At 36.9% G+C, this 46,266-nt stretch carries 45 protein-coding genes, 16 tRNA genes and 1 other RNA gene (1 of these 62 only partly in view); 21 read left to right on the top strand and 41 right to left on the bottom strand.

The features are described from left to right. Positions 1 to 115 precede the first annotated feature (115 nt). Positions 116 to 868: a hypothetical protein gene (locus R7Q39_RS21135; RefSeq protein ID WP_318076793.1), complete on the bottom strand. Its 753-nt coding sequence runs from the start codon at positions 866 to 868 to the stop codon at positions 116 to 118. Positions 869 to 1,186: 318 nt separating this feature from the next. Here R7Q39_RS21135 and R7Q39_RS21130 point away from each other — a divergent pair, with 318 nt between their 5' ends. Then, positions 1,187 to 2,284, top strand: coding sequence for a GTPase (locus R7Q39_RS21130; protein WP_318076792.1), 1,098 nt, complete (start codon positions 1,187 to 1,189; stop codon positions 2,282 to 2,284). Positions 2,285 to 2,363: 79 nt separating this feature from the next. Here R7Q39_RS21130 and R7Q39_RS21125 read toward each other — a convergent pair whose 3' ends face one another. From R7Q39_RS21125 to R7Q39_RS21040, 18 genes are all read right to left on the bottom strand, one after another. Further along, entirely contained in the window at positions 2,364 to 3,455 is a 1,092-nt protein-coding gene (locus tag R7Q39_RS21125; protein WP_053319124.1) for an AI-2E family transporter, read from the bottom strand. Between the two features lie 402 nt (positions 3,456 to 3,857). Continuing rightward, positions 3,858 to 3,933: transfer RNA gene (locus tag R7Q39_RS21120), tRNA-Asn, on the bottom strand. An 82-nt stretch (positions 3,934 to 4,015) separates the two neighbouring features. Beyond that, positions 4,016 to 4,088 (bottom strand) — tRNA-Lys (locus R7Q39_RS21115). 112 nt (positions 4,089 to 4,200) lie between these two features. Next, positions 4,201 to 4,276 (bottom strand) — tRNA-Asn (locus tag R7Q39_RS21110). 277 nt (positions 4,277 to 4,553) lie between these two features. Continuing rightward, a tRNA-Gly gene (locus tag R7Q39_RS21105) sits at positions 4,554 to 4,628 on the bottom strand. A 134-nt stretch (positions 4,629 to 4,762) separates the two neighbouring features. Further along, a tRNA-Leu gene (locus R7Q39_RS21100) sits at positions 4,763 to 4,847 on the bottom strand. A gap of 563 nt (positions 4,848 to 5,410) precedes the next feature. Then, positions 5,411 to 5,482: transfer RNA gene (locus R7Q39_RS21095), tRNA-Lys, on the bottom strand. Between the two features lie 169 nt (positions 5,483 to 5,651). Next, positions 5,652 to 5,744, bottom strand: a tRNA-Ser gene (locus R7Q39_RS21090). Positions 5,745 to 6,153: 409 nt separating this feature from the next. Next, positions 6,154 to 6,246 (bottom strand) — tRNA-Ser (locus tag R7Q39_RS21085). Between the two features lie 21 nt (positions 6,247 to 6,267). Further along, positions 6,268 to 6,360 (bottom strand) — tRNA-Ser (locus R7Q39_RS21080). Between the two features lie 480 nt (positions 6,361 to 6,840). After that, positions 6,841 to 6,916: transfer RNA gene (locus R7Q39_RS21075), tRNA-Arg, on the bottom strand. A 92-nt stretch (positions 6,917 to 7,008) separates the two neighbouring features. Beyond that, positions 7,009 to 7,085, bottom strand: a tRNA-Met gene (locus R7Q39_RS21070). Between the two features lie 106 nt (positions 7,086 to 7,191). Continuing rightward, positions 7,192 to 7,268 (bottom strand) — tRNA-Met (locus R7Q39_RS21065). A gap of 75 nt (positions 7,269 to 7,343) precedes the next feature. Continuing rightward, a tRNA-Arg gene (locus tag R7Q39_RS21060) sits at positions 7,344 to 7,419 on the bottom strand. A 92-nt stretch (positions 7,420 to 7,511) separates the two neighbouring features. After that, positions 7,512 to 7,588 (bottom strand) — tRNA-Met (locus tag R7Q39_RS21055). Between the two features lie 261 nt (positions 7,589 to 7,849). Beyond that, positions 7,850 to 7,925: transfer RNA gene (locus R7Q39_RS21050), tRNA-Arg, on the bottom strand. A gap of 237 nt (positions 7,926 to 8,162) precedes the next feature. After that, a tRNA-Arg gene (locus tag R7Q39_RS21045) sits at positions 8,163 to 8,240 on the bottom strand. A 506-nt stretch (positions 8,241 to 8,746) separates the two neighbouring features. Next, positions 8,747 to 9,070, bottom strand: a complete 324-nt coding sequence (locus R7Q39_RS21040) for a hypothetical protein (RefSeq protein WP_020331782.1) — start codon at positions 9,068 to 9,070, stop codon at positions 8,747 to 8,749. Positions 9,071 to 9,184: 114 nt separating this feature from the next. Here R7Q39_RS21040 and R7Q39_RS21035 point away from each other — a divergent pair, with 114 nt between their 5' ends. Next, a complete protein-coding gene (locus R7Q39_RS21035) occupies positions 9,185 to 10,201 on the top strand; it encodes a hypothetical protein (RefSeq protein WP_318076791.1) in 1,017 nt (338 codons plus the stop codon). A 31-nt stretch (positions 10,202 to 10,232) separates the two neighbouring features. Beyond that, a complete protein-coding gene (locus R7Q39_RS21030) occupies positions 10,233 to 10,991 on the top strand; it encodes a hypothetical protein (protein ID WP_020331785.1) in 759 nt (252 codons plus the stop codon). Positions 10,992 to 11,020: 29 nt separating this feature from the next. Here R7Q39_RS21030 and R7Q39_RS21025 read toward each other — a convergent pair whose 3' ends face one another. Beyond that, positions 11,021 to 11,539 (bottom strand): disulfide bond formation protein B, encoded by a 519-nt coding sequence (locus tag R7Q39_RS21025; protein WP_053313313.1) that lies wholly within the window; start codon positions 11,537 to 11,539, stop codon positions 11,021 to 11,023. A 158-nt stretch (positions 11,540 to 11,697) separates the two neighbouring features. Between R7Q39_RS21025 and ssb the strand changes: the two genes are divergently transcribed. Further along, positions 11,698 to 12,408 (top strand): single-stranded DNA-binding protein, encoded by a 711-nt coding sequence (gene ssb / locus R7Q39_RS21020; RefSeq protein WP_318076790.1) that lies wholly within the window; start codon positions 11,698 to 11,700, stop codon positions 12,406 to 12,408. A gap of 144 nt (positions 12,409 to 12,552) precedes the next feature. Beyond that, positions 12,553 to 12,813: a hypothetical protein gene (locus tag R7Q39_RS21015; protein ID WP_038129562.1), complete on the top strand. Its 261-nt coding sequence runs from the start codon at positions 12,553 to 12,555 to the stop codon at positions 12,811 to 12,813. Positions 12,814 to 12,856: 43 nt separating this feature from the next. Here R7Q39_RS21015 and R7Q39_RS21010 read toward each other — a convergent pair whose 3' ends face one another. The 4 genes from R7Q39_RS21010 to R7Q39_RS20995 form a co-directional block, all read right to left on the bottom strand. After that, positions 12,857 to 13,594, bottom strand: coding sequence for a hypothetical protein (locus R7Q39_RS21010; protein ID WP_318076789.1), 738 nt, complete (start codon positions 13,592 to 13,594; stop codon positions 12,857 to 12,859). A 345-nt stretch (positions 13,595 to 13,939) separates the two neighbouring features. Then, positions 13,940 to 15,157, bottom strand: coding sequence for an AAA family ATPase (locus R7Q39_RS21005; protein ID WP_318076788.1), 1,218 nt, complete (start codon positions 15,155 to 15,157; stop codon positions 13,940 to 13,942). Positions 15,158 to 15,251: 94 nt separating this feature from the next. Then, positions 15,252 to 15,704 (bottom strand): hypothetical protein, encoded by a 453-nt coding sequence (locus tag R7Q39_RS21000; RefSeq protein ID WP_053313317.1) that lies wholly within the window; start codon positions 15,702 to 15,704, stop codon positions 15,252 to 15,254. Positions 15,705 to 15,723: 19 nt separating this feature from the next. Next, complete coding sequence (locus tag R7Q39_RS20995) at positions 15,724 to 16,335, bottom strand: hypothetical protein (RefSeq protein ID WP_318076787.1); 612 nt, start codon at positions 16,333 to 16,335, stop codon at positions 15,724 to 15,726. A 375-nt stretch (positions 16,336 to 16,710) separates the two neighbouring features. On the opposite strand from R7Q39_RS20995, the gene R7Q39_RS20990 reads away from it, so the two are divergent. The 3 genes from R7Q39_RS20990 (at position 16,711) to R7Q39_RS20980 (ending at position 20,500) form a co-directional block, all read left to right on the top strand. Then, positions 16,711 to 17,259, top strand: a complete 549-nt coding sequence (locus R7Q39_RS20990; RefSeq protein WP_318076786.1) for a hypothetical protein — start codon at positions 16,711 to 16,713, stop codon at positions 17,257 to 17,259. Between the two features lie 87 nt (positions 17,260 to 17,346). Next, complete coding sequence (locus R7Q39_RS20985) at positions 17,347 to 19,908, top strand: hypothetical protein (protein WP_318076785.1); 2,562 nt, start codon at positions 17,347 to 17,349, stop codon at positions 19,906 to 19,908. A gap of 412 nt (positions 19,909 to 20,320) precedes the next feature. Next, the gene (locus R7Q39_RS20980) at positions 20,321 to 20,500 is read left to right on the top strand and encodes a hypothetical protein (protein WP_318076784.1); all 180 of its coding nucleotides are present in this window, start codon (positions 20,321 to 20,323) and stop codon (positions 20,498 to 20,500) included. 209 nt (positions 20,501 to 20,709) lie between these two features. Here the strand turns inward: R7Q39_RS20980 and R7Q39_RS20975 are convergent, their stop codons facing one another. The 7 genes from R7Q39_RS20975 to R7Q39_RS20945 form a co-directional block, all read right to left on the bottom strand. Next, positions 20,710 to 21,501, bottom strand: a complete 792-nt coding sequence (locus R7Q39_RS20975; protein ID WP_318076783.1) for a hypothetical protein — start codon at positions 21,499 to 21,501, stop codon at positions 20,710 to 20,712. Between the two features lie 81 nt (positions 21,502 to 21,582). Then, on the bottom strand, positions 21,583 to 22,764 hold the full coding sequence (locus R7Q39_RS20970) for a potassium channel family protein (RefSeq protein ID WP_318076782.1): 1,182 nt from the start codon (positions 22,762 to 22,764) through the stop codon (positions 21,583 to 21,585). A gap of 12 nt (positions 22,765 to 22,776) precedes the next feature. After that, the gene (locus tag R7Q39_RS20965; RefSeq protein ID WP_318076781.1) at positions 22,777 to 23,415 is read right to left on the bottom strand and encodes an RNA ligase family protein; all 639 of its coding nucleotides are present in this window, start codon (positions 23,413 to 23,415) and stop codon (positions 22,777 to 22,779) included. A 94-nt stretch (positions 23,416 to 23,509) separates the two neighbouring features. Then, positions 23,510 to 24,349, bottom strand: a complete 840-nt coding sequence (locus R7Q39_RS20960) for a hypothetical protein (RefSeq protein WP_045595417.1) — start codon at positions 24,347 to 24,349, stop codon at positions 23,510 to 23,512. A gap of 137 nt (positions 24,350 to 24,486) precedes the next feature. Further along, positions 24,487 to 24,768, bottom strand: coding sequence for a hypothetical protein (locus R7Q39_RS20955; protein ID WP_318076780.1), 282 nt, complete (start codon positions 24,766 to 24,768; stop codon positions 24,487 to 24,489). Positions 24,769 to 24,772: 4 nt separating this feature from the next. Beyond that, positions 24,773 to 25,312, bottom strand: a complete 540-nt coding sequence (locus R7Q39_RS20950) for a hypothetical protein (protein WP_318076779.1) — start codon at positions 25,310 to 25,312, stop codon at positions 24,773 to 24,775. 10 nt (positions 25,313 to 25,322) lie between these two features. Continuing rightward, the gene (locus R7Q39_RS20945) at positions 25,323 to 25,712 is read right to left on the bottom strand and encodes a hypothetical protein (RefSeq protein ID WP_053319137.1); all 390 of its coding nucleotides are present in this window, start codon (positions 25,710 to 25,712) and stop codon (positions 25,323 to 25,325) included. Positions 25,713 to 25,868: 156 nt separating this feature from the next. On the opposite strand from R7Q39_RS20945, the gene R7Q39_RS20940 reads away from it, so the two are divergent. After that, positions 25,869 to 26,696, top strand: a complete 828-nt coding sequence (locus R7Q39_RS20940) for a hypothetical protein (RefSeq protein WP_053319138.1) — start codon at positions 25,869 to 25,871, stop codon at positions 26,694 to 26,696. Positions 26,697 to 26,769: 73 nt separating this feature from the next. Here the strand turns inward: R7Q39_RS20940 and R7Q39_RS20935 are convergent, their stop codons facing one another. The 3 genes from R7Q39_RS20935 to R7Q39_RS20925 all read right to left on the bottom strand — a co-directional run bounded on the left by R7Q39_RS20935 (position 26,770) and on the right by R7Q39_RS20925 (position 29,897). Continuing rightward, complete coding sequence (locus R7Q39_RS20935) at positions 26,770 to 28,017, bottom strand: hypothetical protein (protein ID WP_318076778.1); 1,248 nt, start codon at positions 28,015 to 28,017, stop codon at positions 26,770 to 26,772. A gap of 315 nt (positions 28,018 to 28,332) precedes the next feature. Next, positions 28,333 to 28,992, bottom strand: coding sequence for a hypothetical protein (locus tag R7Q39_RS20930; RefSeq protein ID WP_048516117.1), 660 nt, complete (start codon positions 28,990 to 28,992; stop codon positions 28,333 to 28,335). Positions 28,993 to 29,120: 128 nt separating this feature from the next. Further along, positions 29,121 to 29,897: a metallophosphoesterase gene (locus R7Q39_RS20925; RefSeq protein WP_045595412.1), complete on the bottom strand. Its 777-nt coding sequence runs from the start codon at positions 29,895 to 29,897 to the stop codon at positions 29,121 to 29,123. A gap of 242 nt (positions 29,898 to 30,139) precedes the next feature. On the opposite strand from R7Q39_RS20925, the gene nhaA reads away from it, so the two are divergent. The 7 genes from nhaA (at position 30,140) to ssrA (ending at position 35,659) form a co-directional block, all read left to right on the top strand. Further along, entirely contained in the window at positions 30,140 to 31,327 is a 1,188-nt protein-coding gene (gene nhaA / locus R7Q39_RS20920) for a Na+/H+ antiporter NhaA (RefSeq protein ID WP_318076777.1), read from the top strand. 233 nt (positions 31,328 to 31,560) lie between these two features. Continuing rightward, positions 31,561 to 32,100, top strand: coding sequence for a hypothetical protein (locus R7Q39_RS20915; RefSeq protein ID WP_318076776.1), 540 nt, complete (start codon positions 31,561 to 31,563; stop codon positions 32,098 to 32,100). A gap of 17 nt (positions 32,101 to 32,117) precedes the next feature. Next, positions 32,118 to 32,627: an RNA chaperone Hfq gene (locus R7Q39_RS20910; RefSeq protein WP_318076775.1), complete on the top strand. Its 510-nt coding sequence runs from the start codon at positions 32,118 to 32,120 to the stop codon at positions 32,625 to 32,627. Between the two features lie 119 nt (positions 32,628 to 32,746). Further along, positions 32,747 to 33,601 (top strand): hypothetical protein, encoded by an 855-nt coding sequence (locus tag R7Q39_RS20905; protein WP_318076774.1) that lies wholly within the window; start codon positions 32,747 to 32,749, stop codon positions 33,599 to 33,601. 42 nt (positions 33,602 to 33,643) lie between these two features. Further along, positions 33,644 to 34,195, top strand: coding sequence for a hypothetical protein (locus tag R7Q39_RS20900; RefSeq protein ID WP_273981467.1), 552 nt, complete (start codon positions 33,644 to 33,646; stop codon positions 34,193 to 34,195). Between the two features lie 118 nt (positions 34,196 to 34,313). Then, positions 34,314 to 35,138, top strand: a complete 825-nt coding sequence (locus tag R7Q39_RS20895) for a hypothetical protein (protein WP_318076773.1) — start codon at positions 34,314 to 34,316, stop codon at positions 35,136 to 35,138. Positions 35,139 to 35,282: 144 nt separating this feature from the next. Further along, positions 35,283 to 35,659, top strand: a transfer-messenger RNA (tmRNA) gene (gene ssrA, locus R7Q39_RS20890). Between the two features lie 320 nt (positions 35,660 to 35,979). Here the strand turns inward: ssrA and R7Q39_RS20885 are convergent. Together R7Q39_RS20885 and R7Q39_RS20880 are read right to left on the bottom strand one after the other, a co-directional pair. Next, positions 35,980 to 36,891: a hypothetical protein gene (locus R7Q39_RS20885; RefSeq protein WP_045595408.1), complete on the bottom strand. Its 912-nt coding sequence runs from the start codon at positions 36,889 to 36,891 to the stop codon at positions 35,980 to 35,982. Between the two features lie 21 nt (positions 36,892 to 36,912). Beyond that, positions 36,913 to 37,482, bottom strand: a complete 570-nt coding sequence (locus tag R7Q39_RS20880; protein WP_318076772.1) for a hypothetical protein — start codon at positions 37,480 to 37,482, stop codon at positions 36,913 to 36,915. A 129-nt stretch (positions 37,483 to 37,611) separates the two neighbouring features. Between R7Q39_RS20880 and R7Q39_RS20875 the strand changes: the two genes are divergently transcribed. Further along, positions 37,612 to 37,857 carry a hypothetical protein gene (locus R7Q39_RS20875; RefSeq protein ID WP_020331810.1) on the top strand — a complete coding sequence of 82 codons (246 nt, stop codon included), beginning with the start codon at positions 37,612 to 37,614 and terminating at the stop codon, positions 37,855 to 37,857. Between the two features lie 75 nt (positions 37,858 to 37,932). Further along, positions 37,933 to 38,205, top strand: a complete 273-nt coding sequence (locus R7Q39_RS20870; RefSeq protein ID WP_318076771.1) for a hypothetical protein — start codon at positions 37,933 to 37,935, stop codon at positions 38,203 to 38,205. 214 nt (positions 38,206 to 38,419) lie between these two features. Here R7Q39_RS20870 and R7Q39_RS20865 read toward each other — a convergent pair whose 3' ends face one another. Then, on the bottom strand, positions 38,420 to 40,117 hold the full coding sequence (locus R7Q39_RS20865; RefSeq protein ID WP_318076770.1) for a hypothetical protein: 1,698 nt from the start codon (positions 40,115 to 40,117) through the stop codon (positions 38,420 to 38,422). Between the two features lie 70 nt (positions 40,118 to 40,187). Here R7Q39_RS20865 and R7Q39_RS20860 point away from each other — a divergent pair, with 70 nt between their 5' ends. Further along, positions 40,188 to 41,027: a hypothetical protein gene (locus tag R7Q39_RS20860; RefSeq protein ID WP_318076769.1), complete on the top strand. Its 840-nt coding sequence runs from the start codon at positions 40,188 to 40,190 to the stop codon at positions 41,025 to 41,027. 46 nt (positions 41,028 to 41,073) lie between these two features. On the opposite strand, the gene R7Q39_RS20855 is transcribed toward R7Q39_RS20860, so the two are convergent. Then, positions 41,074 to 41,643, bottom strand: coding sequence for a hypothetical protein (locus tag R7Q39_RS20855; protein WP_318076768.1), 570 nt, complete (start codon positions 41,641 to 41,643; stop codon positions 41,074 to 41,076). A gap of 232 nt (positions 41,644 to 41,875) precedes the next feature. Next, on the bottom strand, positions 41,876 to 42,133 hold the full coding sequence (locus R7Q39_RS20850) for a hypothetical protein (protein ID WP_318076767.1): 258 nt from the start codon (positions 42,131 to 42,133) through the stop codon (positions 41,876 to 41,878). A 300-nt stretch (positions 42,134 to 42,433) separates the two neighbouring features. On the opposite strand from R7Q39_RS20850, the gene tilS reads away from it, so the two are divergent. Beyond that, positions 42,434 to 43,681 (top strand): tRNA lysidine(34) synthetase TilS, encoded by a 1,248-nt coding sequence (gene tilS / locus R7Q39_RS20845; protein WP_318076766.1) that lies wholly within the window; start codon positions 42,434 to 42,436, stop codon positions 43,679 to 43,681. Positions 43,682 to 43,718: 37 nt separating this feature from the next. Here the strand turns inward: tilS and dcm are convergent, their stop codons facing one another. Together dcm and R7Q39_RS20835 are read right to left on the bottom strand one after the other, a co-directional pair. Beyond that, the gene (gene dcm, locus R7Q39_RS20840; protein WP_045595403.1) at positions 43,719 to 44,912 is read right to left on the bottom strand and encodes a DNA (cytosine-5-)-methyltransferase; all 1,194 of its coding nucleotides are present in this window, start codon (positions 44,910 to 44,912) and stop codon (positions 43,719 to 43,721) included. A gap of 70 nt (positions 44,913 to 44,982) precedes the next feature. Further along, positions 44,983 to 45,609, bottom strand: a complete 627-nt coding sequence (locus R7Q39_RS20835; protein WP_318076765.1) for a hypothetical protein — start codon at positions 45,607 to 45,609, stop codon at positions 44,983 to 44,985. 331 nt (positions 45,610 to 45,940) lie between these two features. Between R7Q39_RS20835 and R7Q39_RS20830 the strand changes: the two genes are divergently transcribed. Next, positions 45,941 to 46,266, top strand: the 5' portion of a protein-coding gene (locus tag R7Q39_RS20830) for a DUF945 family protein (protein ID WP_318076764.1). It continues 934 nt past the right edge of the window; only the first 326 of its 1,260 coding nucleotides appear in the window; it begins with the start codon at positions 45,941 to 45,943; its stop codon lies beyond the right edge, outside the window.

Genomic DNA, 46,266 nt, shown 5'->3' with positions numbered 1-46,266 from the left:
AACAAAGTTTATTGTGAAAACAAGAAATAAATCAAGTTTGTTTTCATGTTCGCTCACCCCTCCCTGAAGGAAGGGGAGTGCGCTCACACTTGTTCAAAAATTGATTCCTTGATGCTCATACCGCGTCCTCTGTGTTCAGGATTTCATTTCTTTCGCTTGCCAGTCTTTGCTTGAGAGTTTTCAAAGCGACTAGGTGTGGAGGATTTGAGTTTGTTTCTTCCTCAGAAATACACTGAATCTTACTGTCTAAGGAATCAATCATACTATCAAACAAGGTTGTGCGCTCGGATAAATCGAGTTCTCGCCATTGGTTGTATTGATCTGCCTCAGAGTTCCACTTTTCCTCTGGTGAGATATAGTCCATTCCCAAAATCAGCTTGATGATTTTGTCCTCAACTTTAGCTAAATGCATATCGTCTAGACCTTTGCGACTGTACACCATTACAGGGTTGTACTCGCTATCAATGTGCTCATCGTCCTCAATGGTAACAACAGCACTCAAATTGTGAGACTGAATACGTTCAGCAATTGATGAATTCTTAGTATTCCAGTTAGAACTAACTCTTAGCTGGTTTTTTCGAGCAAATGGCTTTCTAAACTCTTCTGCGAAAATAGAGATATTCTCATCATCAGAATTTCTCATGCTTCGAATAAGAGCGGTAACAACATTAGCACCATACTTTTCCAGTGTGGAAATGCAAAAGAACTTTAACTGATACTTATAAATCAAGTTTAGCAGTTTATAAGCTTTGACAGGGTCGGTTTGTTTCATAACGCGCTCGTTGAGGTTTGAGTCGCAAATTTTGAATGAATCTTGAACGTCTAAGACACCCGCAAAATCGAAAGCAATAGCAATGTTGTTATTCATAATTTTCTCCGTTTTTCCTGATTATACAAAAATAGAGTCGTCAGTCAATGAAAATCATAGCTGTAGCAAGAAGATTTATGTCACATTGAAGTAAAAGAACCCAGTTGAGTTATTGCCCGATACATCGGGCTTCTATATGATACAATTCGATTAAAAAATAAAAACTAATTAATTAACGAGTGGAAATAAAGTAATGGAAATGACACGAAAAGAGTTTCATAAAAACAACACTAGGATTTTGATATATGGTATTGTTATCGGCACTATTTTGGGAATTCTTATTGGTTTAGGCGCAAGCTGATTTAGAAGGGTGGTTTCGTGTTTAATAGCTTAAAAAAATCACTTTATGATTTCATAACCCCATCGAAAGATGAGGAAATCATAAAAGCTAACGACAAGTTGAAAGACATAGTGCCAACGCTATGGCTTTTTGGAAAAACAGGAGCAGGAAAATCCTCGCTAGTAAAGTACATAACCAAACAAGATGATGTCGAAGTTGGTAATGGATTTATGCCATGTACTAAAGTGTCGTCTATCTTCCCTTTTCCATCTGATAAGCCAATTGTAAGCTTTTTGGATACAAGAGGGTTATGCGAAGCAAGCTATGACCCAACTGAGGATATTGAACATTTATCAATAGATAGCAACGTGATTTTGCTTGTGATGCGACTAGACGATCCGTCGCAGAAGGATGTTCTATCATCCCTTAAGAAAGTAAAGAAATCCAAGTCCAAAAAGATTCTTACTAACCATCTAATTGTCATACACACTTTCTGCTCTCAGCTATCAGAAGAAGATAGGAATAGGATGATCACTCTTCAAAACAGTGAAGTTGAGAAGGTGTGGGGTTCAAATTTTAAATCAACGCATGTCGATTTCGACTCACTAGAAAATATTGATGCACTTAATCAATTGTTAGTTGATGAACTCCCTCTAGTTTCTGAAGCCCTATTCTTTGCTGATGATGAGGGGGATAATTTTGCCTACAGCAGGCTTAAGAAAGACATCATTTGGTATTCTTTAGCTGCTGGCGCAGCAGATGCGATTCCTGTTGCTGGTGCTTTTACTGTGCCAACAATTCAGGGGAAGATGTTATATGACTTAGCCGCAAAGTTGGATCTTGAGTGGAACAAGAAAGAGTTCCTGGAGTTCACAGGCAGTCTTGGTACGACAATCGCTATTCAATTTGGTGCAAGCTTTCTTATCCGTCAAGCGACAAAGTTCATACCTGTATACGGTCAAACAGCGGGAGCGGCTATCTCTGCCTCTGTTGGGTTCGCAGCAACATTCGCATTAGGTAAAGCAGCTTGCTTGTACATGTGTTACAAGAAGAAGGGTGTAGCGGTTAATTCAGATGAGCTTCAAAGAGTTTTTAAAGAAGCATTTGATTCCAAGAAGGACACAAAACCTTCTTGATATAGATAAGGTTATCCATGCTTTTCTTTATAAAAAAAGAGGATAGGTTATATCCTCTTTTAATTTTATGTTATATGGATTATTTAAGAAGTAGGCTTATCTTGTTGTCTGGCTTGATCACATCTAGTGCAATCTTGATAGCCACAATTATTGGAACGCTTAAGAACATCCCAACCATCCCAAAGATCTTTCCAAATGCAATCATAGATAGGAATACAATCAAAGTCGAAAGACCTAGTTTATCACCTATGATTTTAGGCTCTAAATAGCTCCCTATTACAACGTTCACAGATACATAGACTGCTAGAGTGCCAAGGGTAGGGACTAACCCCATAGTCGCCATAGAAACGATTAGAGCAGGGATTGCAGCTAATATGCTTCCGATATTAGGAATGAAGTTCAATGTAGTAGCAATAATGCCCCAAAGTAACCAGTACTTATGACCAATGAAGTATAGAGCCGTTGCGATGATAAAGCCTGTTGCAAAACTTGCCAGAAACTTAACGTAAATATATGTCTGGATTTGCTTTGAAGTGCCATCAGAGAGTTTGCTCGTTCCAAAAAACGCAGTAATTTTTTTCTGCCATGACTTGCCTTCGCAGAGAGCTAGGAATGTTGTAAAAGCAACTACAAATGTGAAAGAAATCGAACTTTTAATGGTATTTAGTACAGCAAAACCCGAATTGATAAAAGAGCCAGGATTAATGCTGCTCAATTTGTTTTTGATTAAAGATTCATTATCTCCACTAAATTCATTTATCTTCTCGATGAGAACCATGACTGAAGAGTTCATGTCTTTGATAAAGCTTTTAGATGAAGAGGCGACAACATCACCAATCATGTAAACGCTGTAACCTAGCAGAACTACAGTTACTAAAGAAGCTAACGTTCTTGGGATCTTGTAGGATTCCATTTTGTCCACAATTGGATTGCAAAGCACAGCAAGGAAAACCGCCAAGAGTAAAGGGGCAAGTATGTCTTGGGCTTCTTTAAGACCAGCGATAATAATAATTACTGAAGCCATGATCAGTAAAGGATTTGAGTAATCTTTAATTACTGAGATTGACTTTTTTGTTGGTGGTTTCTTCTCAGGGGTTTCGCTTTCTACAGGTTGTAGAGGCTGATGAACAGGATGTTGCTGTTCTTCTATAGGAGTTACGTTTTCATTCATGATTTTATTTCTTAAATTTATTGATTAATAAAATAAAAACCATCACGAAAACATATTTTACCAATACCCAAATAAAAAGCGCTCTGTGATAGCTTTTAATGATTGCAGGCTTAGAGGCTTTGATATGAGGTAGACTCTAAAAAATTGGCTTTCTTAAATTGGTTCGCAAAGCAGAGGATTGAACTCAAAACATATTTGCTAGGCATGATTTAACATGGGCTGAAATCGCGCAAATCAACCCTGATACCTTATGATCTCTCAGGTATCCCTAACAAATACATAGCAGCCTCTAAAACACCAACCTTACCAACCATTCGAATTAAGATCATTCAACGAAATGATTGTGAGACTTACTTTGCGAGATTCTGAAATGCATCCTTAAAATTGGATGCATTCTAAAAATGGCGCTCCTTGCAAGACTTGAACTTGCGACATACGGATTAACAGTCCGCCGTTCTACCAACTGAACTAAAGGAGCGGAGTGGGTTCACGACTATGTGTCCAACCCTCTACAAGCCATTGCACTTACCATGTGTAAGCGATTAACGAGCAGGTTAAATCACCTCTTGCTGGAATCGAACCAGCGACCCTCGGATTAAAAGTCCGCCATTCTACCGACTGAATTAAAGAGGTGATGGATTCGCGACTATATGTCCAATCCACTACAAGCCATTGCACTTACCATGTGTAAGAGATTAACTTATAGGACAAGCAGTTTAATAGTTTATAAAAAACCGCATGATACTGGCGCTCCTTGCAAGACTCGAACTTGCGACATACGGATTAACAGTCCGCCGTTCTACCAACTGAACTAAAGGAGCAAATTTGTAGTGTTCGTGATATTAGATGCATGACAATAGCGCAACTAAATTCCAACACCTCTATACATTGTCAGAATACAGCTCGATACTCGTGAAACAAAAATAGCTTCCTGTATCTCTGCCTATTGAGACAGAACCTTCTCTTAGCCCCATACGCCGTTTAGTAGTAGGGAAAGGACACTACGAATTCCTGTATGGGTCGGCAGGCTTGCTGATACCTTACACCTGCATCCAAACCATCAAAGATGGGGTATCTTGACGTTTATTCTTTAAAAACTGGAGCGTACAGCGAGAATCGAACTCGCATCACCTGCTTGGAAGGCAGGGGTAATAGCCGTTATACGATGTACGCGTAAAAGCTGGTGGGATGAGTAGGAATCGAACCCACTCAGATGTTAATCTTAACAGAGCTGTCAAACAGAGTTTCATCCCCACAATCTTATTAAAAAGGTCTACCCTTTTAATAACACTGTGTAAGTTTAGTATTGGTGCGCGAGGCGGGACTCGAACCCGCACGCCAAAAGGCAGGGGATTTTAAATCCCCAATGTCTACCAATTTCATCACTCGCGCAAATAAATAGTTTAAATACCTAATGCTCTACCAGTAATCAAACACCAGTCGATGGAGGACTGTTTTTTTATGTGCTTGGCTGTGCTTGGCTTAACGGTATGCAAGCAGTCTATGCTGATATTACTGAGAATTGGACATCAACCAATTCTAATATCTAATCACCTTATCCATTATAATTTAGACGGTTTGCAGATCTAGCTTTCAATCTTTGCCTTATCCGCCAGGCTTTAGCACTCATTTGAGTTCCGATTTCTTTAAAGATAAACAACACACTTAATTCTCAAATAAATAGTATCGATTTGAGAATGTGATGCAACCAATTAGTGTAAGCGTCGGAATCGAACCGTAAAGCTTAAAGTCGTCAGCACACTCCCCCAGGTCTAGCCATTTTAACTTACAACTCACACTAATCTAATTGAGAGATCCACTGACTAGGTGGAGCTGGGGGCTATCTCTCAATGTTTGGAACAAGGTCGAGTGAATGTATCGGCATCACCCCTTAAACTCCCAAATTTTTTGGGCTTTAACCGCAACTCACGTCTTCTGCGGCAACCTTGAAATCAGCCTCGTTGCTGGACTTGAACCTGCGACCCCTTAAAAGGATTAAGGCGCTCTACCAACTGAGCTAAACGAGGAAATTGTTACTGAGAAGCTATCTAGAGATAGCTGTTCACTAACAACTTAATTGAAGCCAAACAAGCTCTTTGGCTAGAGCCTTCTCTTTCCCATAGATCCCTAGCGAGTAAGCTTTCTAGGGTGGTCGGGAGGATTAAGCAAGCAACCCCGAATGCCTTGCGTAAAAAGTGGCGGAGAGAGAGGGGTTCGAACCCTCGATGCAGCTATAAACTACATACTCCCTTAGCAGGGGAGCGCTTTCAACCTCTCAGCCATCTCTCCGTTTTTACACTCGTGATAAAGTCTTACTCAAGGGCGAGAGTTAAAGTCATATCCAGTGTAAGTACTGCCCATTCAGCACAAAATAAGTTTAGTACTCGCGGTATGGTTATGTTCCAAGGGAGGGAATCATGGTTATACCCAATACTTGTGCGTCCCTAACACACGACCTCTGTTTAGCCTCATAAGCCCTTTTGCGGTAGAAGAGGACACCGCGCATACCATTATGAGTCGGAAGCCTTAGATGCTCTTACAGCTTCATCCGTCAAATCACCGAAGTGGAGCAATCAGACATTCGTTTAGCGATATTGTCGCGAAATTGGTGCGAGTATTTCACGATACCCGCATGAGAAAAGTAGAGTGCTACAACACAAATCCATAGGAATTATGTATCAATACTTTTCGCATAATGTGGCGGTGAGTGAGGGGTTCGAACCCTCGATACAGCTATAAACTATATATGCGCTTTCCAGGCGCACTCCTTCAACCTCTCGGACAACTCACCTTAAAAATCTTATAAGGTTACTGGCGGTGAGAGAGGGATTCGAACCCTCGATGCGGCTACAAACCACATACTCCCTTAGCAGGGGAGCGCTTTCAGCCTCTCAGCCATCTCACCATTACAGTAACAACCAACTGGAGCGGTTTTCTCCAAATTTAGGCTGAATTACGGTTACTGGGATTTTACAAGTCAAAGTGTCTTACCGTTTCTTGTAACTTAACCAGACCACATTCAGCACATTTCTAAATTCACGAACATGAATTTAGAAGTATGCTGAAAGACCGAAACATCGATCAAACAGCCACTTCGAGTTGAGATAGGACGGCGAACTCAACCCATTTACACATCTACGAGCCGTCATGTTTGCATAATGACCAGATTTGAACTGGTTCAATCGCCGCTACACCACTCTCAAATTGGTCATTGTCTACAAATAAATTGTAGGTAGGCGATTATTACCTTGAGAGTCATTATGCATAAGCTGCTGAAAATCAACAGCTAAAATAAGAAAGCCAATTTTTTAAAGAACAAAAACTATGATTTATATGTTTACCATAATTAAATGCACTGAAACTTACATTTTAGAACACTTAAGTATGGCAGAGGCGGCTGGAATCGAACCAGCGACCAATGGTTTAGAAGACCATTGCTCTATCCCCTGAGCTACGCCCCCGCTGATGAGACTTTATATTATCAAATCAAATTAACTAGTCAAGATGTTTTTTAAAAAAAGTTTTTTAATCAACAGCTTATCATGATTTTATCTGGTGGCTCGGGAGGGACTTGAACCCCCGACACAAGAATTATGAGTTCTCCGTTCTAACCAACTGAACTACCGAGCCGCTTAATAAACATTATCTTATATGACTTTGATTATTTATTGATAACAAAAGCCAAATTAAAAGCAATTAACTTCTAAATGAAGACCATCTAAGATTAAATTTAAGATGGTTGGTCGAGGGAGACTCGAACTCCCGACATCAAGATTATGAGTCTTGCGTTCTAACCGACTGAACTATCGACCAATTACTTAAAAAAATATCATTCTATGGGTTTGCCATAATTAAGTGCTTTAAAGTATTATAAAAAACACTTAAGTATGGCAGAGGCGGCTGGAATCGAACCAGCGACCAATGGTTTAGAAGACCATTGCTCTATCCCCTGAGCTACGCCCCCGCTGATGAGACTTTATATTATCAAATCAAATTAACTAGTCAAGATGTTTTTTAAAAAAAGTTTTTTAATCAACAGCTTATCATGATTTTATCTGGTGGCTCGGGAGGGACTTGAACCCCCGACACAAGAATTATGAGTTCTCCGTTCTAACCAACTGAACTACCGAGCCATTTAGATAAAATAACAATAAGTAACAGCTTAAAATCAAAACTAACTAAAACCAATTTTTTGACAAGTTTTGATGACTAAAGCCACTATAGAAAACGAACATAAGAATAAAGATAAACATTATTAAGCAAATTAGGTAAGAAAACTATCAATTTAAAAAAAACACAAAGTGATAATTTTCATTAGCTTACCGCTAATTTCTTTATTTATATCTGTTAGCCATACTTAAATGCTTTAAAGGCATTAAAAAAGCACTTAAGTATGGCAGAGGCGGCTGGAATCGAACCAGCGACCAATGGTTTAGAAGACCATTGCTCTATCCCCTGAGCTACGCCCCCGCTGATGAGACTTTATATTAATGATTCAAATTAGAATGTCAATAACAAATTTTATCTTTTTTTAAATCAAAGTCTTAAGCTCAATAAATCAACAATTCTAAATTTCAATCTCTGTTACCACTTAACGTTATTGAAAAACCATAAGTAGAATGAAAGAAGTCAATATTGATGATTTTGGCTACTCTACCTTTAAATGTACTTCAGGTGTTGATAAATACATTTAAAGCTAGGGTGTCCTGGCAGGGGTAACAGGATTCGAACCTGTGACCTTCGGTTTCGTAGACCGACACTCTAAATCCGCTGAGCTACACCCCCAGACCAGAAGGCTCTCGCCCTCTTGTTGATTACAGTATATGGGGAATATGAAGTGCCTGTCAACAACTAAATTGAAAAAAATCCAATTAAATCATGCGCTTATGTCAGTTTTCTATGGGCGATAAAAGCCCTCGCCAATTAAGACGATTTTTGATTAAGATGCAATCATCGGACTATAAAAATCACATAGTCACAAAGGAAAGCTAATACAAAATTTGTTTAATATTGCGCAGAGATGCGCACAGAGAAGCTTACCTACGTCTTATAGTAGATAAACTGGATATTCGACTGGATAAGAAGATTGGAGTTTCGAAAGTTTCAATAGCATCAAAGTCAGAGATCTTTGAGAGGAATTCTGACTGTAGGCATTCAGCTTGTGGTGTCTCCATATGGGGAGAACCATATTCTTTTGACGTTTTCATTTTTGTTCTCATTATTTATATACAACTATTTAATTATATAGATTGGATTTTTCCATGTAAAGATTTTCATTCAAAAGAGTTTCTTTAAAGGTCGGTTTCAGATAGGCGTCTAATTTCCTCAATGCGTGTCACAGAAGAGCAATCATCATCAATCCAAAAGGCAATATCGTCCAACGAAATGCTTGTATGCTGCAAAATGAAATCTTCCTTTTGCATCCCTTCACAAAAGATAACAATATCCTCTGGAAAGTGCTCAAAGATGTCATCATTACCGCTGTGAACTGAACGCGCAGTACAAATCATGATGTCGAAACCTGAATCTTTAAAAATTCTCATAACCGACTTGAACAGGGACACGTTTAGGCTGATCGTTCGATCAAAATCGAACATGATGATCTTTTTCTTCATTCGATAGTCTCTTTTAATTTGTTTCAACCTTTATACCATTAAAGATGATAGTTATCAATATTGTTGACTCTTAATGCTATGCATGTATACTACAAACAACATCCTGGAGGCTAAATGATACCTGAAAATGTACAGCAGTTGATTGATAAGATTGATTCTGGAGTAATTCTAGATTCATTTGATGAGATTCTATCATTCGTAAAACAGGGTTATTTTGTAGGAATGAATGAGCTACAAAAGCGATTTAGTGATGACGGGAAGCTTTCTGAAGACTTCATTAGCAACCATTTTCAATCACTTCGTTCGCTGTTAATCTCGGAAAAATTGCAATCGATTGGAATGTACGCGCCTATTTCTTTAGAGGGAGCTGATTTATTCGTAAGGTTCTTTAATGAGCTTTCAGTTATAGACCCAATAGCTGGAAGAGGATTCTTTGCAAAAGCACTGAGAAAGCGCGGCGTTGAGGTTCTGGCTGGCGATATAAACCCATACAAACCTGTAACTGAAGTTGAGCATAGCTGTGCCAAAAACCTTGTAGAAATCCATAAAGACAAATACGATCTACTATCATTGTGCTGGCCTGAGATGGGTGAGCTAGATTATGAGCTTGCTTTGCAATGGGGTGTATCAAAACCCATCCTTTTTTATGGTGAAATTGGTGGATGTACAGGAAGCTCAACATTCAGGGATCATTTTATTCAGCTATTTTCTTTAGATAGCCCTGATGATTATCTAGATCATGTTAATCAAGCAATGTACTTTGGCTATTTGATGCCTGAGGATTATACTCCTGGAGACTTCAGAAAAAGCATTGATGTTGCTGTCTACGCATTACACACGGTGTTAAAGCGTCAATCATACACCATAGCTGACTTGTACTTAGGTGATAAAGAATTCATCAAGGATAAGATTCAGTCAGAAGTTATGATTAAGGAAGCACTAGCAAAAATTTTGACTTCAAAAAGATGGGTGCCTCTTAAAGATAGGCTAGAAAAAATTACCCCTCAGATACGAGATGAAGTAAAGCGAATCATCGTTATGTTTAGTAAAGAACCTGACCGATTCAATTTAAGTGAGTCGGAGTCAAAAGCCATCAACAAGCTAAGAGACGTGTTATTGAAACTGGGCTGATTTTCAGCCCTTAAATAATTAAAGTGAAATCATGAAAAAGTACGCTGAAATTACAAAATCAAATCAATCAAAAATCGAAAATTCATACTTCCATAAAACCGTCAAAGCTATGCTTGACTTCATCGATGTGTATCCACCGTCTGTAATGACGAAAATTAATGATGATAAGAAGCTTAGAAAAATTTCGGTTATGGCAGATCCAGTATATAAACTACAATCTTCCTTCGGTAGTACGGTGAATGACATTAAGTCTTCTATCATCCTAGCAAGTAATGAAAACGTAATTCCTCATTTTATTGATGAGATGGCAATGTTCGCAGCAAAATTCAAATACTTGTTAGAGGAAAAGGATAAGCTAAAATCATCTCAAGAGCTTAATGCATACTACAAAGATCTGAAGCTTAAACAAAAAGATATTAAAGACTCTCTTGTTTCGGATTTGAAGCAATTCTCAGAAAGTTTTGATATCGGTATCGATATTAAGCAAGCAATTATTATGTTTGATATCTTATCAGATAAGCACTATCTTACTTTAACGCTTAAACGAAGCTTTGAAGATGGTGAAAAATCAGTCAGCAAGCATCTTTCATTAATTGATAAACTTTATGAAAAATCACAACAAGTTGAAGAATTGCTTGTGGGTGATACTGTTTTAGATATGGTTAAAAAGACTAAAATCTCGAAAAGAAATCTAAAGAATCACTTTATCGAAGAAGTTAAAAAACTATTGGAAGACTCAAGCGTAAACATTAAGCTTTCAAAAGCAGACATTTTGAATATCATCAAATAAAGTAAAAGGGCGGTGCAAACCGCCCTTTTTTATTTCTTAATTAAATTAAATGTGAAGTGCAATGCCATTAGTAATGCCACTACAATAAATCCAAACAAACTTAGTTCCATCAGTGTGATGTCAGCAAACAGGGTTGGTGATACCCCACAAATACCATGAGGCTGAAATATAAAAGGAAAAATAGAGTCCAGAGGAAGGAAGCTTGGGAATGGTGATGATGTTGAACAAGTTGCGATCATTTTGCCTTTTTCAATCATTAGACCTTCATAAGTAAAGCTAAGCATCCAGTAGATTGAAGCTACAGATGATAGGAAAACAAGAGGTTTCTTGAACCAGTCAATCTTCCCATCAGGTAAAACAATTTGAACTAACCCTGCTATACCCATAAGAGCTACAGCGCTTCTCATCAACACGCACAAAGAACATGGCTGATATCCTAAACCATACTGTATGAAGAGAGCTAAAGCTTCTGAACTCAAAGAAATTGCGATTAAAAAATATCCAAATAACTGTTTGTTTTTAATTAAGTCTATAAATTTACTTTTCATTTGATTAAACCTAGTGTTATAGTTCGGGCTATTGATTACGGAGCATTACATAAATTGGTAAAACTTTCAAAAAGATTTTGCCGCTAAGTTTTTATGCTGTATAATAATCAAGAATCATTAATCAATAAATTAAATAGTAATAATTTAAGGAATAAAAAATGGCATCTCGTGGCATAAATAAAGTCATTCTTGTCGGCAATCTAGGTAACGATCCTGAAGTTCGTGCTATGCCGAATGGTGGTAATGTAGCTAACATAACTATCGCTACTTCTGAGTCATGGCGTGATAAAGCGACAGGCGAGCAACGTGAGAAAACTGAATGGCACCGTGTGTCACTGTTTGGCGTTCTGGCTGATGTAGCAGGTCAATACCTGAAAAAAGGTTCTCAAGTATACATCGAAGGTCAACTTCAAACTCGTAAATGGCAAGATCAGCAAGGTCAAGATCGCTACACAACTGAAGTGGTTGTTCAAGGATACCAAGGCGTAATGCAAATGCTTGGTGGTCGCCCACAAGGTCAGCCTGATCAAGGTCAACATCAAGGACAACCAGCTCAAGGTCAGCACCAAGGACAACCAGCTCAAGGTCAGCACCAAGGTCAACCTGCTCAAGGTCAGCACCAATCTTATGATGCACCTCAACAATTCTCTCAGCCGAGCGATCAAGGCTTCCCGAAAGATAATGGTCAACCTCAACAATACGCTGCTCCGCAACAACATGCTCCACAGCAACAACATGCTCCACAGCAACAACATGCTCCACAGCAACAACATGCTCCACAGCAACAATATGCTCCGCAGCAGCAACATGCTCCGCAGCAGCAATTCAATGAGCCACCAATGGACTTTGATGATGACATTCCTTTTTAACGGCTAAGTCATTGATTTATAACGATATTTTCCAGAAAAGCCCACTTGATAGTGGGCTTTATTTTGCCTAAAAACTATATATTGACTCATGGCTCAATATATGCATAATGGAGTCAATTAAGAAATCAAAAATAGGTAAAAGTAATGAAAGTGAATAAAGTCCTAATGGTAGTTTTGGCTACAATCTCGTTAAATGTTCAGTCTGCAACTTACGAAATGGAAAGAGCTGATACATACTATGCAATTAAGTCTGATCATGTAGCATCTGTTTGTTTCAATCTAGCAAGAGAATCTCTGATTGAAGCGGGTCTAAGTCCTCAATCAGCTATTAGGGAAGACATCTACAATACGTGCATGTCAAAGCTTTCAAAACTTGATACTTTCACAGCAAAAAGAAAGTACTAACTTTTATCAAAACGAAAAAGCCAGCTATAAGCTGGCTTTTTGATTAAAATGCTGGCACCCATCCTTTTGGAGTACTGCTTTTATTCTTTATTGGCTTTTCTTCAGGAATCAAAAGTCTATCCTTCCAAACATGAAACTTTTTCTGATCTATTTTACTCATTATTGGGAAAAGATTTTTTTGGAATGTATCAAGGTTATTGTAGTAAAGTGTGCTTTCCTTAAGATTCTCGAAATCTCTAGCTATCAAATTCATCGAGTATAATTGGCTAGAAACTTTAGTTCGAGTAAACTCTAGTCCTGAAATATCAGCAATCACTTCTCTCTCGTCATTATTTCTATATTGCTCAATAGCTTTCTTGATACTTACTGGACTACCATTCTTATCATAAACCTTGTGGTTTAAGCACTTTTTCAGTTTATCCTCCATCAAAGGAAGGCAAGTATCGAAGTCAATCAGAATTCTATCTTTTGGCACATTAAAGGAAAAAAGGTGCGCATCTAAAGAAATCGTAGAGTCCTTTGTGAAAACGATGGAAGGCATTGAGTTAGCTATATTCAAGCAGCTAGAAATATTGTGTGATAATGAATCAACCCCAAACCCATTTAAGTCACTATCGCTCTCTAACATTAGAACTCTATACAAACGAGTTGGGGTATACGACTTTTGGCTAAGTTCTACAAGTTCAGGAAACAAGGTAAAGAAATCTTCACTTGTAAACCTATCACTCTTTTTAGAGTGAGTTATATGTTGAATTAACTTTTTGGCGTGTTCGAATTTCATATAAAAACCAGGGCGTAAGTTATTTAATTTATATTAATAAAATACGCCCTCAATGTCTATTTCCTGCCTCTATGAGGATTGTTTGCTTGCTTCCATCCTTCAATAGCTAGTTTCTTTGTTGTGTCATGTGACTCAAACCCATAAGGGCATGAAATTGGGTCATGCACCACTACATGAGGATGATCTCTATCTAATAGACATCCTTCGCATGGAGACTCTTTAGAACATTCTGAAGAGCAGTTTTCGCCCCAAGTTGTGTCATAAAAATACTTCGGACTTTTCTTACAGTTAAAGCACTTCAACCTATGAAGGATAATTGGATTCTCTTTTGTAGGCAGTTCTGATTCACACATCAATAAGCACTCCATTATGTAACCAGTTTACTTTATGAGCTTCATCTTCAATTGGCAATTCAAACTTTGAACACTGATTTTCAATAACCTCAGGGATAACTCGTTTTTTACGGCTTTTGTTATCAATGTGAAGTTGCGCTTTATCTTTGATGAAAACAAAAAATCGAACATAAGCTTTGTACTTAAACGCAAGTTCAGTAACCTTGCTCCTAAAGTCGTATCTGTAGTTTGTTGCATCCCAAATTACATGATTTCCACTTCTCAAGTGATCCTTTAGTTCCTCTAGTGCAATTCTTAACACTTCATTGTTCACATCTTGTGAGTCAATGTTTTTAAACCTGGCTCTAATGTTGTCCATACTAATGACAGGGCATTCAGGTACTGTTTTTGTGTATGTAGATTTGCCAGAGCTAGCCACACCAACCAAAACATCTACAATTGGATAGCCCATGTGAGCATAAGGTTTACTTAGAGACTCTTCAATCATATAGATGTTGCCATCAATAATATTTGAAATGCCTCTGATACTAATATGCTCGGGGTTTTGACTTGGCTTATGAATTAATTTAGCAACTTTTTCTTTTTGCTTTAGCTCATAATCTTTGAAGTAACCACCAAGATTGTAGTCTAGATAGTTGAGTTTGAAAAACTCAACATAGTCAAGTTGCTCTTGTTTGTCTTCACAGCCTCTACCTAAGATATCTGCCATTGCTAAGTAATAAAGCAGGTCGAGAGATTTTACCTCTCTAAATAGGCGAATGTATGAACGGTAGTCTTCATTTCGGATCACCAATAACTTTGCTTGCTGGTGGAATCCAACTATCTTGATGATGACCAACCATTCTTCATATGTAAGCTCATGTGGCTTTTTGCATGAAAATAATAATGATGCACCAATCTGCTCGTGCTTTGGCGCTACAACGCGAATCTCGCCATTGATTTCTCTTTCATGAGTTGTGATTGGCTTCGCGTAGTCGTGCAAAGCTGCTGACCAAAGAAGAATTTTTTGTTCAGACTCAGAAAGTTGCGGATTTTTTAAAATTAGTTTTTTCATCTCTTGGATAACTAGGTCTGTGTGAATTTTCACATTACCTTCACTATGCCAACGACTGTCTTGAACGGTACTTTCAAATTCCGCTAGTAGAGGAAATTCTTGAAGGTGATTGTTCAAAACTGAGTCTAGAGAGAAAGAATGAACAAAATCACTCATACTGCCTCCTTAAAGCTTTCCTTATTATATATAAAAACAGGCACAAGTAAATGCCTTGTGCCTACTAAGCGAGTTTTTGTTTTGTAGCTATAAATTAGTATGCGAACATTAAATCTTTTGGATTTAAAGTGGAACAAACAACGTTTTTATCACCGACACATAAGTAATCAATTCCTTCTTTGGTGCCTTTCCAGACGCTAGAACCAGGCTTAATTAAGGGTATCTCTCTATCCAGAGCAAAAGATTTATTATTGCTAACTAAAACAAGGGTTAAATTCCTAACAATATGTACTGAGTCTCTAGTGATACCAGAATCAAAATCTTTATAGGTGTAAACATATGATTGCTCGACAGATCCAATCCTTTCAAACTCATTTTTAGCGATCTCTTTCATGCTATCAGTCTTTTGAAACTGAGCTTGCCTTTGTTCGTATTGAGCCGTTTTTACGTCTTTAAAAAATGAGAAGCCTAACGCACTAAAAGCACAGAAAGCTGTGACAAGTAAAACAATTCTTAAACTCAGATTTCTTTCATTTCTTTTATCCACTTTATCTTACCTTTTGCGCTTATAGCTTTCTGATTGTGCCTTTCTCTAAGGCTGAAATTATAGTATCTAATTTTGAAGTGTTCTGTGAAGAAATTTCAATCAAGTGAGAAACTGAACTTTCAACTTTTGAATCTTTACTGAGATCTACAACTTTGTATTTAGACGGATTTTTTATCTCGTCTAACTCTCTTTGTTTTCTCACTGCTGCCGTGTGTAGATCGTCGTATAGGTTACTTTGAATTGAAGCTCTTACTATGGAACTGATAAATGTTCCATACATGATCAGCGACACAAATGAGCCGACAGCAATAACTGTTATTCCTTGATTTGCAGTATTAGCAACATAGAATGCACTTAAGAGCGGTATCAAAGAAGTAATTGAGATTCTTACACTTCGTTCAATTGCATTATTCATCGAGCGATATTTATCGTAGTTTGTTATCTTGGTTACTTTCGTGTCGTTTTTCGAAGCAGTTTCATTATCAGAAAACTTTTGCCTTAGTCCGTCAACGTATTCAGAGGCGTAGTAAACAAGTAGGAAGGCGATGATCCCAGCAAGGTAGTAAGGTACGAATTGAAAGTAACAGCCTATAGCTATCGCTATACTGAAAATTGCATTGAAAAAAATCATGTTTCATTCTCTTTGAGTGTTTATTATACAGTTATTGTTTTTAAAGTAAATAATGCTTGACTTGGTTTTTATTTATATTAATATTTGGGTGGTTGGTAAGCAATACCAATGACAAAAAAATTAATCAATTAAAGTAAGGATTTAACTATGGCTAAGCGCGTTGGTGCTAAGAAAGCACTTCAAATGATGGATGATGTTAAAAAGCATGTTGCTCAACAAGCTAAGAAAGAGTCCAAAGACAAATCCTAATTTTTAGGTATTAAGAAAGCCTTGGCTATTAAGCCAGGGTTTTTTGATCTGTAAGGGAAATGCTGAATGCGATACTCATTACTAATCTGTATGATTTTAATGCTCGGCTGTGCAAGAGCGAATGCAATGGATAAGACAGGAGTCGAACCGTCAGATCCATTCAATTTTTCTAAAATTGCCGATGATCTCATGAAAAGTTATGACATTGTGGATATGAAAATTTCAATGTTCAGTGAGCAAAACACGGTATGTCGATTTTTAAAAATGTCATTCTTCGAGATTGAAGTGGTATCGAGACTTATAGATTTCGGCGGTGATGATTTGCAAGGAACTCAAAACGCTAAGCAATATCAGCAGTATTTTCTGAATAGAAAGATTCAGTTTGATGAAAGAACCAGTCTGTCTATGGGTGTGGGCGCGGTACTATCATTTAAAACTGATGAATCCATGATAAATCTTCTTGCGAACAATGCTTTGGTAATTGAAAAGACAGGCGTTCCCGTAATGATGTCTCAAATTTCATTCAATACAATCCAACCGATCTCAGAGCATTCAACTATAAATTTTGGGATTAAGGTCGTAAAGGATTTTGACGCATTCGGATCAAAAAAGGGTATGTATCAAAAGAGTATGAGTGAGTCTCAGCTATCCTTAGAATACGTGCTTATATTTTAATTTTTTATATTGATTAATAATTGTCATAACGTTATGATTAATGGCTAATTAAATTAAATAAAATCTAGTCAATCTAAAGGATTCTTCATGAAAACTCATGTGCAAACAGAAAATCAAGATAATTCGAACTTTCAACACTTACAATCAATAATGCTTTCAAAGCGTAGTGCGTACTATGTAAAGAGCGAATCATCTTCCAACCCTGTGAGCGCTGAAATCGCTAAAGAGATTTTTGATGAGATAGACACAGAGATGCTGCGTCTAGGTTACGTCATGTCAGCACATTTAAAGCTTTCGTTAAAACAGCTTTCAGAAGAATCTTTGATTGAAGAAGCCAAATCACTTATCTATACGCTTTCTGAAGCAAAAGGTGATCTTAATAATTTTGTGACTCTTCACGCCAACTTCCCTTATACAGCTCAAGATCGTTCTTACCATGATAACCGAGCTGGAGTGATTTTTAGCCACATCTTCGGCTTAAATGCCAAACCTACTTCACTTCAGGTCAAGCTACCATGCGGTTGTTCTTTCGATGATCAATTATTCGACTTATCCATGTTCAATGCTTGCCCTGTATGCCAGCATCAAGTCGAGGGATTATCCGACAATGTAGAAGGTGAAAAGCAAGGAACTGTTGAATTTTCTCTTAACGATAACATCGTTAAGTTATCAAATGTTGGACTAGCATCTAAAGCTGATTTATTTGAGGTTTTCGGCAACTTACTAGTATCAAGCACATCAGTTACGGCTTTTGATAAAGAGTTTGTTAAGCAAGTCATTATTACATTCAAAGAAGAGGCTCTTGAATACATTCCTGTTTCGATTGCACATAAAGAACAACTTTGCTTTCTTACTGGAGTGATTTCTGAACACTTGCCAGATGCTATTGGGCTTATGAGAGACAAATTCAAAACATATACGGATGTGTTGCGATTAGCAGCTTACCTGAGTGGTTTTGATGTTTCTCTTGAGGCATGTAAGAAAATCAGATTTAAGCTGTCCAGAAAGCAACGTAAGTTGGTTATGACTCTATTAGATAGACATATGCTTATGGAAGACATGATTCGTCGTAGAGGGCTTTTCTTAGCCTTAGGTCGATACTTACATGTTGGAGCTGAATCAAACAAGTATCCTCATGCTGCACATGCTTTCAATGTCCTACGCAACGACCATAAAAGTATCAAGACTTTTAACTCGAAGAAAGAAGCTCTGTTGATGGATGCTATGGGTGTTCAGCAGACTCCAAAAGGAACTATCCCTAAAAAAGACGTGGAAATTCATTTACACAACACATCTTTGAAAGTAACTATTGGTGATACTGTTGGTGATAAAACACTAAAAACTCTCCTAGCCATGTGTTCGGAAAAACATGAAAGTGTTGAATCTTCTGAAAAGCTTGCTACTGATTTAAAAGAAAGAGGTGAAGCATTCACAGCTTTGGTAAGCTTGCTTTCTTCACGACCAGGAGAGTTTGCCAGAAATATCGATTTGATGTTGAGAATTGGCGATGCTTTAGGCGATGATTACACCGAAATTGTAATTAATGCTTTAGAAAAATCAGTTGTTCATGAATTGAAGATTAGTCAGTTATTCCAACTAAGAGCTTATTTTAATAGCCGTGTGGTAAATGAAGGATACCGATACTTCATTCCAAAAGGAAACCGAGCTAAACTTTTCTATCTTGAAGAGGATAAGCGAGATTCACTGAGTCAAGCTAATGCTAATAAAGTATCATTATGTCTATTAGCAGAAATCAACAATCGGCTATCTCAAAAAGAATCCTTGGGTACTGTTTACATTGATCCAGCATTAAAGAACATTGTTCTTCCGCTTTCCATGCGATCTATGGCTTCCTCACTATCACTTTATCCAAGAGGTAGCCGAATTCCTTTAGAGAAAGATGCAGACATCCTGCGTATGTTCATGTACTGGAAAGGTGAAGTTGATTTTGACTTGAGTGCAAAAGCGCTTGATGAAAGCTGGAACACAATGAAAGATATTGGGTATTGGACATACTGGGATTGTGAGCCAGAGGATACATACTCTGATTGGAGTCAGGACGAATGGGCTAGGTTCAGTGGCGATATTCAAGATGCACCATTGGGCGCTGCTGAGTGTATTGATATCAATATCAAAAAATGCGCTGACATGGGTATCCGCTATGTAGTTATGTTCGTTAATATCTTCAGCGGCGGTAAATTTGAAGATTACAATGCCTTTGTTGGAGTGATGGAAAGAAAGGATGCTAAAGTTGGTGAGTTGTTTGAACCATCTTCTGTTAGTCAGAAACTTGACCTTGTTGGAGAAAGCAAAGGTTGCGTTCCTTTAATCTTGGATGTCCAGGATATGTCTTACTTCGTTTGCGATATGGACTCTTCGACTAGAGCCGATGGTCTAAACTCCAGCACAGAATCTAAAAAGATGATTAATATCGCTAAATCAACGGAAGCAATGAGCCGTACAAATCCTACGATGTACGACTTGGCGTTAGCGAATGCTGTTGCAAGAGGTCAACGTGTCACTTTAGTAGATAAACCTATTGAAGAAATCGTTAATGATGAAGTCGTGAGGCACGAAATTGACTTTAGATTCGATATGGATTTTGCCATGCAATTAGATACCGTAATGGGTAAATGGCTTGTAGATTAAGGTTGTAATAAAAAAGCCCATTCAATTGAATGGGCTTTTAATTTAAAGATAAAAAAGATTGCATTTAGAATACCTTTAGAGTAGTATTTACAACATGGAAGCTTAGAGATGACTTTGAGTTTCTATATCATGGCTTAGAATTTTCTTCCTTCTAACTATATTTTTTCTTTCAAAAAAACTCTGATAGAGAATTCAATTTCCATGATTCGCAACTTTGTTGCGATACCATTAGATACTTTCTAGCGTCTAATGGTATCTCATTAGAGATTGCACGGCACAAAACTTTCTTCCTTCTAACTTACAAAATTAAAATTGCATATTTGATCATAGAGAGTTTAATTTCCGATAAAAGCACCTTCTGGGTGCTTTTTGCTTTTATATAATAATAAAATTGGCGATAAAGGGTTAATAAATGAAAGATTATGAGCTGATATATCAAGGAATTTTAGAAAAAAATCGGGATTTGATAACTACTGAGGATATTATCGTCGCACTACACCTAAAGAACATTCTTAATCAAAAGATTGTCATGATCAGGTCTATGAGCAAAGAAAACGATAAGGAAACAGTAATTAATGATTTCAATGTATAAAATCTGGTGCATAGATGGAAATGCAGTCAATGGTCTTGTAATTCATAAAGGTAGAGAAAGATACCTGAATCAGTTAAAAAAACTAAAAGAAGACCTTAATACAAATATGGATAAAGTTAAGGTTTGGGTTAATTTGCCGAATAGATAAAAATATAGAAACCTCTACCTTGAGGTCTCTATGTTTTCTAAAACTCTAAAACTCTAAAACTCTAGAACTCTAGAGCTTTTTCATTAGAAGTATTTATGTCATAAATATAATCTTCAAAATTCCTGTCTCGCAGATCTATCAGTTCATTTCGATTGCAATCTACATAATCACCCAAGCTTGCGCTTTCAGATTCAATGTCGTTGAGGACTTTTGTAGATAAATTTCTTGATTGATGATTTAGTTTAAGAATATTTAGATATTTCTGAGTTTCGATTGAGCTTCCATTATATGCATACGCCATATTAAGAACATATGGTGAAATCTCTCCAGACTCAACTCTTTCTATGAATTCATCATAATCCATATATTCATCAAGATTGGAGTTTTCTAGGATAATATCAAATACATCTATTTGAAGATCGTGAGAGTACAATGAATGGTTTACAGGGATCTTAAAAGTATCAATCCCATCATACTCATTCATCTTGTGATAGATATTCTCAGCCTCACCCCTAACTGACTCTCTATCAGAAATCAGCACCGCACTTTCCGACATTGTATTCAATTCATAAAGAAGTGCTTCATACATCAAAGAACCAAAACCAGGATATGCGCCAACAGTCCCTAAAATTCTATAGGCGTTCTTTCCACCTATGCTTTCATTGGTGTTGAGCGCAGTAATAGAACCAATTACTGAAACCCTTTGGTTTTCATTTATAGTGATGCTTTCAGTTTTGTCAGAGCAATTCATATATAAACTGATAGTGATATGCTCTTTTCCCAATTTAACGTAGAGAGAAGGCTTACCTTTTGCGATCATTTTGATGTTTGAGACAGTATGTTTACCAAGCATTAATATTACCATTTAGTTTTTATTTAATTATACATTAAAAAAAGCACTCCAAAAGAGTGCTTTTTAATAATTAAAATAACCTTAACTAGATCTACAAACGTCATTAATGACTTCATTAATCCTGTTTTGTACTTGATCATAATCTCGATTTTTCATTTCATGAATAAGTATTAATAGAGCTTTTGCATCCTTGATTATAGATTTACCACATGGATTAGAATCAACACTTTCATCTTTATAAATGACTGCCGTTGCTATACCTACATCATTCATCGATAACTGATATAACACATCTCCCCATCGAAACTCAGAACAGTCAATTTCAAACCGTTCAATGCTATCACCTCCGCGTGAAACAATCTCTTCAACCATTTGAGAAGCGCCAGGAGCAATTGTAGACGTAACCAATAATTCTGGCATAGAGCGATTTGGTCGTAGGATTACATTTGCTCCCAAGTTTCGAATACGCTCTCGGTTTCTGTCGTTAACTATTTCTGCGGTTACACCATTACTGTAGGATGTTTCCTTTTCGATGCGATAAACCATGTCAAAAACATCACTATCAGTAGAAACATCATTTTCGTCTGCGAGAATATAGACACGCTCCGCGTGATCAATCGAAATCTTTTCAAAGAAGTGCTTTTCGTTCAGATTAGCATTAACAAACTCAACACCTTTCAACTCGTCTGAAAACTCAGTGAAGTAGTTAATTAGGCTGTTGTTAGCGTCTTGATTGTTGTTCACTAATAAGATTGGAGTCTTACAGTATTTAAGCGATTTCCGATGCTGCCCCACAAACCGCTTAAGCCACAAAAAGTTGTTTCTCTCAATAGTTGATGAGTCACAATATACAATTATGTGTTTCTTTAACATAGGGAACCATCGTCCAATTTTTTTAAGTTCTCTGTGATGCTTAAACAAAAAGCCAGCTACACCAGCGGTATAGATAAATCTAGTCGGTAGGTACAGGATCATAAAAATAATCACATACCACTGCGTTAAGACATTTCCAGGGGCGTGATCCCCGTATCCAACTGTCGATGCTGTTATCACGGTAAAGTAATATGAATTTGATAAACTGATTGGATCGCTATCTACAACTACATAATTTTCTAAGTAGTAATAAAAGAAACCAATCAATAAAAATTCAGTTATGAATAGTGCTGCATGGATTATGGGTCTTTTGAACATTTTGTTTGATGAATAGTTCTTTATTAACCCCAAACGCTCCAAAACCTTTATTCGAAATAGAAAACCAAGCATTTAGTCACCAAATCACTGAACCAATTCGTTTGGCACGACTTTTTGATGTGACCAGTGTTGATCAGTCTGAACGTGTCCCTTTCTAACTGCCTTCATCACACATTTCTGGAATTCATCGTAGTGAAAGCCTCGCGCTAGACGAACTACGATACCTTCTTCCTTTTCTTTATCCAGATTTTGGAAGATAGCCTTAATCTTATCCATATCGAAAATGCCGCGATATACAACTTCTACTGTTGTTAATCCCAGACTTTCGGAGATCTTTACAGTTTCGTCCCATGAGTGGCACATGTTAGTATCACGATCCCATGTGTTAAAGCACATGAAGTAGTCGGGTAGGTTCTTGTAATGAATACTATGTTTGGCGTATAGATTTTCGCCACAAATACGATGATTCGGGTTCATCATGTAACGGATTTTTGCATGAAGCTGTTTTACCCATGTAGATGATTCGTGTGAATTCATCTCAGCAGAGCGAGCATGAATATAGTCCGAAGTGAATGTTGTGCATTGCCCATCTTTCTTAATTGACACGCATACTTCTTCGCCATCCATCATGGAAAAATCATCAGCTAATTTATCATCATTAAATACCGCTTCACTGAACGGTAAGTGATACGTTCTTGGGTATTTAGGTTTTAAAATTTCCATTATTAATCTCTTTGATTTTATTGGCTGTTTTTATTATATATAAAAAAGAGGGCTAATCAAGCCCTCTGTTAATAGATATTTTTAACAAAACTAGTTATACATCCGTAATTTGAACACCTTTGTGCTTCAAAAACTCAATGATTTCTGTCCCAACTTGCTCAAACCCGCCAACTGGTGAAGTTGTATTTGCTAGCAGCGAAATTTTAGAGATATGAGATTTAGCTTCATCTTCACTGTAATTGCTTTCAATACAGTCAATGATTTGCTTCAAGCCTGTTCCAACACAATGAGATAACGCCTGACCACTAACTAGAATGGAATCAAAGTTATCCACCATGTTTTTAATGACATCGACTTTTAGCTTGGTTTCGTCGTCATGCTCAACTACAACTTGAGATTCAAAAGGTCCAAAAAACTCATAGTTAGGGTTTTCACCTTTATTGAATCGTTCAATTGACTTATTCTCTTTCGCCTGACTCCACTCTGCCAATGCTTCTGCTACTGGAGCCACAATTTCGTAACCTTCAGTACCAGGTATGCAATGGTTAGGGAAAATGAAGTGATTCGGCTTTCCATTGTCTTTAAGGCTTTGTAGGTACATTTGCGCATGTTCTTTCAACGCGGGGTCGCTTGTTGTGTACTTACCAGAAATAAAGCTCTCGACGGTAATTTCTGTGAACGGAAGAGGGTTCTCTCCAGTTTCAGAGTCAATCCAGTAAGAGCAGTGGCTGATATCGTATTCACTATGGGTATCAAAAGTAGCAAAGATGGAGTCGATATTGAATTTTTCCGATTTGATAAAATCGGATAGGCGCTGAGCGTCAGCCCATGACCCTGGCACTGGAAGAGTAGGGCGGTATTTCAAGACACTTTCAGGGATGTCAAAAAAATCATTTTGTGCGTCAATTATTAGTAGCAGGGTTTTGTTTTTCATAATTCTGAGTCCTTGTTTCAACTTATGTATATACCTTAATGCAAAAAATGAATTAAGTAAACACCTAAATTCAAATTTTGCATTAAGGTAAAGAACTCGGAAATAAAACAATGAAAAATCAATAAGATGATAACAATCTATGAAAGAGAGATTGATTCAACCTCATCTTTTAGGTCGTAAAAATCTGGCTCCATACAAAGCTCTTCATCCAAAACGTCAAAGATATGAATTAATGAAAGTAGGTAGCTATGAATCGTAGATTCAGATAGATCCTCGGATTTCACAGCATCTTTGATTTCAATAAATCCGTAACCCTCGATAGCTTCTTTTGTTAATTCGTCTGAAGTATCGTTTAACGACTCAATTACTTGATCGATGTACGTAATGCTTTTATTAATTAATTCAATGTTTTTATTCATAATTTTATTTCTTTAATGGAATGCTTAAATAATCAAAACTGTTAGCAAGAATCGACTGTAGGGTATCACTAGTGTTTTCGAAATAACCACTTTTCTGGCTGAAACGCCAGGATGGGATCTGATTAAGTGATACTCGACGCGTTCTAAAATAATCATCGAGCGAGATATGAAAACACAAGTTCATTCCTGCTTGGACACCCTCAATGTTCTTTGTTGAGAATGGTCGAGCTGATGCCAGTTCAGTAGGTTGAACCTCATTGTTTACAAGAAACAATCGGCTAGGATCTAAGTTATTCTGATAATCATGCATTGTGAAAATCAAAATATCTTGATAGCCAGACTGGTAAGCACCATCAAGGTTGATAATAGCATGATCACCGTGCTGTGATGGCATATAGCCGCTATTAGGAACACTTTGGTTATTGAAATACAGAATAGACTTTGTAGATACAATCTGTTCACCCTTAAGAAATACAGCAACAATTGATACATCTTCGCGATCAGTATGAAAAGTCATTTTAGGATGTTCGTATCTTAAAGACATATTGTCCTCTCTAATTTGCGTGGTGATAGTATGCTTCTACAGATTCAACAATGGTTTTTCGTCTCATTCTCTGAGTATTCCAGAATGCTTCTTGTTTTGCAGGTTCTGTTGTTTCGAATACTTCAGGATGTTTAAAAAACAGATAATCAAGACATACCCCAAAATGCTCTTGTGGAAGGTCAGTGACTATTTCTTTATAGCCTTCCGTCTCAGCAAGTATCTGCGCCAACATTTCTACAGAGCTTGTTCTGACTCGTGTATGTCGGTTAATCGGTGTTACGATAGAATCTTGATCAACAGCGCAGTCACTTTGATTATCGTATATCTTGTATTCGCCTTGCTTATTAACAGCGATGTACTTTGTATCTAAATCTGATCGAAGTAATGGTTTATTGCTCATTTTCACTTTACTCTACATTTGTTGGGTTAAAAGTCAATTCTTTTTTATATAACATAAAAAATACATTGACTCTGAAAGGTATTGAATGTATGTTTAAAAACAGTAAAAACATTCATTAATAATCAACATTTATACTGTAATTGTGTGTCTTATGCCATGATGAATTATGCAAAAATTAAAGAAGAAGCTGAATACGTTTTTGAGCAATGGAACAACCCCACTGCTTTATCGATGATTTCAGTTAGTTACTTCTTAATGACTTCATTGTTTGTTGGTGTTGTGTTCTTCACGGATCATGAATATTCATACCTGATACGAAGTTTAACATCCACCAGCAGCTTATGGGCTTTGTTTATGTTTGTTGTATTTATAATTCCAATGCTCATGGGATTATATCAAAATAAACAATTTAATAAAGTTTCAGTAACCAAGGTGATTTCGGTTTCACTAATTCCATTTTTGACTGTGCTTACTTTAAGCAAGTTGGAAGACGGTAACTATTTTGATGATGCTCTGGTAGCAATAGATATTAGCTTGTTGTCAGTTTTAGTCTGCTCAGCTATGTGGCTGAAGAGTAAACAGTTTAAAGTAGAAAAAGCTTTTATAAATGGATGGTTTATTCATTTATCGGATCTCATTAAGTCGTGCAATCATAATGAGGATGAAATCTCTAAGGAGTTTGGTCTAGAGATTTTTGTTGAGCTTAAGTTATTAAAAGCAGAGATTGATAGCGTTCCGAATCCAAATGACTTCATATTCAAGTCAAAGGGATTGATCAATCAAGTTAGAAAGTCATGTAAAGAGAAACAGAAAGTTATCGCAGTTAAGTTGAGAACAACAGAGCCAAAGCGAGTAACATTAAATATAGATGGTAAGAGGATTACCCTTTCTCTAGAAAATGCTCAAAAGCTATCCTCAGAGCTTGATAGGGTGCTAATTGAAGCTGATGAGTGTGAGATTGATACTGTATTGAGTTTTGACTGATACGGCTCAAAAACAGAAAAGCCATAGCATGTGCTATGGCTTTTTATTAAGAAGCTAAAGCTTCAAAGTTCGATTATGCTGTTTGTTCTTCATCAAGAAGAGGGTCGATGTTTGGATCGTAAGCGTCGAACTCATCAATGCCACCTGGATCTTGGTTGAAGTCGTCTACTGGTTGTTCGTCCACGATATCAACAGTTACTTGAGTTCCAGTTTCTTCCTCAAGCTCTTCAGAGCTATCAACAGGTAGTGTAGCTTCAGGAGCTTTGCTTGCAGCCTCAGCAATAGCTTGCTTCTGTACCACTTGATATTCTGCCAGCTCTTCTTCAGACATGCCTAGTTGCTTACCGATTTCGATAGCATTCAGGTTGTGCGAGTCAACTTCATCAATGTCAGCTTTAGCAATATACAGAGCTTTGATCATCGGTCCATCCAAACGGATCGAGACCGTGCCATCTGCATTACTCTTATGTTTGCTGTTACGGATTAGAAGAGTGATGTCAGAAATAAGCGTAGACATATTGCCTACAGTTTCCTTTTCAACCTTCTTAGGCTTAAGCTGCTTCATGTTTGCTGCAACTTGCTTCTTGATCTTAGCGATTTCTGACTTGTACTTAGTCATTTTCGCTTCAAACTCTTCCTCAGTTATCTTGTCAGTCATCTGAGGAACGTTACGAATTGGAGCTAGGTCAAGTGATTCGAAACCAATCATGCCACATAGACGTTGGTAAGCACGTTCTTTATGCTTAGTGATGTTTGAAGCAATCACTGACATACCAACAATGTTGTGATCAATAAGAACGTCGAAATCAGGATGTTCTTTCGAGAAACGCGCTACAGCGATATTGTTTGCTGCTGTTGAAATGCTAACGTTGAACAGTTTCGAGATGCTATCAAGAGTCTCATTCTCTTCTTGTAGACGTAGCATCGCTTTTGCAAGCTCAAGGTTAGTCAGGTTACGACCACTGTTCGCGTGAACCATGTGAATGATTTGATCACGTAGGTTGCCAGAGAATTCGACAACATCCAAACCTTCACTTTTAAACGATTTGTCACGCATTGCCAGCTTGTAACCAAAGTAACGGTGCTGACCATCGATAACCTTAAGAACCGTTTTGCCGTTCAGTTCAATTGGTTGAACTGTTAGTCGAGGGATAAGCTCACCACGAAGAAATGATTTGGAGAAGCTAAACACCTGATTAATGTTTACGTCACGGACGTTGTATCCTGGTTCTAGGTACAATAAATCAAAGCTAGCTGTTATACCGTCTTTTGTTTTCTTAAGACCTTTGGTGCTGTTAGCCAATTGTTCCAATGTCTTCATAATGACTTCCTCTCTCAGAGATGTAATAAATCAAAGAACAATGTGGAGTATAAGACTAAAAATATTCATGTCAAATAAAAATAGTTAAAAAAATAGTGATTTGGATGCGTTTTATTGACAATTGAGCAATGTGCGATCTTTGTAAATGATCAAAAACAGATTTTCCATGAGTGAAACTTGATCAATCACAATGCTTGGAAAGATGAAATTTGAGGATTTAATTAAATTGAAAAATTTTGATAAATTCAAAAGTTTGGAAGGGAACTGCGTGTAAATCATTGAAAAGAGGGGCTATACCCCTCTTTTAGTGTTTTCTTATAAACGGTATTTTAGGTTTGCAACCAAGTGAATGGCTGTATTTGGTACTTCAACGCTACCACCGTCTATATCGATATCTGCATATGAGTAGGTAACTTTGCTTTCAATACCCAGAGCAAAAGTCTCATTCAACTCAAACTCTCGCTCAAGTGAAAGTTGACCAGTAATACCTGCCAATTGATATCCACCATGTGTGCGCTCTCCGTCAATGATCACATCAGGGTGAGGAATCGCTGCACCAATACCTGCACGAGCAATCCAATGGTCTTTCTTCACCGCGTAGTTCACATAGAGTAGATTGTAACCATCAGTCACTTCGAACTTTGATACGCCTTGACTGAGGTCACTGCCTTTAGCATAGATTTTGTGGTGAATAAGCTCCATTTCAAAAGCTGTTGAGTCAGCCCATCCATCATTTAGAGACCATTTTCCACCACGAATGGTGTAATAAAGCGGTGCCTGGAATGGCTTGTTTTCAAATTCAACGTCTCCAAGCTCGATATCGGATGCGTTGTCTCGTTTAATAGTTATGTCTTCACTCGCGCTGTAAGCTCCGCCTAAGCCCAATGAAAACTCCCAACCTTCATTAAATTGTGAAGCTGAAGCAGCTTGAGTGAACGATGCTGCTAAAATCGCTGGTATTAAAATCTTCTTCATATATAAGATCCTTTCTTTAACCAATGCTAAAACTAACCCTTTAAAACCAAAAATTCAACTTAATAGATCATAGCCTTAAGGTAATAGTAATAGAGCAATAATATTCCTGCCAATGGCAGAAGCCAATTTTAAGATATGTTATACATTTTTTTGCTTAATCTAATCTCTTCTTGGTCTAACACTGAGATATATCCATCTGGTTTATACGATCCAGTATCGATATAAAGATGGTTATGTAACCATAGAGGTTTATTAACAATGCTATGTCCAGAGATTAAAATATCAATGTTTTTAACATGGGGAATGTCATGAACTTTAACGCGATCATGTACAAAAGATTTAATTTTTTTTCTGCTTTCTGTAACAACGTCAGCATGGTTTTCTAGCTTTTTCTTGTCTAAAACGAAATTCCAATCATTGTTTGGTACTTCAGCATGAACAAGACCAAATCTAGTTAGTCCATTTGAGTGATGTATGTCTACTTGTCTTGCAGAAGGTTTAAGACTTAAAATTTGTGCTAGTTCGCGTACACGATCTTTTTGCGCTGAATTTAAATCTTTAAACCATGCTCCACCAGTACGAGGGGAAAACCACATACGACCAGGCAATGAGCCTTCATTTTCACCCGTAATTAGAAAAAGAAGCATAAAGAGGTCATGATTACCAAGCATAGCTTTAAACCAATCCTCATTGATTAGTTCTAGGCATTGTAAGTTTTCTTTACCACGGTCAGTTAAATCACCGAGTGAGTAGACAACATCTTTATTAGGATCAAACTTTAGCTTTTCTAACTCGCGCATGAAATCGCTGTAATGCCCATGAATGTCACCAGCAAAAAGAACTCGACCAGTTGACTGATCAAGATTGTGCGTTGTCTTTTCGAAAAGGTAATGTAATTCTTTCATGATTTTCCCTTTATTTTTCATTCATTTTAACAGGGCTGATAACAATTTCAATAAGAGATAAAAAATAATTGACCATAAAATTAACGTATGTATAATGCCGAATATAAAGTCAGTCATAGTGACTAAATAACCTTAAAGATTTCAAGCCTAAAGCGAACTCAACCGCTTTGGGCTTTTGAATGCTATCAGTATTGTAAAACACAATTCTGACAATTAATTAACAAATAAAAATGAGGTAGTAAATGAAGAACTTTGTTTCTAGTGTTCAGTCCTTTTTCAAAATGGAGACTGCAACTGGCATCGTGCTGATTGCATCTGTTGCAATCGCCATGCTGGTGGCAAATACAGGCTTGTATACAATGTACAGCCATTTGAGTCATAGTGAGTTTACTCTCAAACTGCTGGGTATCGATCTTGAGAAAGATTTTCATTTTTTTGTAAATGACGGATTAATGGTCGTATTCTTTTTCCTGATTAGCCTTGAAGTTAAGCGGGAATTTGTAAGCGGTGAATTAAGCAATCCAAGAAATGTGATCCTACCTGCTGCCGCTGCACTAGGTGGTCTAATTGTTCCTATTGCTATCTACCACTTCTTTAACTTTGGTACAGAAACACAGAATGGTTGGGCTATTGCCGCAGCAACCGACATTGCAATTGCATTCGGGTTATTGGCACTTGCTGGTAAAAATACGCCAACATCGCTAAAAGTATTCTTGATGACGTTAGCAATTTTTGATGATGTTATGGTGATCGGCATTATTGCCTTCTTCTTTACTGAATCATTGAACTATAACTATCTAATTGCATCAGTTGTTTGTTCTTTAGTGCTTTGGTACATGAACAAGAAAAACGTAGAAAACTTTGCTCCATTTGCAATTATTGGTTTTGTGCTTTGGTACTGTGTATACATGAGCGGTATTCATGCGACCATTGCAGGTATTGTATTAGGCATGTTTATTCCAATGTCGCCACGTAAAATCTATGACAATGAAGGAAAAACGCATGAAAGACGCTCAATGCTAGAGTCTTTGGAGCATACACTACATGAAACAGTAAGCTTCTTCATTCTACCGATTTTCGCTTTTGTGAATGCAGGGGTGGCAATTTCAGCACAAGATATTAGTGGTCTAACTAGCAATGTCTCATTAGGTATTATCCTTGGATTGATTGTTGGTAAGCAATTTGGCGTGTTCGCAACAGCATTCATTCTTGTAAAAACAAAAGTTGCACCAATGCCACAAGGCGCAAATTGGCTTCAAATGTATGGTATCGCAGCATTGTGTGGTGTTGGATTTACTATGGGCTTGTTTATTGGAGGTCTTTCTTTCGACGACCCTACTGTGCAGTATAAGCTACCTATCCTGGTTGGTTCGGCAATCTCTGGCGTTATCGGTCTTTCAGTAATGAAATATAGCCTCAGAAACAAGTAATCATCTACCTTCCAATTAAAATCGTCTCTTATGAGGCGATTTTTTTAAAATACTATAAAAATATTGTTGACAGGTGAACCGCACAGTTATATAGTTAGCAACAACAGAGAGGGAAACCTCCAAACAGATTTAAGAAAACTTGGTGACTAATAAAAACTTGACCAGCAATCTTAAATATGTATAATTAATAACAACGCTGAATAATAGCAAACAAACTTAATAGGAAAAAGATTATGAAAAACCAGTTTAAAATCACCTCAGTACGTGACGCATACCTAAAAGCAATTAAAGACGTAGAAGTCTTTGCATTCTTGAAGAATGACGTAAAACTAATCGGCACAGTTATCATGGTAGATGAAACTGGTTTGGTGCTAGCTTCGCACGGCAAGAGCCAGCAAGTAATTGCTTGGGACGCACTAGCATCTCTTTCTCCTAAGCGCCAAGAGTCTCACAACATGAGCAAAGACTCGAAAGCTCTAGTATTGGATATTGATGCTCTATTTGCAGAGCAAAACAAGAAAGATGCGCCAACTCCTACGGTAAATAAGCTTCAACAGCACTTCTTCCGTCAGGTGCGTAATCTTGCAGAAAACCGCAACTCTTCACTGATTGTTGCTAACTACACAGTAAGCGGCACACCAATCAAAGGTGAACCAGTAGTGTGTGACGATGAAGTACAAATCATCATGAACCACTTTGGCGGTCTACAGCTTGTACGTTGGGATGCTATCTCAACTGTAAACTGTGAAGTTCCAAAAGCTAAAGCATACTAATCAGGGGAGTAGTGATAATGATTAAATCAGAAATTTACAAAATCACACTTGATACGCTTATCAAAGAAGCGAAAAACCTGAACAGTGAGTCATTTAATATCTTTCTACAGAACGGTATCAAAATTGATGGTGAAATTGAGCAATACGATGAATGTGCTGTTCAAGTGAAACGTGATGGTCAATCATCAATCGTTAACTCTGACACAATTAACACGATCACAGTTAATGACCAGAGCCTTATTGAAAAGCTGCTTACTCAACTTAATAAAGTAGAAAACACAGCTATTTTCAATGAAAAGTTCAACGCTGAACTGTGTGAGCCAGCGATTCAAAGCGAAATGGACATTGAAATGTTCTTCCTTAACCGAATCAGCATTAGTGGTCGCTTACTTCGCTACGGCGGTGATGTTCTAGTAATCTTTAGTAAGATTCGTGACAGAAAAACAAACGAAATCGTTCCACAACTACAAATTGTAGTGACTGACAACGTAGTTTCGGGTTCAATTAAAACTGAAATCATTTTCTAATATTGATAAATGATTAAGAGGGTAGCTTTTTAGCTACCCTTTTTTTATTATGTCGAGATAAATAAAGAATAAGTGAACCCCATTGTGAACTCACTCCGTAAGGAGTGTTAAGGAATAAAATGAATTTTGAATTTGATGATTTAGTTAAAATCTGCAAGTTGAAAGAAGTGAATCGACTCTTGTTTGCTTTAGATAGCTTTGAATACTCTAATCCGATTTTTGCATTTGCATACAAACTCACACCTGAAGGCATTCAGGTTTGCGATGAAATAGTTGAGTGGATTAAGACTTCTAGAAGATGTTGTGATTCGAATGATGGTATTAATAGCGCGGATTACAAGATCGGAAAGTTGCTTGATAAGCTTTTTAGCGCCACCGAAGACTTTGATTCCTTTGAGTTTGGATTTGTTGATAACATTTCTAAAGGTTTTACATCATACCTTTCATTTAATAGAAGCTCTGACAGAGCCGAGCTTCATGATTCGATAAAGTCTCTGATTCGCTTACAACATGCGGCGTTTCATGATAACCCTAAATATTCAAAAGTTGTCTATGGAAGGCATGTCTTGAACAAAGATGAATTGACCAGAAAATTTGCAGAATTTTTAATGGACTACTGCATTGAAAATAATGACAAAGCAAATATTGTTACAGATCAAAACTCTGTTATTAAGACTTTCCCTGACCTTATCCAGCTTTCTAAGGATTTTATGGAATCATCAGGACTTTCATTTGGCGATCAAAAGCAACAGCTAAACGCTCTCAGTGCGCTCACAACATCGCGAATTATCCATATTGGGTGGAGTTACCAGGATATTACAGATGAATCGGTCTGGCCTATTGTAGAGCGTATTTACGGGGAAGCTAATTCGGAAAACTATGAAAGACTTATGAAAGAGAAGTCGAATGAGGTTATGGCTTACTTCATGCTCGATGTCAACTTTATCAAATCGTTCAGATTGAAAGTTGAGTGATAAAATTTATAATAACAATAAATATAATAAGGAATTAAATTAATGAAGATATATGAAAATGGCGTAGTCCTCACAATTACTGCACACAACATTACACTTGGTAGATGGGGTGTATTTAACTCTGAACATCACAGAAGTAAGAATACGGGTGAGGAAAAAGAGAGCAGAATTGGTCATTACTCAAATTGGGATTCTGTAGTTAAATCCGCAAGACAGAATAACCTAAGTGAAGATCAGGTTAAATTTATTGAATGCGTACAGTACATTATCGAAGGCAAAGGGAGAGTACCAAATATCAGGGTAAAAGAAATAGAGGCTGCTGGTGGCTTTAGCGGAGAGAAGGTTGAAACCAAATCATTCATCCTAAGCCTGTATCGCGGTCAACTTTGTGTGTACTTACGAAAGCCTGATCCAGAGGCTTTAAATTTGGCTAAAATTGGATATTTTGTATTTTTAAAGAGAGCCTTTACCAACATGGCAACATTTACGCTATGTAAAGCTACAGCTTCAAATGAAAAGGTAACAATGGAACAGCTTGAATCTCATTGTGAGTCAGTCTTTGAAGAATTCAAGTTTATGCCTGATATGCTTTAAAACTTACAAAAGACCTTATGAATAAGCCGCTAACTAAGGCGTAGTTAGCGGCATATTTTTTTATTAAGAATTAAATGATATAATTGTTTGGTTATTAATAATAAAGAAAACTCGAAAAATGAAAACAAACCTTAAAGTATTCAAAAAATCAAAAGAGTGGTTAAAGAGTAATCAAACGGAATTCCATCACGCGATCTTTACCGATAAACTGCGTTATGAAAGAACGGTGTCAGCAGAAAATCTTGCTGAATTTATCGAGCCAGACTGTAGTGAAAGCAAAGAGGCTTTAGCTAACATAAACAAACGTACAGTTTTGAAGCTATTTTTGATGAAAGGATACACTTTAGGCGCTAAGTTTGATGGCGACGAAGTTACGTTGTTTACTCCAAAAGGAATTTCTCCAGATAGATTGTCTGATATGAATAAGGGGGCGATCAACCTTATATCCAGAATGAACAGAACGGATGAAATAGACTTTTCGGGAAAGATTATCGCGCAAAGTATGGACTTTGGGAACATTGATCGGTTTGAAGCAGATAGTGAAGAAGCATTGAAGCAAAGTATGATACCTAGCTTCTTAGGTCGCGCATTATATGCTTCCAAAGACTTAAAGAATGCTGTTAATGCTCGTTCTTCATTTAAGGATAGAGATACCGAAAATAGTAAGGGGATAGCATTCCTTCAGGTTAAGCCTGGTGCAAACATTGTTAGCTCTGATCATCCTGACTTTCTAGAGTTGAAAAAAGATATGGGTAAAGAGCATTTCCCGATCTTATTGAAGATCAAGAACATTGATGGTGTTTATGACAAGACTCTGAACTCTTTGGCTATTCACAACGTGCAGGCGGTTGACTATATTGAATCTTACCGTTCAAGTGATTTAGTAAGCTTAGTTGAAAGAGTTGAGCAAATGGGGTTAAATCGCAGCGCATTGACTATGTAATGAGCAATCAGACAAAAATTTCCAAATTGTTTTAAAAAGAACATAAAAAACATTTGCAAAATAATTTAGGTAGTGTATTATTTACAACATCAAAGGTTAGCAACAAACCAAAGTTCTTTAAAAAATAGGTTTCTGTAAAAGCTTGGGGATGAAATAGGTCTCGACAGGTGTTGGAAGGTCTGCAATCAGCCGAGGGTCGGTTGGCCTCGTAAAAAAACCGAAATTAAAATATTCGCAAACGACGAACATTTCACTGCAATCGCTGCTTAATAACCAGTAGGTTGCCTCATGCACAACACCAGCCCTAATCGGTGTTGTATATGCATGGGTCATTATTAGATTAGGGAAGAGCGCAAGAAATACAGCCGATATTGCGTAGTAACCCGTATGGGATGTGCTGAAGACATTTAGGTGATTGTCTCTCTCAGCCTAAATTGTTAATGATAAGAGAAGATAAAGCTGTAAGTATTTGCTTTCTGGAATACATTTGGACGGCGGTTCGAATCCGCCCATCTCCACCAATTCAACTTGTTGATTTATCGGGAAATAGTCAATTAGTTAAATGCAGTTTTCGAGCATAATATCGTTATTTATTAACGAAGGACGCGATTCATGAATTGCTCCGATTCCGAGACTGCATTGTGAAGGTCTGGTATCCAGGCTTTTACAGAGACCTTGTTTTTATCCTTTGCCATTTTTGTTTAAGATAATTTGATGTTCTTATCCCTAATTTTGTTTTAGTTAGAAACTCCAGGCTTCGGTCTGGAGTTTTCTATTTTGCGGAACAAAAAATCTGGCATTTAACAATGCCAAATCACTATTGGTCAAATTGAGCAAATCACTAATGCTTCGATATGTATGATGATAAGGTATCGATGCTGATAAGCGCTTGATCATATTCAGTCATGATATCTGAAAGTCTATTTTTGTTAAGCTCTTCGTCCGACTTGAATTCAGCCCACTTTTTATCAAAGCCAATTGTTTCTAAATTATCAAAAAAGATTTTGTTCGCTTTAATTATGTCATCAAATAGTTTCCAGCACTCTATGCCTTGTTTATGTAGGTTAAATTGATCTTCTGTAAGAAATAGTTTGTACATTTTTAGTACATCATCGCCACTGACTTCAAATGTTATTGAGCCATTTTTGATTTTTAGAATGTTTTGTACAGTAGTTTCAGGTCTAACAAACCCAATAAATACAGAGGCATTACTGACACAAAAGGGTTCCAGCTTATACCTTTTCTTTTTCTCTTCTTCGTTTAGTGGTTTAAAATTATGGTTGAGATTGTTCCACTCATTAAGCTGACTTTCGCCATCATTGATGCTAATTTCGGTCTTGTTTCCAATTTTTCTATTAAGAAAGTCAAATAATTCCCTTGTAGCTACAGGAAATCCCTTCACTGAATTCATGTACTTATGCAGAAAATCTTCAATCGTCATCTGTAAACGATTAAAATGATTCTTATCAAAAGACTTGTCTGTAATGACAAATTGTTCACTGAAGTAACCTTCATGAACCAAAAAATCAAACGCTGCTCTATGAGCCTTCAATACTGTTTTAACTCTTTGTTGAATCCAGTGGTTTGAATTTTCAGTTAGCTCATATGAGGCTACAATAGCTTTCTTAAGGTCATTGTATTCATGTGAATTACACTCAAGCCTTATATTGCTATCTAATAAGTTGAGTGTATATAACTCATCTTGATTCGTTAGAAACTTAGAATCAATATCGATACTGTTTGTTAAAATCATTTCTTTTCCCTTGCTGCTGGATTACCGATCCCAATAATCGCCTTTATAATCAATATTTATATACCCTTCAGTATCACTTTTAGGGTTTAGGCTCAAAAGCACCTTCACTTCATCACCGTTTAAAAGGTATGTTTTGTATTTACCACAATTAAGATAGTTGAGGCATTGATAAAAGCTGGTTTTATCGTATGTGTTTCGTCTATCAGCAAACTCAAAGTGAACAACATCAAGAGAAGGGTTATCAGTTAATATCCGCTTCTTTTCGCTATAGTAAAGCGTAACGCCATTTCTGCCATAAGGATCATTACCGATAGTTTTGGATTGCACCTGGACGTACTGAAGACCATGATCATTAAAGTAAAAGCCTAGCCGTTTATAAATGAAGTTTTGAGAGTCAGGATTATCAACCACAATAGTGTTCGGATAACCTCTTGGCACACTTAGCTCGTAACCACTTAAAAATGACTTCGTTTGCTCTAATGTCATCCCAAAGCTTACCCCTAATGGTAGGGGAATTGATTTTACTTCTGTGGATAAGGCATTAGAGGAAAGTAGGATAGAGAGTAAGCAGATTGTGTTTTTTATATTCATAATTATCCTCATTTAAGCTCAAATTATATCCCATAAGAAGACATGGAAAAAGAAAGAATTTTAAATGCTTGACTCTAATCCCAATGAATGTATAATCTAATCATAAATTAAAAGAAAGGTTATTTTATTATGGGGCTAGCAAAAAAAATTGCAGGCTTTCTCTTTATCGTTTTTTGCTTTCTGCTTGGTTTAGTTGCGTTTTATGCATACGTGACAGACAAAGACGTAAATGAGTATGTTTCAAACTTCATGGGTTTGATTAAGCCTCTGGCACAATTTTTGTGGGAAATCATTCTGGATTTCTGTAAGAACGTTGTTTCTGGGCTTTTTGAATGGAGTCCTTCTCCAGAAGAAATTCCGCTAGATATTAAATAGATAATCTATTGACAACAACAAAAACAATCAGTAATATTCTCTGGTTGGGATAATAACAATATAACAGGTTTTACAATGATAAAAGTTATTACGCCATCGACGGATCCTACCGTTCGAACTGGCATTAAGATTAATATCACAGATAAAAAGATTAATGACAGTGTCGAAGGTATTAGCATGTTCCGTGATCTTCCTTGCGATAACTTGCAACAAATTGCTGAATCGTTAATTCGAATTCATCAGTATGCAACCGTACAAATGGTTGTAGAAACAAAAAATGACGAACTAATTGAGCTGCTAAGTACAGAAGCTACTAAGCAAGGTATTGAAGAAAACATTTTTCTTTAATGATATACCAAGCTCAATTATCAAGAGCTTGGCTGCGAATTAAAAATCGAGAGCACCCAAAGCTCTCGATTTTAATTTTATATAAAAACAAAAAATAATTCGGAGATATATCATGAAACGTAATCTAGCACTTCGTAACAGCCGTAAACGCAACAACTGGGCTGTTCAAACTAAAAAGTAATAGATAGGGCAAGCGGCGAAGCTTGCCTTTTTGCTATCTGGACAATGAGATTGCATTTGACTCATCACCGCCCATAATTCTTGAATAGAACTTAGAAAAACTATGACACTCTTGAATATCTTCTCTTAAGTGTAACGATTCCGATGATAGTGTTGATGCTAACTCTTTCTCAAGAACTCTTGCAGCAGCTTTTAGTTTTGGGCTGGCGTGTTTTGCTTCATTAGTTAGCATCAAGCTTTCAGCATGTTCAGAAAACTTTTCGTGCTTTGCGCACTTACTAAATAGACCTTTGAAAATTGAATTATCAAGATCTTTAAGACCATCAATTAACCACGCTGGACAGTCTGACATCTTAGCAGCATTGCACACATTCTCATAAACGTAGTGTCCTAAGAACTCATGCACAATGGTTGATATATTGCACTTATCACTAACTAGGCTTACTATCGTCTGTCCATTCTGATAGAAATCAATGAACCCAAGAGACGATGAGTAGTATTCGTTCGGTAAATCTTGGTGATTATATTCAAAATCTTCTTTTCCCCTAAATAAAGGAATGTTTGGATACTGACTTAACATCGCGAATTCAGAGAGAAAATGAAAAGACTTGTTAGATGGTTCGTTAGAACCTGACTGACTGTTAATTCTCCCAACAAATCTTGCCATCGATTCACCAATAGTGTGTTCGTACCATTTTAATCGCTCATCTTTTGAGAATGTTTTCTTACCGTTAACCTCATAAATTGAATCCTCTAGGCGCTCTAGAAATCTAGATTCAGGTTGGTTATCAATCTCATCAGCGTAACTAATTATGAGGTTTTCTTCATCGTCATTGATGTATTCGAATATGTCATTCGGGTTGCACTCATATTTTTGCGCGAGTTCTAATCGGCATTGATCATAAGTATCAACAGCCTTTTTTAGATTTGGGTATGCATTCAGTAATCTCGTTCTCGATTGGCTGAGTAGTTGTCCAATGTAATGCGGGAATGTTAATGCTTCAGCCATACCGCGAGACCATCCTGGCTCAAAATTTTGAATAATGTGCGCAAGTTCGTGGTTGATTACTTCATTTATATAGCAACATGCCTGATCGAAGCCATTAGCTTTGTAGAACTCTAAAAGCTTTTCTTTTGAGATATTTATTTCACAAGAACTAACAGTTAAACTCCCCGCAGCACTCATCCCTTCAACCATTCTGATAGATAGTTGCTTAGCTTTAGGATAAGCAGTGAAGATTGAGTTTTGAGGGTTCATCTTCAGCAGTGACGCAACCCTGTATTTATCACTATGAGGATTATCTAACATCATAGCTAAGTACGATGGGTCTATCCTTATTGGGTCGAATGTAAACCCTTTAAAACAAAAATCGTTATCACACCATACCAGTTTTGTAGCAGAGAAAATTTCTTCTTGTGATGCGCCAAGATTAAGAAGCTCATTTGCAAGTGCGTACTGTCTTTCACTAATGAGATTTGAAGTTCTTCCAATAAGCTGAAAATACCGAGTGGAGTTTGTGTTAGCAGCAGCTTTAAGTTCATTAACGATATTAAGGCTAATAGCACTCAGCATTTCATGCGGATTTTTCTTTAATATGGGAGCTATAGTTTCAATATGTGCTGCTAGCAATTCGATAGCAACATCAATAGGTTCCTGGTTACTTGCGAGATTTGCATGAGTAAGCCTATCCCTTAAGACTTTAGCTTCCTTTGAATTAATTAATTTGGTCATGACTTTCTTTGACTTCGTTTTTAATTTATTATATATCAATTAAATAAATCAATGAAGAGAATTGAAAGTAATGCAAAAAAAGATAATTATCCCGCGTAAAAAATTACAGTTGGTAATGGACTCATTTATCACGATATGGGAAAAGAACCTGCCTTCTGAAGACGATCTTGAGTTGGGGAAAAGTTTTGGAATTGGTGAAATCCCTGAAAAGCAAAAGATGAAAGATATCTTCTATTCGATTCTTGGGTTCAATAATCATGATGAACTCTTAAGGTTCACTAAGAATAATGAGAAAAAAATATGGGTTAATAGATCGTTAGGTGATTCTGAATTTTTCCCTAATGAAGAATTATTTTTGTCCGCTGTGAGAAAAGCATTAGCGCCCATCATCTTTACATCAGCTCTTGAAGAAAAGGCAAGTGACAATCCAATCAAAAAACGAGCTACGATAATTAAAGACTTTTTCAATGAGGCATTGCAATTCATTGATGTTTTTGAATACGACCAACAAGACTGGGAAGTATACACTCTAGATGAAGATTCAGTGAAGCATGTTGTTGAAAACCCTGAAAACAGAGTTTCAATTAGCCTGTCTGAACCAGGAGAGGGTCTACTAGATATTTATGATCCTGAATCAATGGGATACCAAGTAGAGATAATCAATATCCAGAATATGTTCAAAAAATATCAAGATATTAAGCTTGATACAGACTTAAGTGGAAAGTTGTATAGAGTTAGATTAATGAAGGCAACGAATATCAATCTACTAAACACTTTTATATTGAAATCAACACTAATGAACGCGAAGTGGGTGATTGAAGTGAGAGAAAAGCTTGCGAATCATAAAAACCTGCAAGAGAAACTGAAACAACTTTCGAATGTTTCGGATATCACAATTAAAGTTCAATAACAAAAAGCAGAGTCGATGACTCTGCTTTTTTAAGTCAGATTTCGGTCTACATGCTTAGACCGACTTCTCGACCTTTAGCGCCAGGAATAAACGATTTAATATATTCAGCCACTTTCCCTCGAAAGGATTCTTGGCTTTGCTCTTTTCCTGTTGGGGTTCCAGAAATTTTCATCTCTTTTCGCTTATCCACTTCCATATAGTCAGCCATTGTAGTTCTCAATGGTTGGATAAAGTGACGCTTAGCAAACTCACCTAAGAACTTTTTCTGTAGATCTTTATTCCCTTTCAAATCTTCCAGAGTATATGTTTTATCCTGATCGGTATCTAGTGAGAAAGAAGTGAATTCAGACTTGATAACGAACGAGTCCAGTTTGGTGCCATCATTTAAGGTTGTGAAGTTTGCGAATGATCGCTTACTTCCTAATGCTTTATGTAGAAGATGCTTAATTGCAGGTTCAGCGTTACTTAAATTGAACGATGCGCACAATGTAAATCCATCTTCTTTTAGGTTGCCAGGCTCAACTTTGAATCCGATTTTAGCATCATTCTTCAAAATATCAGCAGGAGATCGATCTTTGATTACATCTGTGATCTGTCTGTTCGTTAAATTTGTCATATCAATTCTCTTCTTTGTTATTATTTATTTAGTTTTAATATTTTTCTACTAATAGAATAACAAATGGAGCCAGATATTACAATTTTAATATTCAATAAAAAGTATTACTGTGTTTAATAACAATTCATTTCAAATTCTTCAACGGAATGAATGCAACTAAGTGTTTATTAAATGACGAAAAAAACCACCAGAGCTTTCTGGTGGTTATTAATAAAAAATTGGCTATTTATTCTTACTGAAAAGATGTCTTTAGAACGCGTTTGTGAGAACCGTCAGCCATTAGAACTTTAGAGTATTCACCCATATTGGATTCGATAACCCCTTTCAGTATTTTTCTGGATTTAGGGTCAATGAATGACACTTTATCGCCTTTCTTGAAAATTCGAGAGTCTTGCTCTTTGTAATGTTCAAGTACTTGATTTAGTGAGATAGGTAAAGTGGAAGGATCGGCATTGCCAGTGATGGTTATGCCATCATTGGTATTCTTCATTTCGATTTCGCCAGATTTTGGGTCTCTATAACAAACTTTTATGGATTTCTCTGTTTTGCTTATAATGAATCCAATCACACTTATGTCATCTATTGATGCTTCTATAACGTCAAATTTATTTCTCATAATAATAATTTTTATTAGTTAATTTATTTGATTTTGATTTTACTTTTTTTAAGTGCTGTGTAAAGGTTTTTTTTGATATTCAGCCCAAATGATGAAAAAACATACAGAGATATATATTGACTCTGATGTTTTTGCGGGTATAATCAAAACAATATCCAAAAATTAGCAAAAATCATGACTATTACAGAACAAATTCAATCCACAGTAAGAACCGTCATTGAGAACTTCCAAGGTAATCAAATCAATATTGCCTTAAGTGGCGGTGTAGATAGTGTTGTACTAGCTCACGCTGCTTCACGCGTATCTCATGAATCTCTTTACTGCCTACATGTAAATCATGGGATTTCCGATAACGCTGAAAAGTGGGAGAGCTTTTGCTTTGAATTCTGTAAGCAGATTGGAGCGAAATTCAAATCTAAACAATTTCACCTTAAAGGCGTTAACAATCTTGAGAGTGTAGCTAGAGATTGTCGGTATGAGTTTTTCATTGAAAATCTTTCAGATGGAGATGTATTACTTACTGCGCATCACATGGATGATCAGGCAGAGACTTTTTTACTTAGATTAATGCGAGGGGCTGGTGTTGATGGTCTTGCATCAATGCGCCCAACTAGAGATTTGGGTAATGGAATTCTTGCTAGACCACTTCTAGGTTATTCTAAAGATGAACTCATGGCTTACGCAAAGGAAAACGATTTGAAATGGGTAGAGGACGAATCAAATCAGTCTTCTGACTATGATCGAAACTTCCTAAGGAATGAAGTTCTTCCATTATTGAGAACTCGATGGGGAAATGCATCATCCTCTATCTCAAAATCAGCTTCATTGTGTCAACTTGCCTCAGAAATGAATGCTGAAAAAGCAAATGAATGGCTTAAAAACTGCTCACATCAAGAGAAAGAAAAACTTATTGTAAATGATTTTGTGAAAAATCTAGATGGTGATTCACAAACACTACTGGTGAGAGCATGGCTTAAAAGCAATGGTTATCAAGCAATCTCGTCAGGAAAGACTGCATATCTAATCGAAAGGTTAAATGGTTTGTCATCAAATGACACTAAATTTACCGTAGAGATTGAACATCAGACAAAAATCATGTTCTTTGATAATGCCCTGCATATTGTTAAAGATAATCAAAGGCTGGCTGTCAGTTTCTTACCTGCTAAGAAAGGGGATGTTGGTATCTCTATTGAACCAACAGAGCTAGAAGATTCAGTGTACAAAGGATCCTTAAAGTTTAGATTCAAAGGCTGTAATCGAACTTTAAAGAAATTCCTACAAGAACAGCGTGTGCCATCTTGGGAAAGGGAAAAGTATCCTATTAAATTATTCAACGGTGAGGTTGTTACTGTTGGTGAGTGGGTATCTGACCTTTATCTAAGTAAAGAGCCTAAGTATAGACTAATCCTCACAAAGGATTAATTAGATAAAAAACCCACTGCTAATGCAGTGGGAAATTTCAAATGGGTTTTATTGCTTTTACTATGCTTTCCCCTAGTACTTCGGAAAGTTTTGGTGGAACAGCATTCCCAATCTGTCTGTATTGCGCTCCCATAGTACCTTTAAAGTCCCAATGGTCAGGGAAAGATTGGATTCTGGCATATTCTCTTACGGATAATGGTCTTGTTTCTATAGGGTGACATCTCCCTGTTTGTTTCTGGGCTGGTGAACAGGTTAGGGTGGGGGATGGTCTATCCATTGCGAGCCTTTTAAACGTCCCTGAATTACCACCGCCATTAAATAGGCTGGCTCCCATTACTTCAATTTTTATAGCATCGGGTAAATCTCGCCAGTTACCGCCTTCAGGAATCAGCTCAAAGACCCCGTGAGCCTTTTTAGGGTACTTTTGACCTATGGATTCAGGTACATCTATTGGGTACAGTGAGCCGCTACAAAGAGCGTCTGAGACAACTTTTATGTCTGGGTTTTTTGCAGGCCACTTGAATTGTATCTTCAAATCTTCTCTGAATCCTACAATGAATAGTCTTTCTCTCTTTTGAGGTATTCCGTAGTGGAACGCATTGAGTACTTTGGGAGCTTCAACGTTGTAGCCTAAATCCTCAAGCACTGAAACCATAGTCTTTAGCGTTCTACCTTTATCATGAGTCGCTAATCCTTTTACGTTTTCCATAATAAAAGCATCTGGCTCAACTTCTTTTATTGCCCTTGCGAACTGATAGAATAGTGTTCCACGAGTATCTTCAAACCCTAGTCGGTTTCCGTTATGTGAGAATGGTTGGCATGGTACTCCACCAGAAATCAAATTTACTCTTCGATACCACTTTGTAAAATCAATATTTTCAATTGCATCATTAACAATATTACCATTGATGTTTGCTCTCAAAGTCTCACATGCATCCTTATCGATTTCGTTAAGCAGTACGTGATTAAATCCTGCATTGGCTAATCCTAACGCCATTCCACCAGCACCACTGAATAGTTCAATAGACTTTAAATTAACGGATTGAGTTACATTTGGTTCAATTTTATCGTCAAGAAGAAACGACAATCCATCAAGATGTGCCAGATCTTCTCGCGTAAATCCTCGTTGCGAAGAAGCAATCAGTTTTTCAGATTTTATCCAGGTATTTATTGTGCGTAATGATACGCCGAGCAAGTCACTGACCAGCTCAGGTGAGAAATATTTGATCATATAGTTTCTTTTTATTCTTTATTTTATTTATTAAACTTATTTATATTAAAAAAGGCGCTATGCGCCTTTTTTAGTTACAAACATCAGAGCGCTTATTGTATATCGCTATGTTTTGCATTGTTTTTGTCTCATCATTGTTTAGCAGTGCTTGATGACCACTAGGAAAATATAGTCCTGGCTTGCTCAAGTCGATATTCTTAACGTAGTACAAAGGAATGCTAAAAGCTTTATCGCCATTTTTTTGCTTGATTACAGAAAACCCATCCATTTTTGGAATGTTATAGCATCTCTTACCGTTTTCACCATTGAGCATTATCCATGCACCACCAGTCTGCTCAGACTTTTCATGAGCCTGAACTGAAAGCTTATTACAATTAATTGATTTAAAGTCTGGATTTATTGCGACAAAAGAAGAGCATTGACTAACATCAGAAAACGAAACCACCTTCATTGTAGGGCTACTAACGGCTCCATTATCATCAAGGATGCGATCTTTAAGCATGAAAAAGCCACCAGCACATAGAGAAAGTGCAATGATATTGATTATAGAGTGTGTTTTCTTAGCTTTCTCTTTAGCTTTCGCTAGCTTTATTCTATTTTGCTCTTGCTGCATCTGAGTAATACCTTGAATTTCCTTTTCAATATCAATGGCATTATCAGTGCTGCTAACTGAATTTGTATTCTTTTCCGATGACATTTGTACACCTATTTATTATTATTAAATTTTTGCATTCTTAATTCTATCAGCAAAGATTTTTTAATTCCATAATAAAAAGTCAAAAATAATCCATTAAAAGATAAGTTTAAGTGTAAAATCAAGTGGTTTTTCTTACTTAATTGCAACCTAATGATTGATTCATAGTCTAGAGTTGTTATAAATATCACAAATAAATTACTTAATAATTTGAAGAAATACTTAGTTTTTTCAAACACACTTCATAATTAAGGCAAATAAAAAACAATGACTTATTGAAAGAATTACTGCACAGTGTTATCATTTATCAGCTATTAAATAAGAGATAATAAAAATGTCTACAAATAAACAAACCGAACAAAAAAGCAGCAAAGGGATCATATTAGCTTCTGCAATCGCAATTGCACTTGCTGGTGGTACTATCTATGGAAATCACGTATTTACTAAAAAATATGAGGGTGTGCGTGATGGCTTCATTAAAGACTTTAGCAGTAACGGCGACCTGAGCATCAAGCTGGTAAATGCAGAAAAAGGGTTCTTCAGTGTAACCGACACTTTTGAGCTTTCCATGAAAGGGCATACTGATAAGCTATACCTTAAAAATGTTGTAAAAATTAGACCTGGCGAGATTCCAGGAAAGATCACACTTGATTTTAACGA

The organism is Vibrio sp. 947, assembly GCF_033339115.1.
Lineage (GTDB): Bacteria > Pseudomonadota > Gammaproteobacteria > Enterobacterales > Vibrionaceae > Vibrio > Vibrio alginolyticus.
The sequence above is the reverse complement of the archived record's forward strand: the minus strand, read 5'-3'. Positions and strand labels throughout refer to the sequence as shown.

What these genes read in the sequence shown, in the direction of transcription:
- R7Q39_RS21135 (WP_318076793.1), bottom strand. Translation starts at nt 868, where the DNA reads ATGAATAACAACATTGCTATTGCTTTCGATTTTGCGGGTGTCTTAGAC.
- R7Q39_RS21125 (WP_053319124.1), bottom strand. Translation starts at nt 3,455, where the DNA reads ATGAATGAAAACGTAACTCCTATAGAAGAACAGCAACATCCTGTTCAT.
- R7Q39_RS21040 (WP_020331782.1), bottom strand. Translation starts at nt 9,070, where the DNA reads ATGAAGAAAAAGATCATCATGTTCGATTTTGATCGAACGATCAGCCTA.
- R7Q39_RS21035 (WP_318076791.1), top strand. Translation starts at nt 9,185, where the DNA reads ATGATACCTGAAAATGTACAGCAGTTGATTGATAAGATTGATTCTGGA.
- R7Q39_RS21030 (WP_020331785.1), top strand. Translation starts at nt 10,233, where the DNA reads ATGAAAAAGTACGCTGAAATTACAAAATCAAATCAATCAAAAATCGAA.
- R7Q39_RS21025 (WP_053313313.1), bottom strand. Translation starts at nt 11,539, where the DNA reads ATGAAAAGTAAATTTATAGACTTAATTAAAAACAAACAGTTATTTGGA.
- ssb (WP_318076790.1), top strand. Translation starts at nt 11,698, where the DNA reads ATGGCATCTCGTGGCATAAATAAAGTCATTCTTGTCGGCAATCTAGGT.
- R7Q39_RS21015 (WP_038129562.1), top strand. Translation starts at nt 12,553, where the DNA reads ATGAAAGTGAATAAAGTCCTAATGGTAGTTTTGGCTACAATCTCGTTA.
- R7Q39_RS21010 (WP_318076789.1), bottom strand. Translation starts at nt 13,594, where the DNA reads ATGAAATTCGAACACGCCAAAAAGTTAATTCAACATATAACTCACTCT.
- R7Q39_RS21005 (WP_318076788.1), bottom strand. Translation starts at nt 15,157, where the DNA reads ATGAGTGATTTTGTTCATTCTTTCTCTCTAGACTCAGTTTTGAACAAT.
- R7Q39_RS20995 (WP_318076787.1), bottom strand. Translation starts at nt 16,335, where the DNA reads ATGATTTTTTTCAATGCAATTTTCAGTATAGCGATAGCTATAGGCTGT.
- R7Q39_RS20990 (WP_318076786.1), top strand. Translation starts at nt 16,711, where the DNA reads ATGGATAAGACAGGAGTCGAACCGTCAGATCCATTCAATTTTTCTAAA.
- R7Q39_RS20985 (WP_318076785.1), top strand. Translation starts at nt 17,347, where the DNA reads ATGAAAACTCATGTGCAAACAGAAAATCAAGATAATTCGAACTTTCAA.
- R7Q39_RS20980 (WP_318076784.1), top strand. Translation starts at nt 20,321, where the DNA reads ATGAAAGATTATGAGCTGATATATCAAGGAATTTTAGAAAAAAATCGG.
- R7Q39_RS20975 (WP_318076783.1), bottom strand. Translation starts at nt 21,501, where the DNA reads ATGCTTGGTAAACATACTGTCTCAAACATCAAAATGATCGCAAAAGGT.
- R7Q39_RS20970 (WP_318076782.1), bottom strand. Translation starts at nt 22,764, where the DNA reads ATGCTTGGTTTTCTATTTCGAATAAAGGTTTTGGAGCGTTTGGGGTTA.
- R7Q39_RS20965 (WP_318076781.1), bottom strand. Translation starts at nt 23,415, where the DNA reads ATGGAAATTTTAAAACCTAAATACCCAAGAACGTATCACTTACCGTTC.
- R7Q39_RS20960 (WP_045595417.1), bottom strand. Translation starts at nt 24,349, where the DNA reads ATGAAAAACAAAACCCTGCTACTAATAATTGACGCACAAAATGATTTT.
- R7Q39_RS20955 (WP_318076780.1), bottom strand. Translation starts at nt 24,768, where the DNA reads ATGAATAAAAACATTGAATTAATTAATAAAAGCATTACGTACATCGAT.
- R7Q39_RS20950 (WP_318076779.1), bottom strand. Translation starts at nt 25,312, where the DNA reads ATGTCTTTAAGATACGAACATCCTAAAATGACTTTTCATACTGATCGC.
- R7Q39_RS20945 (WP_053319137.1), bottom strand. Translation starts at nt 25,712, where the DNA reads ATGAGCAATAAACCATTACTTCGATCAGATTTAGATACAAAGTACATC.
- R7Q39_RS20940 (WP_053319138.1), top strand. Translation starts at nt 25,869, where the DNA reads ATGATGAATTATGCAAAAATTAAAGAAGAAGCTGAATACGTTTTTGAG.
- R7Q39_RS20935 (WP_318076778.1), bottom strand. Translation starts at nt 28,017, where the DNA reads ATGAAGACATTGGAACAATTGGCTAACAGCACCAAAGGTCTTAAGAAA.
- R7Q39_RS20930 (WP_048516117.1), bottom strand. Translation starts at nt 28,992, where the DNA reads ATGAAGAAGATTTTAATACCAGCGATTTTAGCAGCATCGTTCACTCAA.
- R7Q39_RS20925 (WP_045595412.1), bottom strand. Translation starts at nt 29,897, where the DNA reads ATGAAAGAATTACATTACCTTTTCGAAAAGACAACGCACAATCTTGAT.
- nhaA (WP_318076777.1), top strand. Translation starts at nt 30,140, where the DNA reads ATGAAGAACTTTGTTTCTAGTGTTCAGTCCTTTTTCAAAATGGAGACT.
- R7Q39_RS20915 (WP_318076776.1), top strand. Translation starts at nt 31,561, where the DNA reads ATGAAAAACCAGTTTAAAATCACCTCAGTACGTGACGCATACCTAAAA.
- R7Q39_RS20910 (WP_318076775.1), top strand. Translation starts at nt 32,118, where the DNA reads ATGATTAAATCAGAAATTTACAAAATCACACTTGATACGCTTATCAAA.
- R7Q39_RS20905 (WP_318076774.1), top strand. Translation starts at nt 32,747, where the DNA reads ATGAATTTTGAATTTGATGATTTAGTTAAAATCTGCAAGTTGAAAGAA.
- R7Q39_RS20900 (WP_273981467.1), top strand. Translation starts at nt 33,644, where the DNA reads ATGAAGATATATGAAAATGGCGTAGTCCTCACAATTACTGCACACAAC.
- R7Q39_RS20895 (WP_318076773.1), top strand. Translation starts at nt 34,314, where the DNA reads ATGAAAACAAACCTTAAAGTATTCAAAAAATCAAAAGAGTGGTTAAAG.
- R7Q39_RS20885 (WP_045595408.1), bottom strand. Translation starts at nt 36,891, where the DNA reads ATGATTTTAACAAACAGTATCGATATTGATTCTAAGTTTCTAACGAAT.
- R7Q39_RS20880 (WP_318076772.1), bottom strand. Translation starts at nt 37,482, where the DNA reads ATGAATATAAAAAACACAATCTGCTTACTCTCTATCCTACTTTCCTCT.
- R7Q39_RS20875 (WP_020331810.1), top strand. Translation starts at nt 37,612, where the DNA reads ATGGGGCTAGCAAAAAAAATTGCAGGCTTTCTCTTTATCGTTTTTTGC.
- R7Q39_RS20870 (WP_318076771.1), top strand. Translation starts at nt 37,933, where the DNA reads ATGATAAAAGTTATTACGCCATCGACGGATCCTACCGTTCGAACTGGC.
- R7Q39_RS20865 (WP_318076770.1), bottom strand. Translation starts at nt 40,117, where the DNA reads ATGACCAAATTAATTAATTCAAAGGAAGCTAAAGTCTTAAGGGATAGG.
- R7Q39_RS20860 (WP_318076769.1), top strand. Translation starts at nt 40,188, where the DNA reads ATGCAAAAAAAGATAATTATCCCGCGTAAAAAATTACAGTTGGTAATG.
- R7Q39_RS20855 (WP_318076768.1), bottom strand. Translation starts at nt 41,643, where the DNA reads ATGACAAATTTAACGAACAGACAGATCACAGATGTAATCAAAGATCGA.
- R7Q39_RS20850 (WP_318076767.1), bottom strand. Translation starts at nt 42,133, where the DNA reads ATGAAGAATACCAATGATGGCATAACCATCACTGGCAATGCCGATCCT.
- tilS (WP_318076766.1), top strand. Translation starts at nt 42,434, where the DNA reads ATGACTATTACAGAACAAATTCAATCCACAGTAAGAACCGTCATTGAG.
- dcm (WP_045595403.1), bottom strand. Translation starts at nt 44,912, where the DNA reads ATGATCAAATATTTCTCACCTGAGCTGGTCAGTGACTTGCTCGGCGTA.
- R7Q39_RS20835 (WP_318076765.1), bottom strand. Translation starts at nt 45,609, where the DNA reads ATGTCATCGGAAAAGAATACAAATTCAGTTAGCAGCACTGATAATGCC.